The organism is Mycobacterium bulgaricum, assembly GCF_041287165.2.
Classification (GTDB): Bacteria; Actinomycetota; Actinomycetes; order Mycobacteriales; family Mycobacteriaceae; genus Mycobacterium; species Mycobacterium bulgaricum.
The window spans coordinates 1-57,671 of sequence record NZ_JBGGKV020000010.1; the positions used below are offsets into that span (position 1 = coordinate 1).

Genomic DNA, 57,671 nt, shown 5'->3' on the forward strand with positions numbered 1-57,671 from the left:
CGGACCGCAACGCCTCCACAGCGTCGGCCCCCGACATTGGCTCGTCAGTGGTCACATCCATCGATACTGCTCCATTCAACTAGGAGCCACAGCTACACAAACCATCTGACACGCCCGCGGTGTGGGCCAAAGAAGCCGCACCCGGACACAACATTCCCGACCACGAACTCGACGACCCAGTGGACGACGACGCTGCGGACTCCGATGAGCCCGACGAGACACCGGCCGCTTCCGAGCCCGACGAGACGCCGGACGCTGTCGATGAGCGCGACGAGACACCGAAAGCTGTCGATGAACCAAACGACGCTGGCGAGGCCGAGGAGACGCCCGCAGGCTCCGAAGAGCCCGACGAGACGCCGGTCGCTGTCGAGGCCGACAACCCCGCCAAGCCCGCCGCCGAGCATGACCCGCAGCCCGAACCGTGCGGCTCGGATCCGCGCACCCAACAACAGCGCAACCACGACGCCCTCGAAGCCCTCGCCTTCCGCGCCCTGGAATCCGGCGACCTGGGCACCCACAACGGCCTGCCCGTCACCGTGATCGTCTCCACCACGCTGCAGGAGTTGGAGAACGGCGCCGGAATCGCCGTCACCGGCGGCGGCACCCTGCTGCCGATGCGCGACCTGATCCGCATGGCCGCCAACGCCTTCCACTACCTCTACGTCTACGACAAACACACCGAACAATCCCTCTACCTGGGACGCGCCAAACGCCTCGCCAACGCCGCGCAACGCATCGTGCTCCACGCCAAGGAACGCGGCTGCACCCGGCCGGGCTGCTCTGCGCCCGGCTACCAGGCCCAAGTCCATCACGCCGTCGCGGACTGGAAAGACGACGGCCAGACCGACATCGACGAGCTCACCTTCGCCTGCGGCCCCGACCACCGCATGCTCGACAAAACAAAATGGCGCACCCGCAAAAACGCCAAAGGCCAAACCGAATGGCTCCCACCACCCGATCTCGACACCGGCCAACACCGCACCAACGCCTACCACCACCCCGAACGCTACCTCCTCCCCGAAGACGACGAGGCCCCGTAAAACGTTGAGGTGCAGGGGTTTACGACGCAGGCGACACACGCGCCGAAGGCGGCTCGCTGCGCACGTGGGATGTGGTGCCTTACCTGGTGTGCCGTGGCAGTGCCGACCGAAGGCCCCCGACGGCTTGTGCTGCCCGCAACTCTGGTCGAAGTCACCGCTCACCGGCTGCGCGACGCCATGTGGGAAGCTCTCCGACTGCCGGCTTCGCAGGGTCTCGTCGAGCATCTCCCCCGGCGCGGCTCCCGGGTCGGCGAATGGTCACCCACCGACATTCTTCAGCGCCTCGAACTGCGCAACTGCCTGATCCCAGCCGTGACCTCGACCCGGTGCGCGACGCCCTCGGCGTCGCGACGGGCTGTTTGACCGGATCGGCTGGGGGTGAGGTAGTGGTTTCAGTGCTCATCAGCAGTCTCTTTCAGGTCGTCGAACTGGAAGTGGGGGCGAGTAGACCCAGAGGACATCGACGAACCTGATGTGGCCGCAGGTCACTGAGCGGTTGACGGTGCCAGGCTCTATTCCGCCGGTCACAGCCCCGGCGAAAACGTGTCATAGATAACCTAAGCTGTCGTGGACAGTTGTCTACGAAGTCTTCTACGCTCATGTCATGCCAGAACGCGGTCGCAGTGCCGATCCACGCGCAGAGCGGGTCAGAACCCGTCTGCGTGAAGCCGCGCTGACCCTGGCCGAGGAACGCCCCGTCGACGAGATTTCGGTGGGTGACCTCGTGAGCCGCGCAGATGTGAGCCGCCAGGTTTTCTACCGGCATTTCCGCGATCGCGACGATGCGATCGCGGCAGCGTTCAGCCATCTGTTCGCCGAGTTGCGCACGACGGCCGACAGCGCTCGCGCCCGGATCCTGGAGCTCTTCGGATTCGCGGCCGAACACCCCGCGCTGTTCCGGCACGTCGTCCCCAGCACGGTCAACCAGCACGTCCTGGTGACATACCGGGATGCGCTGCGCGGCCCCTGCGAACAGATTGCGCATCAGGGCATGGGCGTTCTCGACACCATCACGGCCATCCCCACGGACGCCGTGACCCGATTCCTGGTCGGCGGCTTCACCGAAGTACTGCGGTCCTGGATGGAGGACCACGACGCCACCGATCTCTACACCCGCGCCGGCGCGGCGCTCGACACCGTCGACGCCCTCCTCGGCATCTCGCAAGCCTAGAAAGGACCCCTTCATGGGTAGACACCACCCCGAAGAAATTCCGGCCTTCCGGAACCGCTCGGCCATCCGCACCACGGTGCTGGCTCTGGCCGGTCTCACGCTGTTCGTGCTGGCGATGGTCGCCAGCTATTCCGGCGCGTTCGCCAAGCCGACGCTGCACCACATGACCGTCGCGGTGTCCGCGCCGACGCAGCTTGTCGATGGCTTGAACGGCCAGGATTCGTTGCATGTCAACGCAGTCGGAGACGCCGCGGCAGCGAGGGCGCAGGTCCTCGACCGCACGGCCGACACCGCGTTCGCCGTGACCCCCGACGGACAGATGAACATCTACGTCGCAGGAGGCGGCGGGCACAGTGTGGCGGCGGCAGCCGAAACAGTCGGCCGTGCCACTGCCGAGCGCGCGGGTCTGACACCCGTCGTCGAGGACGTCGCGCCGACGTCGTCAGGTGATCCGTCGGGCACCGTCGAGTTCTACGCCGTCATCTTCATCTCCATCGGCGCCTCGCTGGGCGCTGCTCTGCTCGGGCGGTTGATGGGCAGCGTGCGCACGCCCACCACGCTGGCGCTGCGCACGGGGTCGCTCGCCGTGTTCTCTGCGGTGCTGGCGGGCGCGGTCACCGTGTACGTGGGCCCCGTGCTGGACGCACTGACCGGACATCCGTGGCAGGTGTTCGGCGTGCTGTGGCTCTACGCGATGGCCGTCGGTGGAGCAGTCACCGGCGTCGCGGCCGCGTTCGGCACCGCCGCGTCGGTGGTGCTCGGACTGTTCCTCGTGGTCGTCGGAAACGCCGCGGCCGCCGGGCCGGTCGGACGGCCGCTGCTGTCGGGCTTCTACTCGACCTTCACGACGATCGTGCCTCAGGGCTCGGGGGTGTCGCTGCTGCGCAGCATCTCCTATTTCGACGGCCACGGTGCGGTGACTCCGCTGGTCACACTGGCGATCTGGGCGGGGGCCGGTTGTTTTCTCGCAGTGCTCGCCACTGCCGGCCGGGTGAATTATCGTCGCCTCTATGAGCGAGTCCTACTACGACCTCGGCTCCTATCACCGACCGACTGACTCCCCGTCCGAAGCTGCGCGGGTGTGGTTCGACCGAGGCATGGTGTGGTCGTATGCCTTCAACCACGAGGAAGCGGTCCATTGTTTCGACCGTGCACTCGAACTCGACGCCGATTTCGCGCTCGCGCGTTGGGGTGTCGCCTATGCCGTCGGTCCGAACTACAACAAGGGGTGGGACGCTTTCGATCCCGTCGACCTTCGGGCCTCGCTCGCGCGGGCTCGGATGGAGCTCCGGCTGGCGACAGACGGGCGGGCTTCGGCTGTCGAGCGAGGCCTGATCCACGCGCTGATCGCGCGCTTCCCCACCGACGATCCCGACGATGCCGACGCGCTCACCGCCGGCCACAGCGCATACGCCGATGCGATGTCGGATCTGGCAACGGCCTTCCCCGACGACATCGACGTCGCGGCGCTGGCCGCCGATGCACTGCTCAACGTCACCGCGTGGGCGTTGTGGGACAGCAGAACCGGCGAACCCGCACCGGGGTCGCGGGTCGTCGAAGCCAAGCGACTTCTCGACGGCGCACTTGTCACCACCGCAGGCCGTGAGCATCCCGGCATCCTGCATCTCTATATCCACGCCATGGAGATGTCGGCGACACCGCAGGAGGCACTCCCCGCCGCCGACCTGCTGCGTGGTCTGGTGCCCGACGCGGGCCATCTGCAGCACATGCCCAGCCACATCGACGTTCTCTGCGGCAACTACCGGGATTCGGTGGTCGCCAATCAGTCTGCGGTACGGGTCGATCGGCGTTTCGTGGAACACCAAGGCCCGCTGAACTTTTACTCGCTGTATCGCGCGCACAATCTACATTTCGTGGTGTATTCGGCGATGTTCGAGGGCAATTCGGCGATCGCGCTGAGCGCCGCCGACGAACTCGCCGGACAACTCACCCCCGAATTGCTCGCCATCGAATCGCCGCCGATGGCGGACTGGCTGGAAGCGTTCGTACCGTTACGGATCCACGTGCTGGTGCGGTTCGGCCGCTGGGACGACTTGATCGCGACACCCCTGCCGGAGGACACCGAACTGTATTGCACAACGGCGGCCACCATCCACTACGGGCGCGGGGTGGCGCACGCTGCCAGCGGAAATCTCGACCAGGCCCGGGCGGAACGGGAGCTCTTCGCGGCTGCCTACGACCGGATCCCTGAGAGCCGGTACCTGTTCAACAACACCAGCCACGACATCCTTGCCGTCGCCGCTGCCATGCTCGATGGCGAGATCGACTACCGCGCAGGCAATTTCGACGACGCATTCGCGCATCTGCAGCGCGCCGTGGAACTCGACGACGGACTTCCGTACGACGAACCGTGGGGCTGGATGCAGCCCACCCGGCACGCGCTCGGCGCGCTGCTGCTGGAGCAGGGACGCGTCGAGGACGCGGCGCAGGTGTACGCCGCCGATCTCGGTCTCGATCCCACCCTGAGCAGGTCGTGTCAGCACCCCGGAAATGTGTGGAGTCTGCACGGGTACCACGAATGTCTCACGCGCCTGGGCCGGGATGCCGAAGCGGTGATCATCGGCAAGCAGCTCGAGCTCGCTTCCGCGCGAGCGGACGTCCCTATCACGGCGTCGTGCGCGTGCCGGACCGACGAGCCCTCGCGCCAGGAGTCGAAGGTCGGGCAAACACGCTGCTGCGAATGAGGTCAGGCGAACGCGACGCGCTCCATCCAGAAGTCGACGAGGCCCGCGTCGCCACGAATCTCCACGGTCGACACGGGCCGGCGGCGATACAGCACGAGCAGTAGATCGGTGACCGGGCCGCGCAGCTCCGCGGCCGCGGAATCCCGTCCGGGGCGCCACGCGAGCGCATCGCCGGTGTAATCGAGCAGCCAGTCGTCGTCGGTATCAGTGGTGTGCAGCCCGATCGTGCGTCCGGGTCCCAGCAGTTCACGCATCCACGGGTGCACCTCGAAATGGAAAGGCATACAACCGAGTTCGAGCCACTCCTGCACTCCGTCGACGGCAAGGAAGTTCGGCAGCGTGTAGTCGATGCCCAGGGTCAGGGCCGCGTCGGCTCTGTGTATCGCCGTCTCGTGCGCGAACCGCCGCGCGAAGAACGCGCTCCCGCCGCCCGGCACCGGAGACCACATCTGCTCGGCCGGTCCCGCCTCGCGCAGAGTCCGCGCCAGAGCGGCCGCGGAACCGCGTAGCGCCGCCGCCAGTTCCGCGGCATGCCCGTCGCCAGGTCCGGACAGATCCCGCAGTTCCGTGTCCGACGGCGGAAACTCCGCGCGCGTCGCGACGATGGTGCGTGCCCACCGCAGCCCCGCTTCGACATGGGAGGCGAGCTGCGCGACGGTCCAACCCGGGCACGACGGCACGGCCGTCGCAAGGTCCGCCCCGTCGAGATGGTCGGCGAAGAGGTCCGCCTGGGCCTCGATCTCGTTGCAATGCCATACGAACTCGCGCATGTGCCCTCCTGCCTGCTGCGTAGACTCCGCCGTGTGGCAGTCACCGATGTCGACCTAGGTTACTTGCGGCGGTGCGTGCGCCTTGCCGGTCAGGCGCTCGACGGCGGCGACGAACCGTTCGGTTCGCTGCTGCTCGACCCTGCGGGCGTGGTCCGCTTCGAGGACCACAACCGGGTCAAAGACGGCGACGCCACCCGCCACCCGGAATTCGCGATCGCCAAGTGGGCCGTCGAGCACCTGTCCCCCGCCGAGCGTGCCCGGTCCACCGTCTACACGTCCGGCGAGCACTGTCCGATGTGTGCCGCCGCGCATGCGTGGGTAGGCCTCGGTCGCGTCGTCTATGCCGCTTCGTCGGCGCAGCTGACGCAGTGGCTGGTCGAGTGGAACGCCCTACCCGCCCCCGTGGCGGGGTTGTCGATCACGACCGTCGCTCCCGGTACGGTCGCCGACGGGCCCGCGCCCGAACTGACGGAGGAGATGAAAGCGTTGTACGCGAAGGCATTCCGTAAATGACCGCGGGCTGGGTCGAGCACGTCGTCTGGTGGCAGGTCTATCCCCTCGGTTTCGTCGGCGCCTATCCGGCCGATCCCGCGCCGAGCGCCGACGAGCACCGGCTGCGCCGCATTGCGGACTGGCTCGACTACGCCATCGAGCTCGGCGCCTCAGGCTTGGCGCTGGGCCCGGTGTTCGCCTCTCAGACCCACGGCTATGACACCGTCGACCACTACCGCATCGACTCCCGACTCGGCGACGACGCCGATTTCGACCATCTCGTCGCCGAGGCGCACGGCCGCGGTCTGAGGGTTCTGCTCGACGGCGTGTTCAATCACGTGGGAACAGACTTTCCGCGATATCGGGAAGCGGTAGACGGCGGCGACCGGTCGTGGTTTCGGATGCGCGGTGACGACTTCGCGACGTTCGAGGGCCACGGCGGGCTCATTGCGCTGAACCACCGCAGCGCTGAGGTCATCGATTACACCGTCGACGTGATGAGCCACTGGCTCGGCCGCGGCGCCGACGGGTGGCGACTCGACGCCGCTTACGCCGTGCCCGACAGATTCTGGTCCGAGGTGCTCCCCCGGGTTCGTGACAAGCACCCTGACGCATGGTTCGTCGGCGAGGTGATCCACGGTGATTATCAAGCGCGCGTTCGTGATTCGGGGTTCGACTCCGTCACCCAGTACGAACTGTGGAAGGCCATCTGGAGCAGCATCAACGACGCCAACTTCCACGAGCTCGACTGGGCGCTCACGCGGCACAACGACTTCCTCGACACCTTCGTCCCGCTCACCTTCATCGGCAACCATGACGTCACCCGCATCGCGAGTCAACTGGACAACGCCGACCACGTCGAACACGCTCTGGTCATCCTTCTGACCACCGGCGGCATCCCCAGCATCTACGCCGGCGACGAGGTGGCCTACCGCGGGGTCAAGGAGGAGCGGTTCGGCGGCGACGACGAGGTCCGGCCCGAATTCGGTTCTCCGTTCGAGGGAGTCGGCGAACACGGTCACCAGGTGTTCCGGTCCCATCAGCACCTCATCGGTCTACGGCGCAGGCATCCGTGGCTGTATGCGGCCCGGACCACACCGCTGTCGGTGACCAACACGTCCTACGTCTACACCACGCGCCGCGGTGACGACGCCCTGGTGGTCGCCCTCAACGTGGGCGACGAGGCCGTGCCTCTGTCGCTTCGCGATCTCGGCGTTCCGCGTGCAGAAGTCGTCGCCGGTTCCGGCGCTCCGCCCGCCGAGGTCGTCGCCGAGACGGTGGTGCCGGCCCACGGCTGGCTGATCCTGGCGCCTCGCTGAACGATCAGGCGAGCAGGTCCACCGTGGCCGGGTCTTCGCCGCCGCCGTAGAAGGCGTCCAGCACCGCACGGAACGGTTCTGCGTCATCGGTGGCGCGCGCGAACAGCGTCATCGACGAGCGCACCTTCACATCGTCGGGCTGACCGAGTATTTCGGTGGCCGAGCGCCCCGCGTGCTCCGCCAGAACTTCGGCGCATTCCCGTAGCCGCGGTCCGAGCACGGGGTGGGCGAGATAGGCGCGCGCTTCGTCGAGGGATTCAATGCCGAACCGCTGGGCTGTCGGGCTGCGTCCCAAACCGCGGAGCTGTGGAAAGACGAACCAGATCCAGTGACTTCGCTTGGAACCCGCCCGCAATTCGGCCAGTGCGCCCTCATAGGCGCTCGCCTGGGCGTCGACGAAGCGATCCAGGTCGTACGCACGTTCGGTCATCTCGGCCGCCTCATTTCGCGCTCATCGGTTCGAACTGGCGAGTACCCACTGCATCGACACTCATCGACGCGCCACGGCGATGCTGTAAGCAACCTCAGGAGTAACAGGATTCACACTGGTCACAGTCATTTTATGGCGGCCGGCGAGTCCGCCCCGAGTCGCAATCGTTAGCCAACCGCGACCGCGGATCGCTGTGTCGGGACGCTGATCGCCTGGTCTGAACGTGTTCCATTACTCCTGAAACCGGACGGCATGTTTGCGAACCAGGCGGACGTTGATGAGAAAGGTATGGATTGCCGTTATGAAGTGGAAAGAGAAGTTTCGGGGCACCACGAGGAAAGCGCTTCGGCGGGTGGCTGCCGCCGCTCTGGCCGCGGCGACGCTGCCCGGACTGATCGGCTTCGCGGGGGGTTCGGCGACTGCTGGAGCATTCTCGCGTCCCGGTCTACCCGTCGAATATTTGGACGTGTTCTCCCAGTCGATGAACCGCAACATCCGGATCCAGTTCCAGGGTGGCGGTCCGAACGCGGTCTACCTGCTCGACGGCCTGCGTGCCCAGGACGACTACAACGGCTGGGACATCAACACCCCGGCGTTCGAGTGGTTCTACCAGTCCGGGCTATCGACGATCATGCCGGTGGGCGGTCAGTCGAGCTTCTACACCGACTGGTACCAGCCGTCTCGGGGCAACGGTCAGAACTACACCTACAAGTGGGAGACGTTCCTGACCCAGGAACTGCCGACGTGGCTGGAAGCCAACCGCGGCGTCTCGCGGACCGGCAACGCCGTCGTCGGCCTCTCCATGGCGGGCAGCGCGTCGCTGACCTACGCGATCTACCACCCGCAGCAATTCATCTACGCCGCTTCGCTTTCCGGCTTCCTGAATCCGTCGGAAGGCTGGTGGCCGATGCTCATCGGGCTGGCGATGAACGACGCCGGCAAGTTCAACGCCGAGAGCATGTGGGGACCGTCGTCGGATCCGGCATGGAAGCGCAACGATCCGATGGTCAACATCAATCAGCTGGTGGCCAACAACACCCGGGTCTGGATCTACTGCGGCACCGGCACCCCGTCGGATCTGGACAACGGTGGCGGCCCGAACCTGATGGCGGCGCAGTTCCTCGAAGGATTCACGCTGCGGACGAACATCGCCTTCCGTGACAACTACATCGCGGCCGGCGGAACCAATGGCGTCTTCAATTTCCCGACCGCGGGAACGCACAGCTGGGGCTACTGGGGACAGCAGCTGCAGCAGATGAAGCCGGACATCCAACGAGTGCTGGGCGCCCAAGCCACCGCGTAAACCTCCCGACTCAGAGAGCCTGCCGTTTCCCCCGAGCGGCAGGCTCTCTGCTTTGTCGGACAACGACGGCCCATGAAGATGACGACCATAAAGATGACCACAGTGTGACCACGGCGCTGCGGCGAGTTTCGCGCGGGGCCACGCCCGGGTACCGACACTGCGAACCGGCGCGTCGACCACGCCGATGCCGGCCCGCAACCCAGGAGACTGCCGTGATCCCCTTCATCTGCCCCACCTGCGGCGGCGTCGACATCGACTCGGCCGACTGCGTCCAGTGCGCCGACTCCGAAGGCGCCGCAGCCTGATCTACTTCAGCCGGGCAGATTGCGTGGGCCCGATCCGACGCGATCCTCCCGGCATCGGGAGGGACGAAGTCAGCCCTGCACGGTCGGGCGGATCGTCAGATCGCCGATCTCCACATCGTGTGGCTGTTCGATCGCGAAGGCGATCGCACGGGCCACCGCGTGAGGATCGAGGCCGAAACTGTCCATCGAGGCCCGGATCTGTTGGCGCAGAATCGGATCGGCGATCGAGCCGTCGAGCTCGGTGTTGACGAAACCCGGCGAGATCGAGGTGGTGCGGATGACGCCGTCGGTCGATTCCTGACGCAACGCCTCCATCACGGTGCGCACCGCGTTCTTCGTGGCTGCGTAGACCCCCATATCGGGAACGATCTTCAGGCCCGCCGTCGACACCGTCGTCACGAAGTGGCCCCTGCCCTGGCGGCGGAACACCGGGGTGGCCGCGGCGATCCCGTACAGGACCGCCGAGAGGTTCACACCGATCATCGCGTCCCAGCCGGCCACGTCACCGTCCCCCAACGGGCCGATCGCGCTGAGTCCGGCATTGCTGACGAGTACGTCGAGACGGCCGAATTCGGCGAGTGCCGTGTCGACGATGTGTTGCACGTCGTTACGTCGGGAGACATCGGCCGCCACGGCGACGACCGCCGCACCGTCAGCGCGCAGCGTGTCGGCAAGTGCTTCGAGGCGGTCCACGCGGCGCGCAGCCACGACGAGTCGGGCACCGCGGGCGGCCAACAGCCGGGCCGTCGCCTCGCCAATACCGCTGCTCGCGCCGGTGATGGCGACGACTACGTCGTGGACAGGGTCTTCAGCTGTGCTGGGAACTGCAGGGCTCATCCCCACAGCTACCACGAGCGCTCGCCGACTATTCCGCCCGCGGCGAAATCGCGGCGGGAACAATACCGACCGCCCCAAGGTTGAGCGCATCAGGTTCAACTTTCAGTTGACTGAAACCAGGAGGTCTGATGCCTGAAACCACAAACGCGTCGCGCGCTGTGCCGGTGCTCTTCGCGAGCGAGACGATCGTGCTGCCCGGGATGGTGGTGCCGATCGAGCTCGACGACGCAGCACGCGCCGCGGTCGATGCCGCGCAAGCCAGCGAATCCGGCAAGTTGCTGATCGCACCGCGGCTCGACGACCGGTACCCCACCTACGGCGTACTGGCATCGATCGTGCAGGTCGGCCGTGTCCCCGGAGGTGGGGCGGCCGCCGTCGTCAAGGGTGAGAAGCGCGCCCATATCGGATCCGGGACCACCGGGCCCGGTGCGGCTCTGTGGGTGCTCATCGACGAAGTCGCCGAACCGGTGGTCACCGACGAGACGAAAGCCCTTGCCGCCGAGTACAAGAAACTACTGCTGGCGATGCTGCAGCGTCGGGAGGCGTGGCAGATCATTGATGTGGTCAACAAAATCACCGACCCTTCTGCCTTGGCCGACACGGCCGGCTACGCGTCGTACCTGACCGACGTCCAGAAGCGCGATCTGCTGGAGACCGAGGACGTGGCCGCACGGCTGCGTCTGCTGATCGACCTGACCGCTGAGCATCTCGCCGAGGTCGAGGTGACGGACAAGATCGCCGAGGACGTCCGCGCAGGAATGGACAAGCAGCAGAAGGAATTCCTGCTACGCCAGCAGCTCAATGCCATCCGCAAGGAGCTGGGCGAGGGTGAGCCTGATGGCTCCGACGATTACCGCGCCCGCGTAGAAGCCGCCAATTTGCCGGACAAGGTGCGCGAGGCGGCGCTGCGCGAGGTCGGCAAGCTGGAGCGGTCCAGCGATCAGAGCCCCGAAGGCGGCTGGATCCGCACATGGCTGGACACCGTGCTCGACCTGCCGTGGAACGTCACCACCGAGGACTCGACCGACCTGTTGGCCGCCAGGGACATTCTCGACACCGATCACCACGGTCTCGACGACGTGAAGGACCGCATCGTCGAATACCTGGCGGTGCGGGCCCGCCGAGCTCAGCGCGGCATGGCCGTCGTGGGTGGTCGTGGCTCCGGCGCCGTCATGGTGCTGGCCGGCCCTCCCGGCGTCGGCAAGACGTCGCTGGGTGAGTCCGTCGCCCGTGCGCTGGGCCGCAAGTTCGTGCGCGTCGCCCTCGGCGGCGTGCGTGACGAGGCTGAGATCCGCGGGCACCGGCGCACCTATGTGGGTGCGCTGCCGGGCCGCATCGTCCGAGCGATCGGCGAGGCGCAGTCGATGAATCCCGTTGTGCTGCTTGACGAGATCGACAAGGTGGGCTCCGACTACCGGGGCGACCCGTCAGCGGCGCTGCTGGAGGTGCTCGATCCCGCACAGAACCACACCTTCCGGGATCACTACCTGGATCTCGACCTGGACCTTTCCGATGTCGTGTTCCTGGCGACCGCCAACGTGATCGAGAACATTCCGTCGGCGCTGTTGGACCGGATGGAGCTGGTCACGATCGACGGCTACACCGAGGACGACAAGGTCGCGATCGCGCGGGATTACCTGCTGCCCAGGCAGTCTGAGCGGGCTGCGCTGACGGCCGAGGAAGTCACTGTGACCGATGCGGCGTTGCGCAAGATCGCCGCGGATTACACCCGCGAGCCGGGCGTGCGTCAGTTCGAGCGGCTGCTGGCCAAGGCATTGCGGAAGGTGACGACGAAGCTCGACGCGGACCCGACGCCGATCATCGTCGACGAGCCGGATCTCGTCGAATACCTGGGCCGTCCGCGATTCACGCCGGAATCGGCGGAACGCACGGCGGTGCCGGGTGTGGCGACCGGGCTGGCCGTCACGGGCCTCGGTGGTGACGTGCTTTACATCGAGGCCGGTTCGACCGACGGTGACGCCGGGTTGCAGCTGACGGGCCAGCTGGGCGACGTGATGAAGGAGTCGGCGCAGATCGCGCTGTCCTACGTCCGTTCGCACGCAGCGGACCTCGGCGTGGACCCGGAGGCGCTGAACCGGCGGATTCACGTGCACGTGCCCGCGGGTGCGGTGCCGAAGGACGGCCCGTCGGCCGGCGTGACGATGGTGACCGCGTTGGTCTCGATGGCAACCGGGCGGCAGGTGCGTGCCGATGTCGGCATGACCGGCGAGGTCACGCTGAACGGCCGGGTGCTGCCCATCGGTGGGGTGAAGCAGAAGCTGCTCGCCGCGCAACGCGCCGGGCTGTCGACAGTGTTCATCCCGCAGCGCAACGAGGCGGATCTGGACGATGTGCCCGCCGACGTGCTGGAGGCACTGGACGTCAGGCCGATGACCGACGTGGCCGAGATCGTCGCGCAGGCGCTGGAGCCTGCGGCAGAGGCGGTGACCGCCGCGGCCTAGCCGAGGCACGCTGCACCGCGAGCGCGCGTGTTTGTACGCAGATGACGGCGTGTCGTCGCGCAGACACGCGCGCTCGCGGTGCGGGGCCACCGCTAATGTTTCGCCATGGCCTACGACTCGGACCTCGCTGACCGGGTTCGCGAACTCATCGCCACCGAACGCGGAGTCGAAGAGAAGAAGATGTTCGGCGGGTTGGCATTCCTGATCAACGGCAACATGTCGGTGGCCGTCAGCTCCAAGGGCGGGCTGCTGGTGCGCGTTGCGCCTGACGAGACGGAGTCGTTCCTCGCCCGCGCTCATGTCGAGCCGATGATCATGGCCGGGCGCGAAACCCGCGGGTGGTTACGGGTGCACGCCGACGGCGTCAAGACCACACGGCAGTTGTCGCCGTGGGTCACCCGCGGAGTCGACTACGCCAAGAGCCTGCCCCCCAAATAGCGGGTTCGTCTCCCCGGCACCGGGTAGCCGGTGGCCATGAGCTCCGACGAACTGATCCGCAGACTGCTGGACGAGGCAGGGACGACCTACGCAGAGGAAGCCGGCATCACCCTCGCCGACAAGCCCATGCCGTTGTTCGAGTTGCTGGTGCTGTGCATGCTGGCCAGCAAGCCGATCGATGCGACGATCGCCACGAAGGCGGCCAAGGAGATCTTCGGCGAGAAGCTGCGGACCCCCGATGCGGTGCTCGACGCCGACCGCACCACGATGATCGAGGCATTCGGGCGGGCAGGGTACGCCCGCTACGACGAGAGTTCGGCGGACCGGCTCGTCGACATCGCCACCTTCCTCCGCGACGAATACCGTGGCGACATGCGCACTCTTGCGTCCTGTGCCGACCATGACGTCAGCAAGACAAAGCAACTCCTGAAGGATTTCAAGGGGATCGGCGACACCGGCGCCGACATCTATCTGCGAGAGGTGCAGGACGTCTGGCCCTGGGCGCGTCCCCATTTCGATCAGCGCGCCCTCGGCGCCGCCAAGGACCTGGGGTTGCCCACCGATGCCGAGAAGCTCGGCAAGCTGGCCGGGGACAACTGCGCCCCCCTGGCGGCTGCGCTGGTGCGGGTCTCGCTCGACGACGGGTTGCGCGAGAAGGTGAAGGGCTAGTCGGATGGTCCAATGGACCTATGCGAGTCCTGACCTGTGCCGGCCTGGCCGCGGCCGTCCTGGCCGCGGGCTGCGGTGCGCCCCGAGTGGTCACCACTGACGAGACGTCAGCGACCCGGACCGCCGCCGCAGCACCTCCGCCGACCACGACCAGACCCAGCAATGCCCACCTCGCCAATGCGTTCGACTTCGCCGCGGACGTTGCCGGGCAGACCGGCTACTACTTCGCTTCGCCGAGCGGGCGATGGGAGTGCGCGATCATCCCGCGAACCAGCGCGGGCTGCCAGAACGCACAATCGGCAGACATCGGCATCGGCGGCGCTCCCGAGCAAGTGCCCGGACCCGACGGCGAGCCCGATGCTCCCAACGCCATCCTGGTCGACCGTACCGGCGAGGTCCGGTTCGTCGCGAAGCCGGCACCCGGTTTCGCACTGGACCCCGGTCCGGCCACCGAACTTCCGTTCAATCGGATCCTCGCCGTGGCGGGGTTCCGGTGCAATATCCAAGAAGCGACGGGCATTTCGTGCCTCTCCGAGCTCAGCGGCAAAGGCTTCACGTTCTCGGCTGAGAGCTACACCACCACCTATACCGACGTTCCCCCCGGCGCACCCTGACTAGGGTTGGCGCCATGACTGCCACCCCCGTCACCGTCGCCGTCACCGGAGCCGCAGGCCAGATCGGCTACGCCGCGCTGTTCCGCATCGCCGCGGGGGCGATGCTCGGGCGGGAAACTCCGGTCAACCTCCGACTGGTCGAACTCCCCGACGCGGTGAGAGCCGCCGAAGGTGTCGTGATGGAACTCGACGACGGGGCGTTCCCGCTGCTGGCGAATACCGAGATCTACGACGATCCGGTGCGCGCGTTCGACGGGGTCGACGTCGCGCTTCTCATCGGGGCGAAACCGCGAACCAAGGGCATGGAGCGCGCTGACCTCCTCGGCGCCAACGCCCAGATCTTCGCCACGGCGGGCAAGGCGCTCAACGCCGGGGCCGACAAGGACGTCCGCGTCCTTGTCGTCGGCAATCCCGCCAATACGAACGCGCTGGTGGCGTCCGCGCACGCCCCCGACATCCCTCGCGAACGATTCACCGCGTTGACCCGGCTGGACCACAACCGCGCGGTCGCGGCGATGGCGCGCCATTCCGGCGCCCCGGTCACCGAGATCAGCAAGATGATCATCTGGGGCAACCACTCGCCGACGCAGTACCCCGACATCTTCCACTCGGTTGTCGGTGGACGCGCCGGCGCTGACTATGCCGCCGATACCCATTGGCTTACCGATGATTTCATACCGACGGTGGCGCGCCGTGGCACGGCGATCATCGAAGCGCGAGGTGCAAGCTCGGCCGCGTCCGCGGCCAACGGCGCGATCGACCACATCGACGACTGGGTGCACGGGACACCCGACGACGATTGGACCTCGGTGGCGCTGCCCTCTCCTGGTGTCTACGGCGTCGAGGAGGGCCTGGTCTGCTCGTTCCCGTGCCGCTCGATCGACGGCAACTGGGAGATCGTGGAAAACCTTGACATCAACGCATTCTCGCGCGCTCGCATCGACGCGTCGGTCGAGGAACTGCACTCTGAGCGCGACGCGGTTGCGGCCCTGGGTCTGCTGTAGTCAGACCAGCGCCGCGGTGCCGTCCTCGTTCACCCGGACCTGCGCGCCCGCGATGTCGTCCTGCACTGTCGCCGCCGCGCCGCCGCGGTCGGGGATCACCGCGAGCACGCGGGCGTCTTCCGGGGTGCGCACCGCAAGGAATGCCTTCTCCGGCTGCCCGTCACGGTCCACCGGGGTCGTCCACGTCTCCACGGTCCCGACGCCGCTCCAGTCGACCAGTGCTGTGCGTGTCGGCTGCCGGTCAACCTCGGACTGCACGTCCTCCCAACGGAACTCGTGGGTCGGCGGTTCGGTGCCATACACGCCGAAGCTGTGCTTGGTCAGATAGCCGCCGTTGGCGGTGATCAGGCCGCGCGCGCCCGGCCGGCGGGTCAGTTGCTCGGCCATCGTCGCAATGGAATGCGTGACGTAGTTGTTCCACGGTCCACCCGCAAACGTGAGGCCACCGGTGACGGTGAGCGGCCGGTTCGGGTCCCCGATCGGAAGACCGAGTTCGTGGGCCGCCACTTGCACCGCCGACGGGAAGCACGAATACACGTCGACGAGGTCCATGTCGTCGATGCCGGCGCCGGCCAGCTCCAGCGCCCGGTTGCCCGCGATGCGGATGGCGGGCGAGGTGTGGAACTCGTCGCGCTCGCCGATCGCGTACGTGTCGTGGGAGTCCGCCCCGGCATAGGGGAAAACCCAGCGTTCCGACGGGATCTGCAGGTACGTCGCCTTCTCCACCGACGTCAGGACCAACGCTGCGCCCTGATCGACCATGTTGTTGGAGTTCATCAGTTTGGTGTAGGGCCAGCTGATCATCCGGTTCGTGGGCGACGGTTGCCAGATCTGTTCAGCGGTCAGCGCTTCCCGGCTCCAGGCATTCGGATTGCCGGCTGCGACGGCCGAGAACTGCGCCCACAGTTCGCCGATGCGGCGGCGGTGGTCATCCGGCGTCTCTCCCCCGGCGATGCGTACCGCCTGCTCGAACATCGGATACACATAGGCCGGCCGGTCGAGGTGGATCTTGAGGTCGCCGGGACCCGCCATGGGCATGTTCTCGTCCGAACCCGGTGCCAGCGGCACCGACTCGTCCTGCCGTGTCCCCTCGGTCTTCTTACCCTGGGCGCGCACGCGGGTGCGGGTGCGCCACGTCTCTGCACCCGCGATGAGAACCGCGTCGGCACGTCCCTGTTGGATGTCCAGGCAGGCGAGGTTCACCAGGGTCTGCGGCACGTTGCCGCCGATGCCGGTGTAACGGGTCGCGGCCTTGTCGGCCCGGATGCGTTGCGCCAGCAGCAGTCCGGGGTCGCGATAGCGCCAGGACAACAGGTTGACGATGCGCACGGCGTCGACGGCTTCGAGGACCCGGGGATCGGCGGCGGCACGCGCGGCCGCGACCATCAGGTCGACAGGCTCCACCGACGGGTCCTCGGTGCGCTGGTTCACCTGGCCATAGCCGACGAGTACCGGTGTCCTGGGGTCCATGGGCATTGCGGTGAGCCTCCTACTTGTCATCGGCGAACAGCGCGCCGTCATTGATCAGGCCGTCGATCTGCTCAACGCTCAACCCGAGCACGCGACGGCATATGTCGTGGGTGTGCTCTCCCGGCATCGGTGCCGGGCGCAGTTCAGCCCGGGGAATGCGGGTGAACGGGGCAGGGGCGGACTCGGCAGGGATCGGCCGGGCGAGCAACGGATGCACCATGTCGGTGTACAGCTTGCGGAAGACAACCTGGGGATCCGCCGCGACGTCGGCGGCACGGTGCATCGGCGCGGCAGGCACACCCAGCTGTTGCAGCGCCTCGGCGACCTCATCTTTGTCGCGGCTCGCAGTCCAGTGCGACAAAGCCCCGATCAGTTCGGCTCGGGCAGTTGGCAGTTCCGCTCGTCCGAGCAGGCCGGCAACCCGCGTGCGGTGCACGTCGGTACGCAATGAGATGACGCACCATTCATCGTCACCGCAGCACGGGAACACCGCGTCGACGGCGTCATCGTCGGTGTCGACGGGAAAACCTGCGGCTCTTGCGGACTCGGCCGCGTAGGTGACGGCGAGCTGATTGATCGCCGCCTCTGCCTGTGAGATGTGTACATGCCCGCCCTCGCCACGGATCATCACCGCGAGTGCCGCGACCGCGGTGAGGCGCGCGACGACATGGTCGGGGAAGATGGTGGTCGCGTCGTAGAAGGTGCCCGGCTGGGCGTCCGGCGACGTCCACAATCGGGTCACGCCGGTCGACGCCCGGACCAGGGGGCCGTACCCCATCTGGGCGCTCCACGGTCCGCGATCACCGAATGCGCTGCTCTCGGCCAGGACGATGCCGGGATTGAGGCTTCGCAGCTTGTCGTAGGAGAAGCCGAGCGCGGCCAACGTGCCGGGTTTGAAGTTCGCGAAGACCGCGTCCGCGCTTTCCACGAGTCGGCAGAACAGTTCGGCGCCTGCCGGATTCCGTAGGTCGAGGCCCAGGCTCTCCTCGTTGCGGTGGGTCAGCGCCCAGGACCTACTCATCGGTTGCCCCGGTGGGGTCTGCCGCAGTCCGTCCGGGTAGGTGGGGCTTTCGACCTTGATGACTTCGGCGCCGAGATCGGCGAACAGCCTGCCGAGCTCGCCACCGGCGACGATGACACCGAGGTCGAGGATGCGCATCCCGGTGAAGGGAGGAAGTGGAAGGTCTTCGTGCGCGGTGTTTTCGCGGGGTGAACGATCGAGCCAGACCGCCGCGTCGGATCCGGCGACCGGCGGCGCCTGCCGGTATCCGCGGTGCGCGCCGTCGACGACGAGCGGTCCGACAAATAACGTGACCGTGCCGCCGGGCGCGAGCATGACCTGCTTCAGCGCACCCACTTCATGAAAATGCCTGGTCGACAACGCCTCTGCGGGTGACAGCACCGCTGCGACGGGCACGCCGCGGGCCTGACCCTGCGCCACCAGGTCCGCCATCGTCTCGGTGGCGAACAGTTCGGCGATCACTGCATTGAGTTCTCGCGAAGCGGCGTACCGGGCGGCGATGGTCTCGAATTCAGCGCCGGCGAATTGAGCGGGCTCCCCCAGCCATGCCCACATGCCGCGCCACTGGCGGGGCGAGAGCAGGCAGATCCGGACGTGTCCGTCCCGGCATCCGAAGATCGGGTAGATCTGCTGGTTGCGGGGTCGGCCCCGCCACAACTCGGCGGGCGATTTCAGCCCGACGGCAGCCTGACCTTCGGAACCGAACGGCGGATCCAGCGCCTGGACGACCGCTTCGTACCGCGAAAAATCGATGAATTCGCCTCTACCGCAGCGCAATTGATCATAATGGGCGACCAGCACCGCCCACGCGGCCTGAACGGCGGCCGTCGCCGACGCCACCCCGTCGGGCGGCAGCACAGGGGTGCCGGCCGTCGGACCGGTGCGCGACAACGCCGAGGACAGCGCGTAGAGCACGGCATCGGTGGCGCGCCACGACGCCTTCGGTCCCGTGATGCCGAAATCGGTGATCGACAGCACGACGAGGTGGTCGAACATCGTCGCAAGTTCACGACAAGACATACCGAATAAGGCTGCGCCACCATCATTTCCGGAATCCACGACAACGTCGCAGGATGCCGCGAGGTCGAGCAACCGGGTGCGGTCGCCTTTCTCAGCCGGATCCAGTTGAGCGCAGCGCTTGTTCGCGTTGTGCACCGTGAACGGGATGCTGACCCCGGCGACCGTCGGCGACTCGGTGCGCGACGGCGCGCCGCCGGGCGGTTCGATCTTCAGGACGTCGGCGCCGAGGTCGGCCAGGATCCGGCTCACGGCATCGCCGCCGCCCAGCGACAGGTCGAGTACGCGTAGGGACGTCAGCAACGCTCCCTCGACCATCACGGGAGAAAGATTAACGTGCCCGCCATCGGGTACGAGTTGACCGGACCCCGATGCGGAGTTGGATGGAGAGATGACTACCACGACCACAGCCGAGGCCGCCCCGACCACCGCGTGGAAGACCGTGGACCGCCACGAACTCGACGAGGCGGAGATCGAGCAGATCGATCGATGGTGGCGGGCAGCCAACTACCTCTCCGTCGGCCAGATCTATCTGCTGGACAATCCGCTGCTGCGTACGCCGCTCACGCGCGAAGACGTCAAACCGCGCCTGCTCGGCCACTGGGGCACGACACCGGGGCTGAACTTTCTCTACGCCCACCTCAACCGGGCCATCAAACAGCGCGAACAGTCGACCATCTACCTGACCGGGCCCGGCCACGGCGGACCTGGACTCGTCGCCAACGCCTACCTCGACGGCACCTACAGCGAGATCTACTCCGACATCACGCAGGACACCGAGGGCATCCGTCGGCTGTTCCGGCAGTTCTCGTTCCCCGGCGGCATCCCGTCCCACGTCGCGCCCGAGACTCCCGGATCCATCCACGAGGGCGGCGAACTCGGCTACGCGCTCTCGCACGCCTACGGTGCGGCGTTCGACAATCCTGATTTGCTGGTCGCCGCTGTTGTCGGTGACGGCGAAGCCGAAACCGGCCCGTTGGCGACGAGCTGGCACTCGAACAAGTTGGTCAACGCGTCCGAGGACGGGGTGGTGCTGCCCATCCTTCATCTCAATGGTTACAAGATCGCCAACCCCACGCTTCTCGCCCGCATCCCGACCGAGGAACTGCGCGCGCTGATGGTCGGCTACGGCCACACGCCGTTCTTCTTCGAGGTGCCCGACGACGCCGCGTCCGCGGACCAGGGCTACCGTTTCGACGCCCACCGCCGCTTCGCCACCCTGCTCGACGAGGTCCTCGACGAAATCGCCGACATCAAGGCCCGGGCGGCGCAGGGCGACACTTCGCGACCGGCCTGGCCGATGATCGTGTTCCGCACGCCCAAGGGCTGGACGGGCCCGGACTTCATCGACGGCAAGAAGACGACCGGCTCGTGGCGCGCCCACCAGGTACCGCTGAGCAGCGCTCGTGACACGAGCGAGCACCTCGGCGTGCTCGCGGACTGGCTGTCGTCCTACCGGCCCGACGAGCTGTTCGACGAGGACGGCAAGCTGCTCTCCGACATCGCCGACCTGGCGCCCCCTGGGCACCTGCGGATGAGTGACAATCCGCACGCCAACGGCGGACTGCTCCTCAGAGATCTGCGGCTGCCGGACTTCCGGAAGTTCGCGGTGGACGTACCCACTCCCGGCGCCACCGTCGCCGAGGCGACGCGCGTGCTGGGACAGTGGCTGACCGAGGTCATCCGGCTGAACCCGGACAACTTCCGCATCTTCGGCCCCGACGAAACTGCGTCGAACCGCCTCCAAGCTGTCTACGACGCCACCGACAAGCAGTGGAACGCCGAGTTGGTCGGCCCCGAGGTCGACGAGCACCTCGCACGAGCGGGCAGGGTCGTCGAGATGCTGTCGGAACACCAGTGTCAGGGCTGGCTGGAGGGCTACCTCCTCACCGGCCGGCACGGACTGTTCAACTGCTACGAGGCCTTCATCCACATCGTCGACTCGATGCTCAACCAGCACGCCAAATGGCTGAAGGTGACCAACCACATCCCGTGGCGGCGGCCCATCGCGAGCCTAAACTACCTGCTGTCCAGCCATGTCTGGCGTCAGGACCACAACGGCTTCTCCCACCAGGATCCCGGCTTCATCGACCACGTCATCAACAAGAGCGCGAAGGTGGTGCGCGTCTACCTTCCGCCGGACGCCAACACCCTGCTGTCGACCTACGACCACTGCCTCCGGTCGCGCCAGTACGTCAACGTCGTCGTCTCCGGCAAGCAGCCGTCCCCGAACTTCCTCACCATGGAGCAGGCGATCGCCCACTGCACCCGCGGGCTCGGTATCTGGGAGTGGGCAGGCTCGGAAGTGCTCGGCACCGATCCCGACGTCGTCCTCGCCTCGGCGGGTGACATCCCGACGCTGGAGGCGCTGGCGGCGGCCGACATCCTGCGCCAGCATCTGCCTGATCTCAAGGTGCGGTTCGTCAACGTCGTCGACCTGATGCGCCTGCAGGACGACACGGAACATCCGCACGGACTGTCCGATCGCGATTTCGACATGATCTTCACCACGGACAGACCGATCATCTTCGCCTACCACGGCTATCCCTGGCTGATCCACCGTCTGACGTACCGACGCACCGGCCATAGCAATCTCCATGTGCGCGGATACAAGGAGGAGGGCACCACGACAACCCCGTTCGACATGGTCATGCTCAACGACCTCGACCGGTATCACCTGGTCATGGACGTCATCGATCGCGTACCGTCCCTGGGCTCGACATGTGCGGCGCTGCGCCAGCAGATGTCCGACAAGCGCATCGCGGCGCGCGAATACACCCGAGAGTTCGGCGATGACATCCCCGAGGTCAAAGACTGGGTCTGGCCCGCAGCCAGGGAGTCCGGCTTCGGGACGTCTGCGGCCGACTCGGCGGCCGCGACCGGCGGCGACAACGAATAAGGACCGCGGCCGACCAGCCGGTAACCTGGTGCGGTTATGTCTGACGCCATCGCCGCACCCGTAGAGCCCCACACCGTGGTCGCTCAACTGGCGGCGCTGCATCACTTCCGGATCTACGTCGACATCGCGATCGTCGTCGTGGTGTTGGCGCTGTCGAACCTGATCGCACACTTCACCACTCCCTGGGCCAATGTCGCCGTGGTACCCGCCGCCGCCGTCGGACTGGTGTTGCTGGTTCGCTCCCGCGGCCTCGGCTGGTCCGAACTCGGACTCGGCCGCGAGCACTGGAGGTCGGGCACCGGCTACGCGCTCGGGGCGGTCGCGCTCGTCGGCACCGTCATTGCGGTCGGCGCGCTGCTGCCGTGGACCCGGCCGATGTTCCTCAACAACAACTACGCGACGCTGTCGGGCGCACTGCTCGCCTCGATGATCATCATCCCGCTGCAGACCGTGATCCCCGAGGAGCTCGCCTTCCGAGGCGTGCTGCACGGGGCGCTGGACCGAGCGTGGGGCTGGCGTGGAGTGGCTGCGGCTGGATCGCTGCTGTTCGGACTGTGGCACATCGCCACGTCGCTGGGCCTGACGGCCAGCAATGTCGGCTTCACCAAGATTCTCGGCGGCGGCGTGTTCGGAATGGTGGCCGGAGTCGTCGGCGCCGTGATCGCCACCGCTGCAGCCGGTTTCGTCTTCACCTGGCTACGCAGGCGTAGCGGCAGCCTGATCGCTCCGATCGCGCTGCACTGGGCGCTCAACGGGCTCGGCGCCCTGGCCGCGGCTCTGGTGTGGCATCTGACCTGACGGCTACACCGTCAAAACGGCCGCACCGGAGATCCGGCCGGCGCTCAGATCGGCGAGGGCGACATCGGCGCGGTCGAGTGGATACAGCGGGGTCGTGACCTCCAGGCGGTGACGGCTCGCGAAGTCGAGAAACGCGTGCGCGTCGGCGCGGGTGTTCGACGTCACCGAGCGCACCTGGCGCTCTTGGAAGAGGTGGCGCTGGTAGTTCAGTGCGGGGATGTCGCTGAGGTGGATGCCGGCGATGGCGAGCGTTCCGCCGCGGTCGAGTGCCGCCAATGCGGGCAGGACGAGGTCGCCGACGGGAGCGAACAGGATTGCGGCATCGAGGGCCACGGGCGGAACATCGGCGGGGCCCTGCGCGGACGCAGCGCCGAGCGACAGCGCGAGATCCCTGGCTCGCTCCCCGCGCGTCATGACGTGCACTTCGGCACCCTGGGCGATGGCCACCTGCGCGGTGAGATGGGCACTCCCGCCGAAGCCGTAGATTCCCAGGCGTCCCTTCTCCGGCACCTCGGCGCGCAGTAGAGCGCGGTATCCGATGATGCCGGCGCACAGCAGCGGTGCCAGCGTCGCATCGTCATATCCGGGGGGCAGTGGCAACGCGAAACCGGCCGGCACCGTGGTGTATTCGGCGTAACCACCGTCGGCGTCCCAACCGGTGTATCGGGACGCCGGGCAGAGGTTCTCCTGTCCGCGAAGACAGAATCGGCATGACCCGCACGTGTGGCGAAGCCATGCCACACCGACGCGGTCGCCCAGCGCGAACGACGTGACGCCGTCACCGAGACCGACCACCTCGCCCACCACCTCATGACCTGGCGTCACCTGAGGGCGGTGCACGGGCAGGTCACCTTCGGTGACATGCAGGTCCGTGCGGCACACGCCGCAAGCCCGCACCCCGACAAGAAGTTCACCGGGGCCGGGCTCGGGCACCGGCACGGTGGCAAGGCTCAGCGGAGCCGTGGGTATGGGACCCGGCTGGCGCACCTGCCACGCGCGCATCGTGGCGAGGGAGGTCAGACGCGCGACCTACCCTGCACCTTGCTGACGATCCACAGCAGGATCACCGAACCGAGGATGGCGGTGAACAGCGTGAACCACCAGCCACCGCCCGCGGTGTCCAGGAAGAAGCTCAGCAGGAAACCGCCGATGAGGGCGCCGACGATGCCGATGACGATGTTCATCAGGATGCCCGAACCCGACCCCTTGACGATCTTGCCGGCGATCCACCCTGCGATCGCGCCGATGATGATGTAACCGATCCAGCCCACGCTGGTCAACGTCGTCGAGCGGGCCAGAAACTCAGTTGCTGCAAGCACGTCCATGGAGATCTCCTGTCGCCAGCGTCACCCGGTGCAAGCCGCAACCGAGCCATGCCCCAGGTATACCCGCGTCAGGTAACGATTCGGCTGTGCCAGGGGTGGCGAACAGGCTGCGATCCGATCAGGCCGGCGGCAGCATCCCGGGCGCGGTGTTCGGGTCGACCGGCACCGGCACGCCGACGGCGGGACGCGGCGGCGGCGCGTTCGGGTCGGCCGGCGGGGCATTCGGGTCCGCCGGAGGCACGGGGGCGTTCGGGTCCGCCGGCGGTGGCGGCGGCGGAGGCGTCCACGGGCGGATGGAGTTGGCCAGCGTCACGGCCTCGTTCTGGGGCACCGGGTTCGTCGCGGTGCCGAGCCACACCACGAACCAGCGTTCGGGGGTGCGCTGGCCGCGCGGCGTACCGGGAGCGGTGGGAGCGCCGACCACACCGGCCCAGATCTGTCCGTTCGGCTTGTTGGTGTCGGTGAACTTCACCTCGTAGTACGAGGCGACACCCGTCATTCCGTTGGCATCGAGCGGGATGGTCTGCTGATTCACCCGCGTGCCGGGGAAGGGCATGAAGAATTCGCCCATGTCGGAGGCAAGCCGCTGCGCGGCCTTGGTGTTGTCGGTCTCCGCGCCGGCGAACAGCTTCAGGTCGAGCCGGCCGAGCAGCACGCTGGTGTCGTTCGGCGGCTGCGCATCTGGCGGCGAGCCCTCAGGCGGGAGCTTGGTCAGCAGAGCCTGGCCGTACGAGATCTGGGTGGCATCGGAGATCTTCCACCCGGCGGGCACGACGTAGCTGAACCCGCCGGCGGCGTTGTCCACGCGGCCGGGCTCAGGCGCCGGGGGCGTCGGTGCGTCGGGATCGGCCGGCGCCGGCGCGGGTGCGTTCGGATCCACGGGCGGTGCCGGCGCGGGTGCGTTCGGATCCGCAGGTGGGGCCGGAGCGGCCGGCGGGGGCGGAGGCGCGTTCGGGTCCGCCGGTGGCGGAGGTGGCGCCTGCGGGGCGCCCACCGCGGGCGGTGGCGGAGTGGGCGTCGGGGGCGGCGCCGGCTGGGCGTATGCCACAGCAGGCAACGCCAGCACAGCCGCCAGAGCGGCGGCGGCGCCTGTCAGTGCCGAGCGTCGAAACGGCGTCGGCACGCCCTTGGTGCGGTCAGGATGCACATCCGGCTGATCCATGGGGAAGAAACTACCGTGTTGCAGCCGTGACGCAAGTGTGGGGTGGTCAAAATGTGCCCAATTGTTATATTGCTGTGCGGAACGTCTCAGCAGATCAGCAGCTTCACATGCATTAGCTGACACGCGTCATCACCCGCACGGGGTGCGGGCGGTTCGGCGTATGCAATTGGCTCGTCGTGAAGATCTACCTGTTCATCGAACCGATTCGCGGCCCCGTTACCACGCACCGGCGCGACTGCACAGCCAGCGCACCTATCAGGCGCGGCGAGTCGGGTTTTCCATCTAGCTACTGTCCAGTAACATTGGCGGCGCTCGCTGGGTTCAGCGTCGAACACAAGAGGAGGGCCGTCGATGGATGTGCTGATCACCGGATGCGACACCGATCTGGGCCGCACGATCGCCGAGAGCTTCTGCGAAGCCGGGCACAAGGTCTTCCTCGGAGGGCGTCGCGCCGACGACCTCGAGGTGCTGGCCAAAGAGCTCGACATGGACGCTCTGGTGTTCGACAACACCGACCCCGCGTCCGTCGCCGGACTGCACGGTCGGGCGCCGGCCCACCTCGACACGATCATCAATGTTCCGGCTCCGTCCTGGAACGGCGGCGATCCGCGCGCCTACACGCTCGACGACCATGCCGCCGAGTGGCGCGGACTCTTCGATGCGAACCTGGTCTCGGCGATGCTGACCGTTCAGGTCCTCGGCGATCACATGCGCTCGGGCGGATCCATCATCACCGTCATCCCCGATCCCCCGCGCGAAGGCAGTGCCGCCTCCGCGGTCAAGGCCGCCGTGTCCGACTGGACCGCGGGCCAGGCCAACCACTTCGGCATCCGGGGCATCACCGTCAACGCCGTCGCGGTCGGCCGCGGCATCGAACCGGGTTATGAAGGCCTGGGCGCAACCCCGCCGTCGGTCAGCGCGGAGATGTCCCGCCTGTCGCTGTTCCTCACCACCCCGGCAGCACGGCACATCACCGGGCAGACGCTGCACGTCACCCATGGGGCGCTCGCGAACTTCGCGTAGCGCAACCCTGCAACAACCACCTCGAGCGGCGGATTTGTTCCGCGCTTCGCGCCGAGTGAAACAGCCGACGGCGCCACGGCCCCGGTGCGTAGGGTCGGTCCTGTGACCACTCGACTCGGGCTGCAGATCAACAACTTCTCTTACGGGACGGGCGTTTCCGAGCTCTTCCCCACCGTCGTCGCACAGGCGAAAGAGGCCGACACGTCGGGCTTCGACTCCGTCTTCGTGATGGACCACTTTTATCAACTGCCCGGGATCGGAACCCCGGATCAGCCCATGCTGGAGGCTTATACAGCGCTCGGGGCCCTGGCGGGCGCGACCGAGAACGTGCAGCTGGGCACGCTCGTCACCGGTAACACCTACCGCAATCCGACGCTGCTGGCCAAAGCGATCACCACGCTGGACGTCATCAGCCAGGGTCGCTCGATCCTCGGTATCGGCACCGGCTGGTTCGAACTCGAACACGACCAGCTCGGCTACGAGTTCGGGACGTTCACCGACCGGTTCAACAAGCTCGGCGAAGCGCTGGAGATCATCCTGCCGATGCTCAAGGGCGAGCACCCGACATTCACCGGCAAGTACTACCGCGTGCAGGACGCCATGGCCAATCCCCGCTTCCGCGATCACATCCCGCTGATGATCGGCGGCAGCGGCGAGAAGAAGACCATCCCGCTGGCAGCCCGTCACTTCGACCACCTCAACGTCATCGCCGGCTTCGACGAGCTGTCCAGGAAGATCGACGTCGTCAAGCAGAAGTGCGAAGAGATCGACCGCGACCCCGCGACGCTGGAGACCAGCATGCTGATCGGCGCGCTCGTCGGCGAGGGCATCAGCCCGGACGTGATCCCCGACGATTTCAAGCAGCGGATGGTCGCAGGCAGCCCCGAACAGATCGCCGAACAGGTTCAGTCGAAGGTGCTCGACGCGGGCGTGGGCGGCGTCATCCTGTTCGTGCCCACGCAGACCGTCGGCTACCAGCCCGGCCAGATCACCGCCCTCGGAGAAGCACTGAAACCGCTGGTTGCAAGCTGACTCCCGCTCTGAGGCGGCGGCAGGTTCCTCGGCCCGGCGCGGTGTTTGATTCGCGGCCCGCCGCGGTGTCTTATTCGCGGCCCGCCGCGGTGTTTGATTCGCGGCCCGGCGCGGTAAGGCATCTCACCGCGCCGGCCGGAAGGGCAACGACTAAGGTTTTCGTTGTTCTGAATGGGTAAAGAAGGTACCCGAGGCACATACGCCAGAACCTCGACAAGGAGCAGCAATGAGCCATCCCGGAGCCACTCCGTCCGATCGCCACAAAGTGGTCATCATCGGATCGGGTTTCGGTGGGTTGACGGCAGCCAAGGCCCTCAAGGGCGCCGACGTCGACATCAAGATGATCGCCCGGACCACCCACCACCTGTTCCAGCCGCTTCTGTACCAAGTGGCCACCGGCATCATCTCCGAGGGAGAGATCGCCCCGGCCACCCGTGTCATCCTGCGCAATCAGAAGAATGCCCAGGTGCTGCTCGGAGACGTCACACACATCGACCTCGCGACCAAGACGGTCCGGTCCGAGCTCCTGGGACACACCTACGTGACCCCGTTCGACAGCCTGATCGTGGCCGCCGGCGCCGGCCAGTCGTATTTCGGCAATGACCACTTCGCGGAGTGGGCCCCCGGCATGAAGACCATCGACGACGCACTCGAGCTGCGCGGTCGTATCCTCGGCGCCTTCGAACAGGCCGAGCGTTCCAGCGACCCGGCCCGCCGGGAGAAATTGCTGACCTTCGTCGTCGTCGGCGCAGGCCCGACAGGCGTCGAAATGGCCGGCCAGATCGCCGAGATGGCCGACCACACGCTCAAAGGTGCGTTCCGCCACATCGATTCGACCAAGGCGCGGGTCATCCTGCTCGACGCGGCTCCCGCCGTGCTGCCGCCGATGGGCGAGAAGCTGGGGAAGAAGGCCCAGGACCGGCTCGAGAAGATGGGCGTCGAGATCCAGCTCAACGCGATGGTCACCGACGTCGACCGCAACGGGATCACGGTCAAGGATCCCGACGGCACGATGCGCCGCATCGAGTCGGCGTGCAAGGTCTGGTCGGCCGGTGTGTCGGCCAGCCCCCTCGGTCGTGACCTGGCCAACCAGTCCGGTGTCGAGCTCGACCGCGCCGGCCGCGTGAAGGTTCTGCCCGACCTGTCGATCCCCGGCCACCCGAACGTGTTCGTCGTCGGCGACATGGCCGCCGTCGAGAACGTTCCCGGGATGGCGCAGGGCGCGATCCAGGGTGGTAAGTACGCGGCGAAGGCGATCGCGGCTGAACTCAAAGGCGCCGACCCGAGCGAGCGCGAACCTTTCAGCTACTTCGACAAAGGCTCGATGGCCACGGTGTCGCGGTTCAACGCGGTCGCCAAGATCGGCAAGCTCGAATTCGGCGGCTTCATCGCGTGGTTGGCTTGGTTGCTGCTGCACCTGGTGTACCTGGTGGGGTTCAAGACCAAGATCGCGACGCTGCTGTCGTGGACGGTCACCTTCCTCGGACGCAACCGCGGCCAGCTGACGATCACCGAACAGCAGGCGTACGCGCGAACACGCATCGAGGAACTCGAAGAGATCGCGGCGTCCGTCGAGCAGACGGAGAGAGCGGCCAGTTAGAGGCGATCGCCCTGCCAGGTGGTCAAACATCCTCCCGCAGCCAGCGCCAGGGTCGTCCCAGCGGCGTCGACTTCGCTTCGGGGATAGTGCAATTCGCTGACGCACGCCCGAGGGGCCGCGATCTCGTCGTCGGCGAGCGACCCGCCGCCCAGCTCGATGCGGTGGCGCAGTAGCGGTTTCGAGTCGACGTCGGCGTGCAGTGAGCCCGACCAGAAGCCCTGTCGCTCACCCGTTCTGCCGATCTGCACCCGCTCGCGCAGACGTACCGCACCCGCCTCGTGCACGGTGAGCGTGGTCGTGGTGAAGTGGCGAGAGGTGGCCGCGACGATGGTGGGTTCCGGGTCGAGGTCGAGCTCGCCGGCGATTTCCAGCGTCCAGGTCGCATGGGACTCCGCCGTCGCCGCTCCCGGCAGCGCGACCGTCGCCGCGACCGTACGCACCGTCAGGCGTGCTCCCGCCTCCACGACGACGCGCATCGAGATCGCGTCACCGCCCAGGGGTGTCGCGACCGACGACACCAGGTGCACGGTGTCGGCCGCGGTCAGGCGCGCGGCGATCCCACCTCTGCACTCGATGCGCGGTGAGCGGTTCGGTCTCGCGACGATGACGACGTCGGAACGCACCTAGACGGCCTGCGCGATCCTGAGCTGTTCGCGGACCCAGCTCAGTACCGGGGTCGCCGCGGGATCGGCCGTCAGCGAGATCAGCTCGAACGGGCGCTCACCGCGCACGGCCGCGGCGTCGCGACGCATCACGTCGAGGTCGGCGCCCACCAGGGGTGCGAGGTCGGTCTTGTTGATCACGAGCAGATCCGAGAACGTGACGCCGGGCCCGCCTTTGCGCGGCACCTTGTCTCCGCCCGCCACGTCGATCACGAAGATCTGCGCATCGACCAGGCCGGAGGAGAACGTCGCGGTGAGGTTGTCCCCGCCGGACTCGACCAGGATCAGCTCCAGATCGTCGTGACCGGCCCGCAGATCGTCGACGGCGTCCAGGTTGGCGGTGATGTCGTCGCGGATCGCGGTGTGCGGGCACCCGCCGGTCTGCACCGCGGCGATGCGGTCATCGGGAAGGACCGCGTTGCGACGCAGGAAGTCCGCGTCCTCGGTGGTGTAGATGTCGTTGGTCAGCACAGCCAGTGACAGCTCGTCACGCAGCTGCCGGCACAACGCGGCCACGAGCGCCGTCTTCCCCGAGCCGACGGGACCCCCGACACCGATGCGCAGCGGCTCCCCCGGCTGGCGGACCCGGCGGGGACGCTCGGTGTGGCCGTGAGGCTGACCGCCAGGTTCGGCGGAGAGTAGATGCGGAGGCATACGGACCTTCTTTCTAGGACGCGAACAGCGGCCGGTCGCGCTCGACGTGACGTTGTGCGAGCACGTCGAGCAATGGATCAGACAGATCGGTGACATCTTTGGCCGCTTCGGCCGCGGTCTGCTCGCACAGCGCGGACAAGTCGAACGTCAGTGCGGCCACGTCGCCGGGGTCGAGCGCGAGCAGTCGCTGTGCCGCGGTGGCCGATCCGGTCATCGTGGTGTACACGACCGACAGCGCGGTGTGCTGATCGGCCAGGCGGCCGGCCCTGCCGACGACTCCGGCGGCCACGGCCAGATGCGGTGTCGGGCCCAGCGCGTCCCAGTCCTCGTCCGACCATATGCGGCGGCCGAGCCGGACCAGGCCGCGTCCTTGCGCGCGTGACGCCTGGCGGGCGGCGGGAGACGGTGTGCGCGCGTCGGTTTCGAGATCACCGGACTCCCCCGCCGAGGCGGACAGCGCGCCGCGGTGCACCGCGACGGCAAGGGATGCGCAGACGAGCCCCGTCGTCCGGATACGACGGACAAGGAACGCGCGCAGCGACGCGAGGTCGACAACCAGTCCGCTGGTCACCGCCTCCTCGATACCGCCCGAATGCACGTGCCCGCCCGTCGGCAGGCGGGAATCCGCCAGCGCGAGCAGAGTGGTCAGGTTCGACATCGAAAGGCCAGTCGGTCAGAAGAGGAAGTAGCGCTGCGCCATGGGAAGTTCGGCAGCGGGCTGTTCCTGCCACACCTCACCGTCGATACGGACGGTGAAGGTGTCCGGGTCCACCTGGATGTCCGGGATGGCGTCGTTGAGCGGCATCTGCGCTTTGCCGACGTTCCGGACGTTCGCGACAGGGACGAGGTCGCGGTTCACAGCGATCCGATCCGCAAGATGTGCCTCGATCGCTTGTGGCGCAACGAAATGCACCGACGTCTGCGCGGCCGCGGCCGGAGACGCGCCGAACATCGGCCGTGGCAGCACCGGTTGCGGCGTGGGGATCGACGCGTTGGCGTCGCCCATCGCTGCCCACGCGATCATCCCGCCCTTGACCACGGCATGCGGACGCACCCCGAAGAACGCGGGCTCCCAGAGCACCAGGTCGGCCAGCTTGCCCACCTCGACCGAACCGATCTCGTGGTCCAGTCCGTGCGCCACGGCAGGGCAGATCGTGTACTTCGCGACGTAGCGGCGCGCCCGCATGTTGTCGGCGCCGACGTCGCCGGGCAGGAACCCTCGGCGCCGCTTCATCACATGGGCGGTCTGCCAGGTCCGCATCACCACCTCACCGATGCGTCCCATCGCCTGGGCGTCGCTGCCGATCATGGAGATCGCCCCGATGTCGTGCAGCAGGTCCTCGGCCGCGATCGTGGACGGCCGGATGCGGCTCTCGGCGAACGCGAGATCCTCGGGGACGCTGGGGTTGAGGTGGTGGCACACCATGAGCATGTCGAGATGCTCGTCGAGGGTGTTGACGGTGTGCGGCCGCGTCGGATTGGTCGAGCTGGGAAGCACATTGGGCTTACCGGCCACCGTGATGATGTCGGGTGCGTGCCCGCCGCCTGCACCCTCGGTGTGGTAGGCGTGGATCGACCGGCCTTTGATGGCGGCCAGGGTGTCTTCGACGAAGCCGGCCTCGTTGAGTGTGTCGGTGTGGATGTTGGCCTGCACTCCCGCCGCCTCCGACACCGTGAGGCAGGCGTCGATGGCCGCGGGCGTGGTCCCCCAGTCCTCATGCAGCTTGAAACCTGCTGCGCCACCTCGCAATTGCTCCCACATCGCTTCGGAGCTGACGGTGTTGCCCTTGCCGAGCAGCGCCACGTTGAGCGGCCAGGTGTCGAGAGCCTCGAGCATGCGGGCCAGATGCCACGAACCGGGGGTGACGGTGGTGGCCTTGCTGCCTTCGGCGGGACCTGTCCCCCCGGCAACGATCGTCGTGATGCCGCCGCCGAGTGCCTCTTCCATGATCTGCGGGCAGATCAGGTGCACGTGGCAGTCGATCGCGCCCGCGGTGACGATCCGCCCGTTGCCGGCGATGATCTCCGTCGACGGTCCGACCACCAGGTCCGGGTGCACGCCGTCCATGATGTCGGGGTTACCGGCCTTGCCGATCGCGACGATCCGGCCGTCTCGAATACCGATGTCGGCCTTGATGATTCCCCAGTGATCCAGGATCACTGCGCCGGTGATGACGGTATCGGGAGCCCCGTCCGCACGCGTGACACGCGACTGCCCCATCGACTCGCGAAGCACCTTGCCTCCGCCGAAGACGGCTTCATCACCGGCCAGTCCCGGCCCGCCGCTGCGATCCTCGGTGATCTCGATGAACAGATCGGTATCGGCGAGCCGAATGCGGTCACCGGCAGTCGGGCCGAACAGAGCCGCGTAGCGCGACCGCGACAGTCGGGTCATCGGAGTACTTTCTTCGCACAAGCGCTCATTGGGGGCCATCCAATCTGCCGGGCGGATCCAGGGTCAGGCCCCATACCTCACGGGTGCCGGCCAGCGGGACGAGACTGACCCGTTGAGCGACACCGGGTTCGAAGCGGATCGCGGTGCCGGCCGGGATGTCGAACCGGTGCCCGTGCGCGGCAACGCGGTCGAATTCCAGCGCGCCGTTGGCCTGTGTCACGTGGACGTGGCTGCCGACCTGCACCGGCCGGTCGCCGGTGTTGACGATGTCGAGCTCCAGACGCGGTGCGCCGGGGTTGATCTCGATGTCACCGTCACCGAAGACGATCTCTCCAGGTATCACTGTTGACCCTTGCCTCACGGGATCGGGTGGTGGACGGTTACGAGCTTCGTGCCGTCGGGGAACGTGGCCTCGACCTGGACGTCGTGCAGCATTTCGGGGACGCCGTCCATGACGTCCTCGCGCGCGAGAACCTCACGGCCGCTGACCATCAGCTCCGCGACCGCGCGGCCGTCACGGGCCCCTTCGAGGATGTGGTCGGTGATGACCGCGACCGCTTCGGGATGGTTGAGCTTGAGGCCCCGCGCCTGGCGGCGGCGGGCGAGTTCGGCGGCATACGAAAGCAGCAGCCGTTCCTGTTCATGCGGCGTCAAACGCATGGCCGCGATCCTGCCACGACGGAGGGCAGTCAGCAGCGCTCCCGCGCGTCGGCTACTCGTCGGCGATGTTCTGGAGCCGCACCTGGCCCCGCGCGACCGTTCGATCCGTCTCGTCGGTGATGGTGATCAGCCACAGCTGCTGACGCCTCCCCCGGTGGATCGGGGTGGACGTCGCCGTCACCGTCCCCGACCGGATCGCCCGCAGAAAGTCGGTGTTGTTGTTGACGCCGACGACTGTGCCCCCGCCGTTCTCGCTCAGCCAGACGTGGCCGGACACGCTGGCCATGCTCTCGATCACGGCGCAATAGACCCCACCGTGCACGATTCCCCACGGCTGCAACAGCTTCTGGGTGATGGCGAGCTGCGCGCGGCCGCCGTCGGGCGTCATCTCCAGATAGGTCAGCCCGAGCTCTTTGTCGAAACCGGCACCGAGGCTTTCACGAACATCAGTCGTCACGGCTCGTGTCTACACCGTCGGGTCGGCTGACGGGAAATACGGATTGCCGGGAATGCGGAAGGGCCCCACGCACGAGGCGTGGGGCCCTTCCTTCGGTTGGACCGGGGGTCTCTGCAGCCCTCAGGACTCCGGCGCGGTCCGTTCGTTCCGAATGTCGGTGTTCGACCGACTGCTAAAGAATAGGCAAGGCTGCCCTAATTAAGCAAGACCTTCCCTGTAGTCATTCGTGACGTTCCGCGAACCGGCAGGCCGAAACCGACGAGGGCATCCAGCACGGCCTGACCCCGGCGCATGCTGACCACCTCACTGGACCCGGCCAGCAGGGGAACCTGGGTCGCCGCGCTGACGACTGCCCCGCCGACGATGTGCCACATCGCCGCCACCGACATCGCTCCGTCACTGACCAGGGCGAGCTTGTTGAACAGGGGTCCGAGCGCGCGGTGACTGCGGTGGGCGATCCAGGTCGTCAGCGCCGCCTCGCTGGGCAGGGCGACGATCCCGGTCTGGCCCGTGCGCCCGGCCTGTGGCCGGGGCGTGGAGAAGAAGGGATCGTCGGTGAGGGCGCGCACCGTCGGATCGACGACGCCGACCCAGTCGATGGCGCCCTCGGAGTCGACATGCACCCAGAGGTTTTCCAGGCCGGTGTCCCATGCGCGACCCTCGAGGACCAGCAGCGGGATGACACGGCCGACCACGACGTGGGCGAATGTCGCCGCGAGCTGCTGCGCCACGGCCCCATGACTGTCGGTCTCGGCTACGCCTGCATCGAACATGGTGTCGAGGCGGTCGGTGGTCAGGACCTCCTCGAGCGGCCACCAGCGCCGCCGCGAAAGGTCGCCCATCACTGCCACGCCGTAAACCCGCGGACATTCGCGATACAACGCCCGCAGCCGCCTACTCGATTCGTGGATCGGCAGCATTCGTTTGATCGTCATGCTCGCGATGAGCGGATCCTCGACAAGGACCGTCATGGAACCTCCACTTCGGTTGGCAGTTAGGTTAGCCTAACTGGCACTTAGGTTAGCCTTAGTACAGTCGCGAACACAACGCGATCGTCAGGGGAGGGACGTCCTGTGACCGGACTCACACGCGTGGACGGACGCGCCGGTGGGAGCCACGGCGTTGGCATCGGGAAGGGAGTGGCCGGAGGCAGGCAACCTGCGCGCACAGTTGATACGACGCGCGGTAGTAACCCCGTAGTACCCTTTGACCTACTGCCTGTAGGAGATGGACGGAAGATGGCCAAGCTGACTCGGCTCGGGGAACTGGAACGTTCCGTCATGGATCACCTGTGGTCGGCGGGCGAGCCCCAGACCGTGCGACAGGTGCATGAGGCGCTCTCGGCGCACCGGGACCTCGCCTATACGACGATCATGACCGTGCTGCAGCGACTGGCGAAGAAAAATCTCGTCGTGCAGCACCGCGACGACCGGGCGCACCGGTATGCGCCCACGCATGGCCGCGACGAACTGGTGGCGGGCCTGATGGTCGACGCCCTCGATCAGGCCGCCGACTCCGGAAGTCGCGAAGCAGCTCTCGTGCATTTCGTCGAGCGCGTCGGCGCCGACGAGGCGGCCGCGCTGCGCCGAGCGCTCGCCGAGCTCGAAGACAAAGACCAGGCTCAAAGACCCGCTGGCGGTACGGGTACCGCCTGAGGGACACTGACAGTGTGTCCGCGCTGGCCTTCACGATCGTCGCCCTGATTCTGTCGGGGCCGGTGCCTGCGTTGCTGGCCCGCGCCACATGGCCGTTGCGCGCCCCCCGTGCCGCGATCGTGCTGTGGCAGGCGATCGCGCTGGCCGCCGTACTCTCCGCGTTCTCTGCGGGCATCGCCATCGCGATCCGGCTCTTCGAGCCGGGACCCGACGGTCGTCCCACCTCGACGATCACCAGCGAGATCGACGCGCTGGGCTGGCCCCTGTGGACGGCCTATGTGGTCGTCTTCGTTCTCACCCTGATGATCGGTGCACGGCTGATCGCCTCGGTCGTCAATGTCGCGATCGCGACGCGGCGCCGGCGCGCACACCACCGGATGGTCATCGACCTCGTCGGCGCCCACCAGTCGCGTCCCCGGGCGCGCAGTGGGCTGCGCATCCTCGATGTCGATCAGCCGCTCGCCTACTGCCTGCCCGGTGTCCGAAGCCGGGTCGTGGTGAGCGAGGGAGCGTTGAAGACACTGTCGGACAACGAGGTCGGCGCGATCCTCGAGCACGAGCGCGCGCACCTGCGGGCCCGTCACGACCTGGTCCTGGAGATGTTCACCGCGGTGCACGCGGCCTTCCCGCGGCTGGTGCGCAGCGCGCACGCACTCAACGCGGTCCGTCTGCTGATCGAACTGCTCGCCGACGACGCGGCCGTGCGAGCCGAAGGCCCGACCCCCCTGGCGCGCGCCCTGGTGGCCTGCGCGTCCGCGCGCGCGCCGCGCGGGGCTCTCGCCGCGGGCGGCCCCACGACGGTCGTGCGGGTACGACGGCTCGGCGGAAAGCCCAACAGCAGGATGCTCGCCGCGGGCGCCTACGCTGCCGCGGCGGCCGTGCTGGTCGTGCCGACCGTCGCCTTCGCGGTGCCGTGGTTGAACGAACTGCACCGACTGTTCGTCGCGTAACCCGGGACGCACCCGGGGCTCCTCTGCGTTTTGATAGCCAGAAGCGTTTCACCTGCCAGAAGCTGTGCCGTCATCGGAAATCGAAGGGATTTCGTCTATGAGCTCGACCACGGGTACCGCCCAGATCGGCGTGACCGGCCTTGCCGTCATGGGGTCCAACCTCGCGCGGAACTTCGCGAGCCACGGGTACACCGTGGCCCTGCACAACCGGTCGATCGCCAAGACCGACGCGCTCCTGGCCGAGCACGGGTCCGAGGGCAACTTCGTGCGCAGCGAGACGATCGCCGAGTTCCTCGACGCGCTGGAGAAGCCGCGCCGCGTGGTCATCATGGTCAAGGCCGGTGATCCCACGGATGCGGTGATCAACGAGCTCGCCGACGCCATGGAACAGGGCGACATCATCATCGACGGCGGCAATGCGCTTTACACCGACACCATCCGCCGGGAGAAGGCGATCCGCGAGCGCGGCCTGCACTTCGTCGGCGCCGGCATCTCCGGTGGTGAGGAAGGCGCCCTGAAAGGTCCGTCGATCATGCCCGGCGGGCCGGCCGAATCCTACGAATCCCTCGGCCCCCTGCTCGAGGAGATCTCGGCCCACGTCGACGGCGTGCCCTGCTGCACCCACATCGGCCCCGACGGCGCCGGGCACTTCGTGAAGATGGTGCACAACGGCATCGAGTACTCCGACATGCAGCTCATCGGCGAGGCCTATCAGCTGCTGCGCGACGGGCTCGGCAAGACCGCACCCGAGATCGCCGACGTCTTCGAGGAGTGGAACAAGGGCGACCTCGACAGCTTCCTGATCGAGATCACCGCGCAAGTGCTCAAGCAGACCGACGCCAAGACCGGCAAGCCGCTGGTCGACCTGATCCTCGACGAGGCCGAGCAGAAGGGCACCGGCCGCTGGACCGTCAAGTCAGCTCTCGATCTGGGTGTGCCCGTCACCGGCATCGCCGAGGCCGTCTTCGCCCGCGCACTGTCGGGGTCGGTGGCCCAACGCAAGGCCACCACCGGACTGGCATCCGGCGATCTCGGCGAAAAGCCCACAGACGCAGCACAGTTCACCGAGGACATCCGGCAGGCCCTGTACGCATCGAAGATCATCGCCTACGCGCAGGGGTTCAACCAGATCCAGGCCGGCTCCGACGAATACGACTGGGACATCAAGCCCGGCGACATGGCGCGGATCTGGCGCGGCGGCTGCATCATCCGGGCCAAGTTCCTCAACCGCATCACCGAAGCCTTCGACAACGATCCCGAGCTGCCCACCCTGATCGTCGACCCGTACTTCCGCGACGCCATCGAGGCGGCGATCGACAGCTGGCGCCGCGTGGTCGTCAAGGCCACCGAGCTGGGCATCCCGATCCCGGGCTTCTCCTCGGCGCTGTCCTACTACGACGGTCTGCGCACCGAGCGACTGCCCGCCGCCCTCACGCAGGGCCTGCGTGATTTCTTCGGCGCCCACACCTACGGGCGCATCGACACCGACCGCGAGAAGCGCTTCCACACGCTGTGGAGCGGGGATCGCAGCGAGGTCGAGGCCTGAGCCTGCGCCACTAGACTCGAGGCGTGAAGTTCCTCGATGGCCACCGGCCGCCCTTCGACCTGACCTACAACGATGTGTTCATCGTGCCGGGGCGCTCCGACCTCTCGTCGCGCTTCGACGTGAACCTGTCCACGGTCGACGGGTCGGGCACCACCATTCCCGTGGTCGTCGCCAACATGACCGCGGTCGCGGGCCGCCGGATGGCCGAGACGGTGGCCCGTCGGGGCGGGATCGTCGTTCTGCCGCAGGATCTTCCGCTGTCGGCGGTCCAGCACACCGTGGATTTCGTCAAGAGCCGGGACACCGTCGTCGACACCCCGGTGATCCTGTCCCCCGACGACTCGGTCTCCGACGCCGCAGCGCTGATCCACAAGCGTGCCCACGGTGCCGCGGTCGTCGTGTCCGAGAACCGTCCCGTCGGCCTCATCACCGAAGCCGCCTGCCACGGGGTGGACCGCTTCACCAGGGTTCGCGACGTCGCGATCTCCGACTTTGTCACCGCACCGGTTGGGACCGAGCCCCGCAAGGTCTTCGACCTGCTCGAACACGCACCCAAGGACGGCGGGTCCATCGCCGTGCTCACCGAGGCCGACGGCTCGCTCGTCGGTGTCCTGACCCGCACCGGCGCCATCCGCACAGGCATCTACACCCCGGCCCTCGACGCGAACGGCCGGCTCCGGATCGCGACGGCCGTCGGCATCAACGGCGACGTCGCGGCGAAAGCACGTGACCTCGCCGAAGCCGGTGCGGACCTGCTCGTGATCGACACCGCGCACGGACATCAGCAGAAAATGCTCGACGCCATCGAGGCGGTCGCGGCGCTCGACCTCGGCCTTCCTTTGGCGGCGGGAAACGTCGTGTCGGCGGGCGGCACCAGGGACCTGATCAACGCCGGCGCCACGATCGTGAAGGTCGGCGTCGGCCCCGGCGCGATGTGCACGACTCGGATGATGACCGGAGTCGGGCGTCCGCAGTTCTCCGCGGTGGTCGAATGTTCGGCTACCGCAAAGGAACTCGGGGCGCACGTGTGGGCCGACGGCGGCGTGCGTCATCCGCGCGACGTGGCGTTGGCGCTGGCCGCCGGCGCATCGAACGTGATGATCGGCTCGTGGTTCGCGGGTACCTACGAGTCCCCCGGTGACCTGATGCACGACCGCGACGACCAGCCCTACAAGGAGAGCTACGGGATGGCCTCCAAGCGTGCCGTCGCGGCACGCACCGCCGCCGACAGCGCCTTTGACCGGGCTCGCAAGGGACTGTTCGAGGAGGGCATCTCGACCTCGCGGATGGGATTGGACCCCGCCCGCGGCGGTGTCGAAGACCTCATCGACCACATCACCTCCGGCGTCCGCAGCACCTGCACCTATGTGGGCGCGGCCACGCTGTCCGAACTGCACGAGAAGGTCGTCCTCGGCGTGCAGTCAGCCGCGGGCTTCGCCGAGGGGCACCCGCTGCCCTCCGGTTGGTGACGGATAGGCCAGGACGCCCTGGTCGTCGCGGCCGTCGACCTCGACGGTGACGGATTGGCCGTCCGCGAGGTCGGTTCGGCCCGGGCTGCGCAGCTGTAGCGCTGTCCCATCTTCGAGCCGCACGTGGACGACGGTGTCGGCGCCGTAGAACCGGCATGCCGTCACCCGCGCAGGCGCCCCGGCCGGTCCGAGGCGCAACTGTTCGGGCCGCAAGACCGTCACGGCCGGCCCGTCGGCCACCGGCAGTCGCGCGCGAAGCGCCCCCAGTGCGGTGTGCACGATCCCCGAATCCGCGGTTCCGTCGAGTTCGACTGTGCTGCCGATGAATCGGGCGTTGGTCAAGGTCGCGGGACGGTTGAACAGCTCGGCGGGGGTGGCGTGCTGGGCCACCTCGCCGTCGATCAGCAAGGCCACCGAGTCCGCCAGCGACAGCGCCTCGGACTGGTCGTGGGTGACCAGGATCGCGGTGGTACCGGCCTCGCGCAGGATCGTGGCGATGTCCTCGCGGACGCGGGTGCGCAACCCGGCGTCGAGGGCGGCGAACGGCTCGTCGAGAAGGAGGACGCGCGGCCGGGCCGCGAGAGCACGCGCCAGGGCAACCCTTTGCTGTTGGCCACCCGAGATCTCGTGGGGGCGCGCATCGGCCAGGCCGTCGAGTCCGACCACGTCCAGCCACTGCCTCACCTCGCCGTTCGGACTTCTCCGGGCGGCGCGGTCGAGCCCGAAGGCCACGTTCTCCCCCACGCTCAGATGCGGGAACAACGCCCCCTCCTGGGGCATCAAGCCGACCCGTCGACGGTGCACCGGAACGGTGACGCCCGGGCCCGCCATCGTCTCGCCGCCGATGCTGACCGTTCCGGTGTCCGGGTCTTCGAAGCCGGCCAGTATTCGCAGCAGCGTCGTCTTCCCGCATCCCGACGGACCGAGCACCGCAGTGATTGAACCCGCCGCCACGTCGAGGTCGATTCCGGACAGAACCCTACGCTCGCCGAAGGACTTGCCGACACCATGTGCGGCGACGGAGGCCGCCGGCAGTTCAATCACTGCGCATCCCAGCAGAACTCGTGCTCCACATGCCGAGCACCGCGGTGGGCACCGCCGCGAAAACCAGGAGCGCCACCGCGTACGGCGCCGAGGCCGCATAGTCGCTGATCGAGCTGTACCCCCACAGCCGGGTGGCGAGGGTGTCGGTACCGGTGGGATGCAGAAGCAGCGTCACGGGCAGCTCTTTCATGCACGTGAGCAGGACCAGCGCCGCGCCCGCCGCGATGCCGGGAAGTGCGACCCGGGCGGTGACCGCCGCGAACGCCCGTACCGGGGCGCGGCCGAGAGACCGCGCCACCTCTTCCAGTCGGATGGGCGCGGATTCCACCGCGGCGCGAATCGAACCGATGGCCATGGGCACGAACAGCACCGTATAGGCCAGGATCAGCAGCGGCTCGCGCTGGTAGATCGGGCGCAGCAGCAGCACGCCGAGCGACACCATGGAGATCGCGATGACGATGGCGGGGAGACCGTGCGCCACATAGCTAGCACCTTCCAGTGTCTTGGTGGCACGGTCGCGGTGGCGCGCGGCGAGGACCCCCAGTGGCAGCGCCGCCGCCGTGGACACGACTGCCGCGGCAGCCGACAACCAGATCGTGTTGCCCAGTGCGGCGAGCCATGGCGCGGCGTCCCACCGGGGACCCGCGGCGATCAGCCAGTCGGCGAGCTCCACGCCCGGCACGACCAGCGCCGCGGTGAGCACGGTCAGCGGCGCCACCAGCGCGGCCCCACTCCAGGGGCCGAGACGGTTGAGGGGCGCGGGCCGTGGCGACCCCGCCCCCACGCGGGATGCGGCGGCCAGCCCGCGGGCGCGGTGCTCAGCCACCACCAGCGCGATCGCGAACACCATCAGCACCAGCGAGAGGACAGCGGCCCGCGACGGGTTGAATCCCGACCGGTACGCCCCGTAGATCACCCAGGTGAACGCCTCGTACCGCATCGCAGCGACCGCACCGAAGTCGCTGAGCACATACAGCGCGACCAGCAGCGCACCGGCCGCGATCGCTGCCCGCGACTGCCTCAGCGTCACCCGGAACAGCACGGCCCAGCCTCCGAGCCCCAGCGATCGGGCCACCTCTTCCTGGGCGGGGTCCACCCGCGCCAGCGCCGCCATCGTCGTCAACAGCACGAGGGGGTAGCTCACCAACGTCAGGACGAGCGTGGCGCCCCAGAAGCCGGCCACCGCCGGAAATGCCGACACCCACAGATACGCCAGCAGATAGCTGGGCATGGCCAGCGGGAGCGTCAGCGCGACGGCCAGCCCCCGCCTGCCTCGGAGGGTGGTACGGGTGCACAGGACCGCGAGCCCGACGCCCAGGACGACGCAGGCGGCGGTGACGGTGGTGACGAGCATGAGCGAACGGCCCACCAGCGCCGCGGTGCGCGGCTGCAGGACCTCGTCGACGACGAACGACCAGCCCCGCTCCAGAGCACGCTCGACCAGATAGACCAGCGGCACCAGGGTGCACGCCGCGACCAGGGCGGCCGGAAGCAGAAGCAGCGCGGGCGGGCGTCCTCGGGCCAGCCGGGCAGCGCCGGTCACCGGGTCAGTTGGTCAGCAGGCCGGTTTTGACCAGCAGCTCCTGAGTGGCCTCGATGTCGTCGAGCTGCGACAGGTCCACGGCAGGGGGTTGCAGGTCAGCGAGCGGAGGCATCTCCGCAGACGGCGCGACACCGGCGGCGAGGGGATACTCCATGGTCTCCTCGGCGAAGTACTTCTGTGCCGACTCCCCGACCAGGTACGAGGCGAACTGCTGGGCCTTCTCCGGATCCGGGGCCGCCTTGAGGACGCCGACACCGGCGACGTTGACAAGCCCGCCGGGATCGCCGGGGGCCATGAACTTGTTCTCGGCCACGACGGCGTCCGCACCCTTGGCGGCGATGAGCTCGTAGAGGTAATAGTGATTGGCCACACCGAGGGCGATCTGGCCCGAGTCCACCGCGTCCCGCACCGCGACGTTGTTCTCGAAGGCCTGCGGATCCTGCGCCTTGAAAGCGCGCAGCCACTGTTCTGCGCCGTCCTCGCCCCGGACGACCCGCAGGCCGGTGACGAAGGCCTGCCATGAGGCGTTGCTGGGCGCGAACCCGATCTTGCCCTTCCACTCCGGGGCGAGCAGACCGTCGATCGTGTCGGGCGGATTGGGTGCCAACGTCGGGTTGTAGACGATGACGCGCGCCCGTCCGGACACGCCGACCCAGGTGCCGTCGGCCGCCGAGTACTGGTTCGGGATCGCCGCGAGGGTTTCGGCGTCGATCGGTGCGAGCAGGCCGGCTTTGGACACCGCGCCGAGTGCGCCGGCGTCCTGGGACAAGAACACGTCGGCCGGCGACTTATCGCCCTCGGTGAGCAACTGGGCCGCCAGCTCGCCTGAACTCGCGTACCGGGCCTCCACCTCGATGCCGGTCTCGGAGCTGAACTGCTCGATCAGCGGCTTGATCAGTTCCTCGCTGCGGCCGGAGTAGACGACCAGCTTGTCTTCGCTGCCGGTCTGCGTTTCCGACCCGCAGGAGGTCAGGGCCAGCGTTGCGGCCGCCGCTGCGATTACTCCCACCCACCGGGTGAACGACATCGACATCTGTCCCCTTCTGGCTTGTGTTGCGATTGAAAGTACCAGTCCTGTGAATTTAGTGTGACTAAGTATTCGAGTACGTGTTCTCCCCGGCGATCGAGGGTTCGGATTCCGCTAACATGTGTTGACAATCAAGAGGTTCCGCGCTGACAACACTGCGCGTGACGCCACTGTCGACGAAAGGGACCAAGTGCCGCAGGCACTGGATGGAGACCCATCCGAACCGGCCACCGCCGGTGAGCGGTCTGACCTCGAACCCTGCGACGCCGAGCCGTCCCCTAGATGGCCGGGCACCCGACCCGGCTCCCTACGCGACCGGCGTGACGCCCTGTCCGGAGCGTCCCGATGAACGTCGTGATGTCACTGCTGTCGCTGCTGGCGATCGTGCTGCTCACGGCGGGCACCGCGGTGTTCGTGGCCGCCGAGTTCTCATTGACCGCCCTGGAACGCAGCACGGTCGAATCCAATGTCCGCGACGGAGACCGACGCGACGTCATGGTGCAGCGCGCTCACCGGACGCTGTCGACTCAGCTCTCCGGCGCGCAGGTCGGGATCTCGATCACCACTCTGGCCACCGGTTTTCTTGCCGAGCCCGTGGTCGCACGCCTCATTCACCCCGGCCTGAGCGCCCTCAACGTCCCCGAACGGTTCGCCAGTGGTCTGTCCCTGGCGCTCGCCATCCTGATCGCCACGTCGGTCTCGATGGTCTTCGGCGAACTCGTCCCGAAGAACCTGGCGGTCGCGCGGCCCGTGCCGACGGCGCGGTGGTCGGCCCCGCTGCAGCTGATGTTCTCGTTCGTGTTCAACCCGCTCATCAAATTCACCAACGGCACCGCGAACTGGATTCTGCGCAGGCTCGGCATCGAGCCCGCCGAGGAACTGCGGTCCGCCCGGTCGCCCCAGGAACTCGTGTCACTGGTGCGCTCATCGGCCGAAAGCGGCTCCCTGGACCCCGTGACCGCCGTCCTGGTGGACAGGTCGCTGCAATTCGGCGACCGCACGGCCGAAGAATTGATGACTCCCCGCTCCAAGATCGACACGCTCGAAGCCGACGACACCGTCGTCGACCTGAGTGAAGCCGCGATCAGCACCGGACACTCCCGCTTCCCCGTCATCCGCGGCGACCTGGACGAAACGATCGGAATGGTGCACGTCAAGCAGGTGTTCGAAGTGCCCGCCGCCGCGCGCGCGACCACCCGGCTCGGCGACCTGGTGCAGCCGGTGACGAAGGTGCCCTCCACGCTGGATGGCGACGCCGTGATGACGGAGGTTCGGGCCAACGGATTGCAGACCGCGCTCGTCGTCGACGAATACGGCGGCACCGCGGGCATGGTCACCGTCGAAGACCTCATCGAAGAAATCGTCGGCGATGTGCGCGATGAGCACGACGTCGAACCGCCCGATGTCGTCGCCGCAGGTCAGGGCTGGCTCGTCTCCGGCCTTCTGCGCATCGACGAAGTGGCCGAAGGCACCGAGTTCCGGGCTCCCGAAGGCGATTACGAGACCATCGGCGGCCTGGTCTTGGAGAAGCTCGGCCACATCCCCGACGAAGGCGAGACGGTGGAGCTGACCGCATTCGATCCCGACGGTCCCATCGACGACCCGGTGCGCTGGCTGGCGACCGTGGTGAAGATGGACGGCCGCCGCATCGATCAGCTGCGGCTGACCGAGCTGGGTCGCAAGGGGGACGAACCCCGTGGGTGACATCTTCGGCGTCCTTCTCACGTTCGTCCTGCTCGGGGCCAACGCGTTCTTCGTCGCGTCCGAGTTCGCGCTGATCTCGGCCCGTCGAGACCGCCTCGAAGCCCTCGCCGAACAGGGCAAGTCCAGTGCCGTCACCGTCATCAGGGCCGGCGAGAACCTCTCGCTGATGCTGGCGGGCTCCCAGCTGGGCATCACGATCTGCTCCATCCTGCTGGGCCGCGTCGCCGAACCGGCCGTGGCGCATCTGCTGGAAAAGCCCTTCGACCTGGTCGGTATCCCCGATGCGCTGCTGCACACCGTGTCGTTCCTGGTGGCGCTGACCATCGTGGTGACCCTGCACGTGTTGCTCGGCGAGATGGTGCCCAAGAACATCGCCATCGCGGGGCCGGAGTCGACGGCGATGCTGCTCATCCCCGTCTACCTCGTCTACATCCGGGTGGCGCGCCCGTTCATCGCCTTCTACAACTGGTGCGCCAACGCGACGCTGCGGCTCTTCGGCGTCGAGCCCAAAGACGAACTCGACGTCACCGTGTCGACGGTCGAGCTCTCCGAGATGATCGCCGAATCGCTCTCCGAAGGCCTGCTCGACCCCGAAGAACACACCCGGCTGACCCGTGCGCTGCAGATCCGCAACCGGGTCGTGGCCGATGTGGCGATGCCGCTCCGTCAGATCCGTGCCGTCCCCGTCGCCCAGGAGGGCGCGGGCCCGACCGTCGCCGCCCTGGAAGAGGCGCTGCGCGAGACGGGATACTCCCGATTCCCGGTGGCGGACAAGACAGGCACCTACATCGGCTACCTGCACATCAAAGACGTCCTGCCACTGGTCAACGGCGACACCGACAGCGACGCCGTGATCGAGACGTCCATGGTGCGGCCGCTGCCGCTGGTCCCCGCCTCACTGCCGCTGCCCGATGCGTTGACCCGGCTGCGCCGTACGAACAGCCACCTGGCCCTGGTGACCGACGCGCAGGGCACATCCACCGCGATGGTCGCGCTCGAAGACCTCGTCGAGGACCTCGTGGGAACGGTCCGCGACAGCACGCACCGTGTCTGATGGGCGGCTCGCCGCCGTGCCTGATGGGCGGCTCGCCGCCGGGTCTGATGGGCGACTCGCCGCCGTGCCTGACCGCTGGCAGGACCGCGCCGAAACCCACCGACGCCGCGCCGACGAACTCCTCGCCCCTCACGTCCGGCGTCGGCAGGAAGGCCAGCCGCACCCCGTCTTCGACTTCCTCTTCACCTACTACAGCCTGCGGCCGCGCCAGCTCCGCGTCTGGCACCCAGGGTGGGGGGTGACGCTGGACGGGCCCCATGCCGACGCCTACCTCCGGCGCGCCGGCTATGTCCGCGCCGATGGCGGTGTCACCGTCAGCAGGGAGTACCTCGCCGCCCGCCTGCCCACTGTGATGTTCATCGCCGACCTTCTCGGCGCCACCGCGTCGCGGCCGGCCCGCTACAACTGCTTCGGACTCCATGAATGGGCGATGGTCTACCGCTCCCCCAGCGTGCGCCACGCCTCGATCCCCCTGCGTCTCGGCACCGCGGGCACCGACGCCGTCGTCGAGTCAATGCCCCTGCGCTGCAGTCACTTCGACGCCTATCGCTTCTTCACCGGCCCCGCCGCCGAACGCAACGCGCAACCGCTGACACGCCAGACTCAGCTGAGCTCCGAGCAACCCGGCTGCGTCCACGCCGGGATGGATCTCTACAAGTGGTCGTTCAAGCTGGGCCCGCTGATCGAATCGGGGTTGGTGCTCGACTGCCTCGAGCTGGCAGCAGACGCGCGCGTCCTCGACATGAGGGCCAGCCCCTATGACCTCAGCGCCTTCGGATTCAGCCCGATAGCCGTCGAAACACCCGGTGGGAGGCGTGAATACGCGCGTTCGCAGGAAGCGATCAGCGAGCGGGCCGCTCCACTCCGGGCCCGGTTGCTGCAACGGTGCACGGCACTGAGGGACGCCGCCACCGGCGGATAGCGCTGTTACCGGTGGGTAAGCTGGACCGTTGATGGAGCAAGACACTCACAACGGCATGGCGCGGGCGCGCGTGCAAACGAGGGAGGAATCATGACCGATCGCGTGACGGTGGGTAACCTGCGCGTCGCCCCCGTGCTGTACGACTTCGTCAACAACGAGGCGCTGCCCGGCACCGACATCGACCCCGACACCTTTTGGTCCGGCGTCGACAAGGTCGTTGCCGACCTGACCCCGAAGAACCAGGACCTGCTCCGCCGCCGCGACGACCTGCAGGCCCAGATCGACAAGTGGCACCGGGCCCGCGTGATCGGCGGATTCGAGCCGGCCGACTACAAGCAGTTCCTCGAAGACATCGGCTACCTCGAACCCGAGCCGGGCGACTTCACCATCACCACCGCCGGTGTCGACGACGAGATCACCAGCACCGCCGGGCCGCAGCTCGTCGTCCCGATCCTCAACGCGCGGTTCGCGCTCAACGCCGCCAACGCCCGCTGGGGTTCGCTCTACGACGCGCTCTACGGCACCGACGTCATCTCCGAAGAGGGCGGCGCCGAGGCGGGAAGCTCCTACAACAAGGTTCGTGGCGACAAGGTGATCGCCTACGCCCGCGAATTCCTCGACGGTGCGGTCCCACTGGCCGAAGGGTCCTGGACCGACACCGAAAAACTCACCGTCGACGACGGTGCGGTCAGGCCCGCGCTGGCAGACCCGGAGCAGTTCGTCGGATATCTCGGAGACCCGACAGCTCCTACTTCCATCCTGCTCATCAACAACGGTCTGCACATCGAGATCCTGATCGACGCCGAATCCCCCATCGGGTCGACCGACAAGGCCGGCATCAAGGACGTCGTGCTCGAATCGGCGATCACCACGATCATGGACTTCGAGGACTCTGTGGCCGCCGTCGACGCCGACGACAAGGTGCTCGGCTACCGCAACTGGCTCGGGCTCAACCGCGGCGATCTCGCCGAAGAGGTCAGCAAGGGCGACAAGACGTTCACCCGCGTTCTGTCCGAGGACCGGACCTACACCGCCCCGGACGGCTCCAGCGAGGTGACGCTGCCGGGCCGCAGCCTGCTGTTCGTCCGCAACGTCGGACATCTGATGACCAACGACGCAATCGTGTTCGACGCTGACGGCGAGGACGGCCCCGAGGTCCCCGAGGGCATCCAGGACGCGCTGTTCACGAGCCTGATCGGTATCCACGGCCTGAAGTCCGACGGCGACGGTGACACCAAGAACGGGCCGCTGGTCAACAGCCGCACCGGCTCGATCTACATCGTGAAGCCCAAGATGCACGGACCCGACGAGGTCGCGTTCACCTGCGAGCTGTTCAGCCGCGTCGAAGACGTGCTCGGACTGCCGCAGAACACCATCAAGGTCGGCATCATGGACGAGGAGCGGCGCACCACACTCAACCTCAAGGCGTGCATCAAGGCGGCCGCCGACCGCGTCGTGTTCATCAACACCGGCTTCCTCGACCGCACCGGCGACGAGATCCACACCTCGATCGACGCCGGCCCGATGATCCGCAAGGGCGCGATGAAGTCCACCGACTGGATCAAGGCCTACGAGAACCAGAACGTCGACATCGGCCTGGAGACCGGCTTGTCCGGTAGGGCGCAGATCGGCAAGGGCATGTGGGCGATGACCGAGCTGATGGCCGACATGGTGGAGCAGAAGATCGGGCAGCCCAAAGCCGGAGCAACGACGGCGTGGGTGCCGTCGCCGACCGCGGCGACGCTACATGCGATGCACTACCACAAGGTCGACGTGTTCGCGGTGCAGAAGGAACTGGCGGGCAAACGCCGCTCGACCGTGGACGAACTGCTGACGATCCCACTGGCCAAGGAGCTGGCCTGGGCGCCCGAGGAGATCCGCGAGGAGGTCGACAACAACTGCCAGTCGATCCTCGGCTACGTGGTGCGTTGGATCGATGCCGGCGTGGGCTGCTCGAAGGTCCCAGACATCCACGATGTCGCCCTCATGGAAGATCGCGCCACTCTGCGCATCTCCAGCCAGCTGCTCGCCAACTGGCTGCGCCACGGTGTGATCACCGAAGAAGACGTCAAAGCCAGCCTGCGGCGCATGGCTGCCGTCGTCGACGAGCAGAACGCCAAGGATCCCGATTTCCGGCCGATGGCTCCCGACCCCGACGGCAGCATCGCCTTCCAGGCGGCCCAGGAACTCATCCTCGACGGCGCAGCGCAGCCCAGCGGCTACACCGAGCCGATCCTGCACCGCAGGCGCCGGGAGTTCAAAGCGGCTAGTACCGTTGGCTGACGCACGAACAGCACTGACCGGTCAATCAAGCGAGGCTTAGAACGGCATGGGCAGACATAGCCTCCCGGATCCCGACGAGTCCAGCGAACGCAGGCAAGACGAACCGCAGACCGAACGATTCGGGTTCGGCACGGATTCGGGCGATGAATCAGACGCGCCGACAAGCGATTTCGGTGATGACGAAAGCACCACCCGATTTTCCGTCGGAGGCCCAGGGCCGAGCACCGGCTCCCAGCGCGCCTGGGACAACGGGGAGTGGACGGGTACGCATCGCGCGGTGACGCCCGGCCGCCGTGGGGTGAGTGTCAGCATCATCGCCGCGCTGGTGACCGTCGTCGTGGTGGTGGCCGTCGTCATTCTGTGGCGATTCATCGGCGATTCGTTGTCCAGCCGATCCGACGCGGCCGCGGCGCGGTGCGTCGACGGAGAACTCGCAGTCGCCCTCGTCGCCGATCCGGCGATCGCCGAGCCCATCACGGCGCTTGCCGAGCAGTACAACCAGACCGCAGACCCCGTCGGCGACCGCTGCGTCAAAGTCGGTGTCACGGCTGCCGATTCCGATCGGGTGGTCAACGGCCTCAAGGACTCCTGGCCCGCCGATCTCGGCGAACGGCCCGCCCTGTGGATTCCGGCCAGTTCGGTGTCGGAGGCCCGCCTCGAAGCCGCGAAGGGCCCTGAATCCGTCAGCGACAGCCGGTCGCTGGTCAGCTCCCCCGTCGTGCTCGCCGTCGCCCCTGAGCTCAAAGATGCTCTCGGCGATCAGAATTGGGGCACCCTGCCCGAACTGCAGACCGACCCGGCCTCCCTCGACAACCTGGGGCTACCGGGCTGGGGCGGGCTGCGGCTCGCGCTGCCCCTCGGTGGTGACAGCGACGCGTCCTACCTTGCCGCCGAAGCCGTCGCATCGGCCTCCGCGCCGTCGGGCGAACCGGCGAACGCGGGACTCGGTGCGGTGAGCACGCTGATGGCGGGGGTGCCCGAGTTGCCCGACGCCGGCGCGGACACCGCGATCGACGCCCTCCTCGACGCCCAGGAACCCGCCGACGCTCCCGTCCACGCCGTGGTGACCACAGAGCAGCGAGTGTTCCAGCGCGCCACGTCCTCCGAGGTGGGTGGCAGGCTGACGACGTGGCTGCCGCCCGGGCCGACCGCGATGGCCGACTTCCCGACGGTGCTGCTGTCCGGTGACTGGCTGTCGCAGGAACAGGTCACGGCGGCAAGCGAGTTCGCGCGCTTCCTGCGCAAGCCCGAGCACCTCGGTGAGCTGGCCAAAGCGGGCTTCCGGGTCGAGGGCGCCGAGCCGCCCGCCAACGACGTGGTCGACTTCGCTGCCCTGCCGGCCCCACTCGACGTGGGCGACAACGAGGTCCGGACCACGATCGCCGACACGCTGACCGCCCCGGCCGAGAGTCCGACCGTGACCGTCATGCTCGACCAGTCCATGCCGGCCGACGAGGGCGGTGCCACCCGCCTGGCCAACGTCATCGATGCGCTCAAGGCGCGGATCCAGGTGCTGCCCCCCGACGCCGGGGTGGGGCTCTGGACCTTCGACGGCGTCGCGGGACGGTCTGAGGTGGCGGGCGGGCCGCTGTCCGAACCGGTCAACGGCACGCCGCGCAAGGATGCCTTGATCGGCGAACTCGACGGGCAGACGGCCTCGGCCGGCGGCGCCGTGTCGTTCACCACGCTGCGCCTCGTCTACGGTGACGCCACGTCGAAGTTCCGCGAAGGGCAGAAGAACTCGGTGCTGGTGATCACCACGGGCCCGCATACCGACCAATCGCTCGGGGCCGCGGGTCTGCAGGACTACATCAGGGGTGCCTTCAGAGCCGATCGGCCGGTGGCCGTCAACGTCATCGACTTCGGCGACGATTCCGACCGGGCCACGTGGGAGTCGGTCGCCCAGATCACCGGTGGCAGCTACCAAAATCTGGATAGTTCGGCCTCCCCGGAACTGGCGGCGGCGATCGCGAAGATGTTGTCCTGAGAAACTACCGTTGACCAGCGGCGTTCGGTCCGCGCGCGACGTATATTGACGCTCATGACCGGGGGGTACTGGCGAAAGAACGGCGTCAAGCGGGGCATCCGCGTGCTGTTGACGACACATGGTTCGTGGTTCTGGCTCTGTCTGCGGCGGATCCCGAAGGTGAATTCGCGGGTCAACCGCTTCCTGATCAACTCGTCGATCTACACGATGGAGACCCGCCCGCCCGCGCTGAGCACGAAATCGACGTATACGAGCTGGGATTCGCTCCATGATCGCGAGTTCAGCGCCCGGCACCTGCGAGGTGAGGACGACTTCGCGCCCGATACGAAGCCCGACAAGGCGTCTGTTGCGGCTCTGTTCGAAAGACCGCCTGGCACGCAGACGTTGTCCGAGGGTTCGTCACTGCTCTTCCCCTTCTTCGCCCAGTGGTTCGTGGACGGATTCCTGCGGACCGACCCCAGCGACCCGCGCCGGAACACCTCAACCCACGACATCGATCTCAGTCAGCTCTACGGGCAGAGGAAGGTCGAGACGCAGGCGCTACGAGCGGAATTCGGCCTGCTGAAGACATCGGCGGATGCCGAAGGCCGCGAGTTCCCGCCCCTGTACTACGACAGCGACGGCAACGTCAGTGAATCCTTCAAGGACTTGCCGATGGTCCTGGAGAGTGTCGACGACTCCAAAGCCAGGACCACGACCACACTTCCCGACGCCGTGAAACGCACCCTCTTCGCTCTCGGACTCCCCCGCGGCAACATCCATTACGGCCTCGCGATGATGAGCACCGTCTTCATCCGGGAGCACAACCGGATCGCCAGGGAGATCCGCAAGCACCACACATGGGACAGCGATCGAATCTTCGAAACGACACGCAACACGATGATCGTGCTGCTGATCAAGATCGTGATCGAGGACTACATCAACCACATCACGCCCATCAAGTTCCCGCTGTTCATGGAATCCGGCATCGGTCTGGAGGAGCGGTGGTACCGCCAGAACTGGATGTCGGTCGAGTTCAACCTGCTGTACCGCTGGCACAGCCTGGTGCCGTCCACCGTGAAGGTCGGCGGCCAGACCAGGCCGCTCTCCGAGTTGATGTGGGACACCAGCCCGCTCACCGAACACGGCGTGGCCTTCTTGTTCGACGAGGCGTCCGCGCAACCCTGCAGCACCATCGACCTGCTCAACACCGACCCGTCGATGCTCGACATCGAACAGACGTCGATGTACGTGGCCCGGCGGACCCAGCTCGCCTCGTTCAACGCGTACCGCGAGAGGTGCGGGCTGCCGCGCCTGCGCTCCATCGACGATCTGACATCGAAGCAGCCCGCCCGCGATGCTCTCACGTCCTGCTACGGCGACATCGACAAAGTCGAGTTCTTCCCGGGCCTGTTCGCCGAGGACGTCCGAGCCGGCAGCACCCTGCCGCCGCTGATGACGACGATGGTGGCCGTGGATGCCTTTTCGCAAGCCCTCACCAACCCACTGCTCGCCCCCGGAATCTACGGTCCCGACACATTCTCGCCGCAGGGGATGCAGGCGATCAGAGAGACGGCTTCTCTGGAAGACATCGTGCGCCGGAACACGAGGGGTGAATCGTTGATTCCCCGTGTCAGCCTGGCATTGCCCTGACGCGGAATTCGCAATTTGCTGCAGACCTGGCAACCAAAACCGCGCCTGAGGTCACCCTTAGCGGGCCTGAGCAGCCGCATAGCATCCAACAGGCGATCCAGAGCCGGGCTCTTGCGATCGACACGAAGTTCGCTCAAGCGATTGCCCGTGTCGTGCCCCAATGGTATGACGGCGTTATCATAAAGTCGCTTACGGCTGCGATGATCGGGGAACCGTCGGGCCAAGAGGGGGAGACTTCGACTGATGCCGACACTGCAACGGGCATTGAGGGGAAACGGGCAGTCGCCTGCTGCTTCTCAGCCCTGGCGAGACAGGAAGCGGTACGTCTGGCTGCTCGGCTTGGTCGTGCCCACGCTCGTCCCCATGTCGGCCCTCTCTGCGGGGCTCACGGGCTGGAGTGTGTTCTGGTGGTCGGGTCCTGTGTTGATGTTCCTCGTGATTCCCGCGCTCGACTACCTGGTCGGCCCTGACTCCGACAATCCGCCCGACAGCGCGCTCGGCTGGCTGGAAAACGATCGTTACTACCGCTGGGCGACCTACATCTACCTTCCCGCCCAGTACCTTTCGCTGGTGCTGGCCTGCTGGTTGTGGAACGGCGGTAGCGGCATCCCGATGAGCGAACTCGACAAGCTCGGGCTGATGATCACCGTGGGTGGCATCGGCGGTGTCGCCATCAACACCGCGCACGAACTCGGACATCAGCGTGCCCAGTCGGAGCGCTGGCTCAGCAAGGTCGCACTGGCACAGACCGGGTACGGACATTTCTACGTCGAGCACAACCGCGGTCACCACTCCCGTGTCGCCACGCCGGAGGACCCAGCCAGCTCGCGCCTCGGGGAAAGCCTGTACGCGTTCCAGTTCCGGTCCTTCTTCGGCAGCCTCCGCTCGGCGTGGCGCATCGAGCGGCGGCGGCTGACGTGCCATCACAAGCGGGTGTGGAGTCTGCACAACGACGTCCTGAACTCCTGGTTGATGACCGTCGTGCTGTTCGCGGTACTGCTCGCGGTGTTCGGGCCGGACGTGCTGCTGTGGCTCGTCGGACAGGCCGTCGTCGGCATCTGCCTTCTCGAGTCGATCAATTACCTTGAGCACTACGGACTTCGGCGTCAGCGCCGAGCCGACGGCAACTACGAGCAGGTGCGGGCCTCGCACAGCTGGAACAGCAACTCCGTGATCTCCAACGTGTTTCTGTTCCACCTGCAGCGCCACTCGGATCACCATGCCAACCCGCAGCGGCGATACCAGGCGCTGTGCCATGCCGATGAGGCCCCGCAGCTGCCGTCCGGTTACGCCACGATGGTCCTGTTGGCGCTGTTTCCGCCGCTGTGGCGCCGCGTGATGGACCGCCGTGTCGTCGACCACTACAACGGCGATGTGCGACTGGCGGCATTGAATCCACGCAATAAGCGCAAGCTACTGAAGCGGTACGGCTGACTGCACCTCGCGCGTGCGCTTCAGCGCGATCCCCGCGGCGCGCATCGACAGGGCCGGTGAAAGTCGCTCCAGATACCACAGGGCTTTCCACCACCGCGGTACCACGATGATCGCTTCGTTGCGCAGGACGCCGCGCAGCGCTTTGTCTGCGAAGACGTCGGCGTCCATGGGCCGCAGCGCCTCGCCCAGCTTGAGCTGATCCTCGCGGCTGACGCTCTTGTTCCTGCCGTACTCACCGCCGGTGAGGATCGGCGTGCGGACCACCCCGGGGCACAGCACGGATACTCGGACGCCGTGGGTGGCGGCCTCCACCCGCATCGCCTTCGACAGTGCGACGACGGCGTGCTTGGTCGCTGTGTAGCCCGCCTGCGCTGTCGTGGTGATCAGACCGGCCATCGATGCGGTGTTCACGATGTGACCGCTGCCCTGACGGATCATCACCGGGTAGGCAGATTGCACACCGTGGATGACGCCGCGGAGGTTGACGTCGATGATGTCGTTCCAGTCGTCGAGGGTCAGGCTGTCGACCTCACCGCCGATTCCTATGCCGGCGTTGTTGAACAGGTAGTCGATCCGACCGCCGGTGTTCACGGTGTCGGCGATCGCGCCCTCGAAGGCCTCCGGGTCGCGCACGTCGAGTTCCACCGCGTGCGCTGCGCCGCCGGTGCTCCGCAGTTGTCGGGCCAGTTGATCGGCGACCTCGGCCTGGCGATCGGCGATCCACACCTGCGCACCGGCGGCGGTCAGCTTGGCCGACAGCGCCGCACCGATGCCGGAGGCTCCGCCCGTGATGAAGGCGTTCTTGCCGGCGAGTTCAGCTGTATTGGGTGCCATCCGGGAAGAATATCGGCCGGCCGACGGACCCTGTGGCGGTGTACTGGACAGGGTCGAGCGGGCGTTTGCCCTTGACGCCCGTCAATCTTACCGACGAGTCAGTTGTACGGGTCCGGTCGAGCCCATCACGCTTCGGCCGCCGAGCGGTCTGAGACCGCTGGAGTTCACCGGCCGGACCCCTTCCCGAGATGGTGTGCTGTGGGGGGTGGTACAGACCAACAAAATTTTTTAGCCGAACAGCTGCTGGCAACGGTTTAACGAGGGGTAACCACTGGTCGGAGAACCGGTAGTTACAAAAATGTGATTTGTTCAAGTTTGCATGTCCAGCGACGGCCGTCAGGCGAATCTGATGGGCATTTACCTGGTAAAACCGTGGATAGCCGCAGATTTCGGTTATTGTGTCGAGGTCAATTGTTGCTATTCTCTACCCTTGTAGAGAATGCATAAAGAATTAATCACGGCAATATAACCGCGCTTTGCTATTTTTGCGTTCATTGGAAATACGTCTATTTTGCTGCGCAAAGTTTGACACTGGCGCAATATGCTTCTGTCGCGCCGGATACGGCGAGTCGCTTCACTGCTACTAATCGGGGAGATTTGAAATGCGCAGAAGCATTCGAAAAGCCGGGGTCGCGTGTGGCGCGGCCTTTGCTTCAGCGGCGTTGACCCTGTCAACCGCGACAGGTGCATCGGCCGTCACGACGGCAGTGGCCGTCGGCGGGCTGGGGACGCCCGACATGCACGAGGTCGTCATCAATCCTTTGCTCGGCGGAAAGCTGGCGCGGGAGAACGAGGTTCTCGACGGCGTCGAGTGGCCGGCCGAGGCCAAGCGCCCCGGCACCGGCTTGACGCTGGGGCAGTCCATCACCCAGGGCATTGCCAGCCTGAGCGACCACTTCGACGATGCGGTCGCGCGGCTGGAGGCCGGTGAGCAGTTCACCGTCGTCGGATTCTCCGCGGGATCACTGGTCGTCAACGACTTCATGCGGACACTGGCCGAGGATCCCGGCGCGCCCACCAAGGACCAGGTCAAGTTCATCCTGGTTGCGGACTCCAGCCGTCAGAAGCTGCTCGACGGTTCCAGCAAGTACAACCCACAGTACGACTACACCTACCGTCCGGCTGCCGACACCATCTACGACATCGACGTCGTCACCGGCGAGTACGACGGTGCGGCCGACATGCCGGACCGGTGGTGGAACTTCCTCGCCGTCGCGAACGCCATCGCGGGCGGCATCTTCGTCCATGTGCCGATGATGTTCGCCGACTACGAAGCGGTGACGCCCGAGGAGAACATCACGACGGTGGTCAACAGCAAGGGCGGTGTCACCACCACCTATCTGGTTCCCACCAAGACGCTGCCGATCGTCCAGCTGCTGCCGTTCCTGAAGCCGCGGGAAGCCGAATTGAAGGCGAAGATCGATGCGGCTTACACCCGCAACGACGACAGGGTCGCCACGTCGACCTTCGCCGCACGTTCGGCCGCCGTTCCGGAGGCTGTCGAAGAGGTGTCGGCGCCGGTCGAGGACGACGCGGATGTCGAGGACACCACGGACGCGACCGAAGCCGGAAGTGATGCCGGCGACGCGGACGGTTCGCACACCCGGACGACGAAGGCGAGCAAGAACGAGGCCGATGCCGACGCGGATGCCGCAGCATCGACGTCGGACGAGGATGAAGCTGAGGCCGCAGAGGATGCCGACAAGGCGGACTCGGACGCGGCCGAGGGCGACGAGGACGACAAGGATTCCGGCAGCAGCGCGGACTCCGACTCGTCAGGGGACTCGTCGTCTGATGGAACTGGGTCGTCTGACTCCGGCTCCTCGGAGTAGCCTCCCCGAACTCGAGGCTGCCGACGTAGGACGCCCGCCCGAAGCCCCGGCATCCGGCCGGGGCTTCGTGGTGTGCGCGGTGTCGCTCGGGAACGAAGGATCCCAGTGGACGCGGCCGGCGCTCCATACTCTGTCGATCTATTTGCTGTGGGGTACCGTTGTCGACCATGGATGAACCGCAGTACGACGTCATCGTCGTCGGTGCTGGCTTCGGCGGTATGGGGGCTGCCATCCAGTTGAAGAAGATGGGCTACGAGAACATCCTCATTCTCGACCGTGAGGATGACCTGGGTGGGACGTGGCACGTCAACCACTACCCGGGCCTGGCGGTGGACATTCCGTCACCCACCTATTCCTACTGGTTCGAGCCGAATCCACACTGGTCGCGGCTATATGCGCCGGGCTCCGAGCTCAAGAAGTACGCCGAGCACGTCGCCGACAAGTACGACGTCCGCAGGCACATGCGGTTCAACAGCCTGGTCGACGGTGCCGCCTGGGACGAGGACGCGAAGCTCTGGCATGTGGCGCTGTCCGGTGGTGAGACCCTGACCGCACGGTTCCTCATCACCGCCACGGGCTACCTGTCGCAACCCCGCAAGCCCGACATCCCCGGTATCGAAGACTTCGCGGGCCGCATCCTGCACAGCATGGACTGGGACGACAGCTACTCCCCCGCGGGTGACCGCATCGGCCTGATCGGAACCGGCGCCACCGCGGTGCAGTTGATTCCGCAGCTGAGCAAGCAGGCCGCCGAGCTCACCGTCTACCAGCGCACGCCGATCCACGTCGTCCCGAAGGTCGACTTCCCGATTCCGCCGGTGCTCCGCCGATTGTTTGCCCGGCTACCGCTGCTGCAGCGTGCTTTCCGGTGGACGAGCGATGTGAACCTCGAAGCGATGATGATTTTGTCGGTGCTGAACTTCAAGTACTTCCGGCAGCTCAACTCCATCGCCAATCTCACGTCGACTGCGTTGCGGTTCGTCTCCATCCGCGACAAGGCGCTGCGGGCCAAGCTCACGCC

General features: G+C 67.1%; 50 protein-coding genes and 1 pseudogene (1 of these 51 running past the window's edge). 31 read left to right on the plus strand and 20 right to left on the minus strand.

Annotated elements, in window-relative coordinates:
• Positions 1-407: 407 nt before the first annotated feature.
• The 5 genes and pseudogenes from ACAG24_RS22575 to ACAG24_RS22595 form a co-directional block, all read left to right on the plus strand.
• Positions 408-1,040 (plus strand): annotated as a pseudogene (locus ACAG24_RS22575) (HNH endonuclease signature motif containing protein); the annotation flags it as partial.
• A 93-nt stretch (positions 1,041-1,133) separates the two neighbouring features.
• On the plus strand, positions 1,134-1,403 hold the full coding sequence (locus ACAG24_RS22580; protein ID WP_370474618.1) for a hypothetical protein: 270 nt from the start codon (positions 1,134-1,136) through the stop codon (positions 1,401-1,403).
• A gap of 241 nt (positions 1,404-1,644) precedes the next feature.
• Positions 1,645-2,211: a TetR/AcrR family transcriptional regulator gene (locus ACAG24_RS22585; protein ID WP_370474619.1), complete on the plus strand. Its 567-nt coding sequence runs from the start codon at positions 1,645-1,647 to the stop codon at positions 2,209-2,211.
• 13 nt (positions 2,212-2,224) lie between these two features.
• Positions 2,225-3,268, plus strand: coding sequence for a hypothetical protein (locus ACAG24_RS22590; protein ID WP_370474620.1), 1,044 nt, complete (start codon positions 2,225-2,227; stop codon positions 3,266-3,268).
• Complete coding sequence (locus tag ACAG24_RS22595) at positions 3,222-4,916, plus strand: tetratricopeptide repeat protein (protein ID WP_370474621.1); 1,695 nt, start codon at positions 3,222-3,224, stop codon at positions 4,914-4,916. Before ACAG24_RS22590 ends, ACAG24_RS22595 begins: the two co-directional genes overlap by 47 nt.
• A 2-nt stretch (positions 4,917-4,918) precedes the next feature.
• Here ACAG24_RS22595 and ACAG24_RS22600 read toward each other — a convergent pair whose 3' ends face one another.
• The gene (locus tag ACAG24_RS22600; RefSeq protein WP_370474622.1) at positions 4,919-5,686 is read right to left on the minus strand and encodes a maleylpyruvate isomerase family mycothiol-dependent enzyme; all 768 of its coding nucleotides are present in this window, start codon (positions 5,684-5,686) and stop codon (positions 4,919-4,921) included.
• A 33-nt stretch (positions 5,687-5,719) separates the two neighbouring features.
• On the opposite strand from ACAG24_RS22600, the gene ACAG24_RS22605 reads away from it, so the two are divergent.
• Both ACAG24_RS22605 and ACAG24_RS22610 read left to right on the plus strand, forming a co-directional pair.
• The gene (locus ACAG24_RS22605) at positions 5,720-6,199 is read left to right on the plus strand and encodes a nucleoside deaminase (protein ID WP_370474623.1); all 480 of its coding nucleotides are present in this window, start codon (positions 5,720-5,722) and stop codon (positions 6,197-6,199) included.
• Positions 6,196-7,497: an alpha-amylase family protein gene (locus tag ACAG24_RS22610; RefSeq protein WP_370474624.1), complete on the plus strand. Its 1,302-nt coding sequence runs from the start codon at positions 6,196-6,198 to the stop codon at positions 7,495-7,497. Before ACAG24_RS22605 ends, ACAG24_RS22610 begins: the two co-directional genes overlap by 4 nt.
• A gap of 4 nt (positions 7,498-7,501) precedes the next feature.
• Here ACAG24_RS22610 and ACAG24_RS22615 read toward each other — a convergent pair whose 3' ends face one another.
• Positions 7,502-7,927: a DUF1810 domain-containing protein gene (locus ACAG24_RS22615; protein WP_370474625.1), complete on the minus strand. Its 426-nt coding sequence runs from the start codon at positions 7,925-7,927 to the stop codon at positions 7,502-7,504.
• A gap of 301 nt (positions 7,928-8,228) precedes the next feature.
• On the opposite strand from ACAG24_RS22615, the gene ACAG24_RS22620 reads away from it, so the two are divergent.
• Positions 8,229-9,230, plus strand: coding sequence for an esterase family protein (locus tag ACAG24_RS22620; protein ID WP_370474626.1), 1,002 nt, complete (start codon positions 8,229-8,231; stop codon positions 9,228-9,230).
• Between the two features lie 374 nt (positions 9,231-9,604).
• Here ACAG24_RS22620 and ACAG24_RS22625 read toward each other — a convergent pair whose 3' ends face one another.
• Positions 9,605-10,372 carry an SDR family oxidoreductase gene (locus ACAG24_RS22625; RefSeq protein ID WP_370474627.1) on the minus strand — a complete coding sequence of 256 codons (768 nt, stop codon included), beginning with the start codon at positions 10,370-10,372 and terminating at the stop codon, positions 9,605-9,607.
• A gap of 128 nt (positions 10,373-10,500) precedes the next feature.
• Here ACAG24_RS22625 and lon point away from each other — a divergent pair, with 128 nt between their 5' ends.
• The 5 genes from lon (at position 10,501) to ACAG24_RS22650 (ending at position 15,559) form a co-directional block, all read left to right on the plus strand.
• Positions 10,501-12,834 (plus strand): endopeptidase La, encoded by a 2,334-nt coding sequence (gene lon / locus ACAG24_RS22630; RefSeq protein ID WP_370474628.1) that lies wholly within the window; start codon positions 10,501-10,503, stop codon positions 12,832-12,834.
• 105 nt (positions 12,835-12,939) lie between these two features.
• Entirely contained in the window at positions 12,940-13,272 is a 333-nt protein-coding gene (locus tag ACAG24_RS22635; RefSeq protein WP_370474629.1) for a TfoX/Sxy family protein, read from the plus strand.
• Positions 13,273-13,308: 36 nt separating this feature from the next.
• On the plus strand, positions 13,309-13,941 hold the full coding sequence (locus tag ACAG24_RS22640; protein WP_370474630.1) for an HhH-GDP family DNA glycosylase: 633 nt from the start codon (positions 13,309-13,311) through the stop codon (positions 13,939-13,941).
• Positions 13,942-13,961: 20 nt separating this feature from the next.
• Entirely contained in the window at positions 13,962-14,555 is a 594-nt protein-coding gene (locus ACAG24_RS22645) for a hypothetical protein (RefSeq protein WP_370474631.1), read from the plus strand.
• Between the two features lie 14 nt (positions 14,556-14,569).
• Complete coding sequence (locus tag ACAG24_RS22650; protein ID WP_370474632.1) at positions 14,570-15,559, plus strand: malate dehydrogenase; 990 nt, start codon at positions 14,570-14,572, stop codon at positions 15,557-15,559.
• On the opposite strand, the gene ACAG24_RS22655 is transcribed toward ACAG24_RS22650, so the two are convergent.
• Positions 15,560-17,035 (minus strand): acetyl-CoA acetyltransferase, encoded by a 1,476-nt coding sequence (locus ACAG24_RS22655; RefSeq protein ID WP_370474633.1) that lies wholly within the window; start codon positions 17,033-17,035, stop codon positions 15,560-15,562. It abuts the gene before it with no gap.
• A 13-nt stretch (positions 17,036-17,048) separates the two neighbouring features.
• A complete protein-coding gene (locus ACAG24_RS22660) occupies positions 17,049-19,385 on the minus strand; it encodes a CaiB/BaiF CoA-transferase family protein (protein WP_370474780.1) in 2,337 nt (778 codons plus the stop codon).
• 73 nt (positions 19,386-19,458) lie between these two features.
• Here ACAG24_RS22660 and ACAG24_RS22665 point away from each other — a divergent pair, with 73 nt between their 5' ends.
• The gene (locus tag ACAG24_RS22665) at positions 19,459-21,966 is read left to right on the plus strand and encodes a phosphoketolase family protein (RefSeq protein ID WP_370474634.1); all 2,508 of its coding nucleotides are present in this window, start codon (positions 19,459-19,461) and stop codon (positions 21,964-21,966) included.
• Between the two features lie 36 nt (positions 21,967-22,002).
• Positions 22,003-22,764, plus strand: a complete 762-nt coding sequence (locus ACAG24_RS22670) for a CPBP family intramembrane glutamic endopeptidase (protein WP_370474635.1) — start codon at positions 22,003-22,005, stop codon at positions 22,762-22,764.
• Between the two features lie 3 nt (positions 22,765-22,767).
• Here ACAG24_RS22670 and ACAG24_RS22675 read toward each other — a convergent pair whose 3' ends face one another.
• The 3 genes from ACAG24_RS22675 to ACAG24_RS22685 all read right to left on the minus strand — a co-directional run bounded on the left by ACAG24_RS22675 (position 22,768) and on the right by ACAG24_RS22685 (position 25,251).
• Positions 22,768-23,766, minus strand: a complete 999-nt coding sequence (locus ACAG24_RS22675) for a zinc-binding alcohol dehydrogenase family protein (protein ID WP_370474636.1) — start codon at positions 23,764-23,766, stop codon at positions 22,768-22,770.
• Positions 23,767-23,780: 14 nt separating this feature from the next.
• A complete protein-coding gene (locus tag ACAG24_RS22680) occupies positions 23,781-24,089 on the minus strand; it encodes a GlsB/YeaQ/YmgE family stress response membrane protein (protein ID WP_370474637.1) in 309 nt (102 codons plus the stop codon).
• A gap of 118 nt (positions 24,090-24,207) precedes the next feature.
• Positions 24,208-25,251: an APA family fibronectin-binding glycoprotein gene (locus ACAG24_RS22685; protein ID WP_370474638.1), complete on the minus strand. Its 1,044-nt coding sequence runs from the start codon at positions 25,249-25,251 to the stop codon at positions 24,208-24,210.
• A gap of 351 nt (positions 25,252-25,602) precedes the next feature.
• On the opposite strand from ACAG24_RS22685, the gene ACAG24_RS22690 reads away from it, so the two are divergent.
• The 3 genes from ACAG24_RS22690 to ACAG24_RS22700 all read left to right on the plus strand — a co-directional run bounded on the left by ACAG24_RS22690 (position 25,603) and on the right by ACAG24_RS22700 (position 28,906).
• On the plus strand, positions 25,603-26,274 hold the full coding sequence (locus ACAG24_RS22690) for an SDR family oxidoreductase (protein WP_370474639.1): 672 nt from the start codon (positions 25,603-25,605) through the stop codon (positions 26,272-26,274).
• Between the two features lie 102 nt (positions 26,275-26,376).
• Complete coding sequence (locus tag ACAG24_RS22695) at positions 26,377-27,306, plus strand: LLM class F420-dependent oxidoreductase (RefSeq protein ID WP_370474640.1); 930 nt, start codon at positions 26,377-26,379, stop codon at positions 27,304-27,306.
• Positions 27,307-27,532: 226 nt separating this feature from the next.
• Positions 27,533-28,906, plus strand: a complete 1,374-nt coding sequence (locus tag ACAG24_RS22700) for a type II NADH:quinone oxidoreductase Ndh (protein ID WP_370474641.1) — start codon at positions 27,533-27,535, stop codon at positions 28,904-28,906.
• Here ACAG24_RS22700 and ACAG24_RS22705 read toward each other — a convergent pair.
• The 8 genes from ACAG24_RS22705 to ACAG24_RS22740 all read right to left on the minus strand — a co-directional run bounded on the left by ACAG24_RS22705 (position 28,903) and on the right by ACAG24_RS22740 (position 34,705).
• Positions 28,903-29,529, minus strand: a complete 627-nt coding sequence (locus tag ACAG24_RS22705) for an urease accessory protein UreD (protein ID WP_370474642.1) — start codon at positions 29,527-29,529, stop codon at positions 28,903-28,905. The genes ACAG24_RS22700 and ACAG24_RS22705 overlap by 4 nt on opposite strands.
• The gene (gene ureG / locus ACAG24_RS22710; protein ID WP_370474643.1) at positions 29,530-30,222 is read right to left on the minus strand and encodes an urease accessory protein UreG; all 693 of its coding nucleotides are present in this window, start codon (positions 30,220-30,222) and stop codon (positions 29,530-29,532) included.
• Positions 30,223-30,235: 13 nt separating this feature from the next.
• The gene (locus ACAG24_RS22715; protein WP_370474644.1) at positions 30,236-30,880 is read right to left on the minus strand and encodes an urease accessory protein UreF; all 645 of its coding nucleotides are present in this window, start codon (positions 30,878-30,880) and stop codon (positions 30,236-30,238) included.
• A gap of 15 nt (positions 30,881-30,895) precedes the next feature.
• On the minus strand, positions 30,896-32,617 hold the full coding sequence (locus ACAG24_RS22720; protein ID WP_370474645.1) for an urease subunit alpha: 1,722 nt from the start codon (positions 32,615-32,617) through the stop codon (positions 30,896-30,898).
• 25 nt (positions 32,618-32,642) lie between these two features.
• Positions 32,643-32,960: an urease subunit beta gene (locus tag ACAG24_RS22725; RefSeq protein WP_370474646.1), complete on the minus strand. Its 318-nt coding sequence runs from the start codon at positions 32,958-32,960 to the stop codon at positions 32,643-32,645.
• Positions 32,961-32,974: 14 nt separating this feature from the next.
• Positions 32,975-33,277 carry an urease subunit gamma gene (locus ACAG24_RS22730; protein ID WP_370474647.1) on the minus strand — a complete coding sequence of 101 codons (303 nt, stop codon included), beginning with the start codon at positions 33,275-33,277 and terminating at the stop codon, positions 32,975-32,977.
• 52 nt (positions 33,278-33,329) lie between these two features.
• A complete protein-coding gene (locus ACAG24_RS22735; RefSeq protein WP_370474648.1) occupies positions 33,330-33,734 on the minus strand; it encodes a PaaI family thioesterase in 405 nt (134 codons plus the stop codon).
• 194 nt (positions 33,735-33,928) lie between these two features.
• Entirely contained in the window at positions 33,929-34,705 is a 777-nt protein-coding gene (locus ACAG24_RS22740; RefSeq protein ID WP_370474649.1) for an iron reductase, read from the minus strand.
• A 267-nt stretch (positions 34,706-34,972) separates the two neighbouring features.
• Here ACAG24_RS22740 and ACAG24_RS22745 point away from each other — a divergent pair, with 267 nt between their 5' ends.
• The 4 genes from ACAG24_RS22745 to ACAG24_RS22760 all read left to right on the plus strand — a co-directional run bounded on the left by ACAG24_RS22745 (position 34,973) and on the right by ACAG24_RS22760 (position 39,354).
• The gene (locus tag ACAG24_RS22745) at positions 34,973-35,389 is read left to right on the plus strand and encodes a BlaI/MecI/CopY family transcriptional regulator (RefSeq protein ID WP_370474650.1); all 417 of its coding nucleotides are present in this window, start codon (positions 34,973-34,975) and stop codon (positions 35,387-35,389) included.
• Positions 35,390-35,403: 14 nt separating this feature from the next.
• On the plus strand, positions 35,404-36,339 hold the full coding sequence (locus tag ACAG24_RS22750; RefSeq protein WP_370474651.1) for a M56 family metallopeptidase: 936 nt from the start codon (positions 35,404-35,406) through the stop codon (positions 36,337-36,339).
• Between the two features lie 97 nt (positions 36,340-36,436).
• Positions 36,437-37,885, plus strand: coding sequence for an NADP-dependent phosphogluconate dehydrogenase (gene gnd / locus ACAG24_RS22755; RefSeq protein ID WP_370474652.1), 1,449 nt, complete (start codon positions 36,437-36,439; stop codon positions 37,883-37,885).
• Positions 37,886-37,908: 23 nt separating this feature from the next.
• Positions 37,909-39,354 (plus strand): GuaB1 family IMP dehydrogenase-related protein, encoded by a 1,446-nt coding sequence (locus tag ACAG24_RS22760; protein WP_370474653.1) that lies wholly within the window; start codon positions 37,909-37,911, stop codon positions 39,352-39,354.
• Here ACAG24_RS22760 and ACAG24_RS22765 read toward each other — a convergent pair.
• From ACAG24_RS22765 to ACAG24_RS22775, 3 genes are read right to left on the minus strand one after another with little or no spacing between them, the layout of a single operon-like run.
• Complete coding sequence (locus tag ACAG24_RS22765) at positions 39,307-40,398, minus strand: ABC transporter ATP-binding protein (RefSeq protein ID WP_370474654.1); 1,092 nt, start codon at positions 40,396-40,398, stop codon at positions 39,307-39,309. The two genes, ACAG24_RS22760 and ACAG24_RS22765, sit on opposite strands and share 48 nt — an antisense overlap.
• A complete protein-coding gene (locus ACAG24_RS22770; RefSeq protein ID WP_370474655.1) occupies positions 40,391-41,941 on the minus strand; it encodes an ABC transporter permease in 1,551 nt (516 codons plus the stop codon). The genes ACAG24_RS22765 and ACAG24_RS22770 overlap by 8 nt, the downstream gene beginning before the upstream one ends.
• Positions 41,942-41,945: 4 nt before the next feature.
• Positions 41,946-42,974 (minus strand): iron ABC transporter substrate-binding protein, encoded by a 1,029-nt coding sequence (locus ACAG24_RS22775; RefSeq protein ID WP_370474656.1) that lies wholly within the window; start codon positions 42,972-42,974, stop codon positions 41,946-41,948.
• Positions 42,975-43,313: 339 nt separating this feature from the next.
• On the opposite strand from ACAG24_RS22775, the gene ACAG24_RS22780 reads away from it, so the two are divergent.
• The 7 genes from ACAG24_RS22780 (at position 43,314) to ACAG24_RS22810 (ending at position 53,984) form a co-directional block, all read left to right on the plus strand.
• Positions 43,314-44,672, plus strand: coding sequence for a hemolysin family protein (locus tag ACAG24_RS22780; RefSeq protein WP_370474657.1), 1,359 nt, complete (start codon positions 43,314-43,316; stop codon positions 44,670-44,672).
• Positions 44,665-45,726, plus strand: a complete 1,062-nt coding sequence (locus tag ACAG24_RS22785; RefSeq protein ID WP_370474658.1) for a hemolysin family protein — start codon at positions 44,665-44,667, stop codon at positions 45,724-45,726. Before ACAG24_RS22780 ends, ACAG24_RS22785 begins: the two co-directional genes overlap by 8 nt.
• A gap of 16 nt (positions 45,727-45,742) precedes the next feature.
• Complete coding sequence (locus ACAG24_RS22790; RefSeq protein ID WP_370474781.1) at positions 45,743-46,648, plus strand: 3-methyladenine DNA glycosylase; 906 nt, start codon at positions 45,743-45,745, stop codon at positions 46,646-46,648.
• Positions 46,649-46,738: 90 nt separating this feature from the next.
• Positions 46,739-48,931, plus strand: a complete 2,193-nt coding sequence (locus ACAG24_RS22795) for a malate synthase G (RefSeq protein ID WP_370474659.1) — start codon at positions 46,739-46,741, stop codon at positions 48,929-48,931.
• A 46-nt stretch (positions 48,932-48,977) separates the two neighbouring features.
• On the plus strand, positions 48,978-50,918 hold the full coding sequence (locus ACAG24_RS22800) for a substrate-binding domain-containing protein (RefSeq protein WP_370474660.1): 1,941 nt from the start codon (positions 48,978-48,980) through the stop codon (positions 50,916-50,918).
• A gap of 54 nt (positions 50,919-50,972) precedes the next feature.
• Positions 50,973-52,550, plus strand: a complete 1,578-nt coding sequence (locus ACAG24_RS22805) for a peroxidase family protein (protein ID WP_370474661.1) — start codon at positions 50,973-50,975, stop codon at positions 52,548-52,550.
• A 243-nt stretch (positions 52,551-52,793) separates the two neighbouring features.
• Positions 52,794-53,984 (plus strand): alkane 1-monooxygenase, encoded by a 1,191-nt coding sequence (locus ACAG24_RS22810; RefSeq protein ID WP_370474662.1) that lies wholly within the window; start codon positions 52,794-52,796, stop codon positions 53,982-53,984.
• Here the strand turns inward: ACAG24_RS22810 and ACAG24_RS22815 are convergent.
• On the minus strand, positions 53,964-54,818 hold the full coding sequence (locus tag ACAG24_RS22815; protein WP_370474663.1) for an SDR family NAD(P)-dependent oxidoreductase: 855 nt from the start codon (positions 54,816-54,818) through the stop codon (positions 53,964-53,966). The two genes, ACAG24_RS22810 and ACAG24_RS22815, sit on opposite strands and share 21 nt — an antisense overlap.
• A 602-nt stretch (positions 54,819-55,420) precedes the next feature.
• On the opposite strand from ACAG24_RS22815, the gene ACAG24_RS22820 reads away from it, so the two are divergent.
• Both ACAG24_RS22820 and ACAG24_RS22825 read left to right on the plus strand, forming a co-directional pair.
• Entirely contained in the window at positions 55,421-56,650 is a 1,230-nt protein-coding gene (locus tag ACAG24_RS22820; protein WP_370474664.1) for a PE-PPE domain-containing protein, read from the plus strand.
• A 167-nt stretch (positions 56,651-56,817) separates the two neighbouring features.
• Positions 56,818-57,671, plus strand: partial view of a flavin-containing monooxygenase gene (locus ACAG24_RS22825; protein ID WP_370474665.1) — the 5' portion only. The gene runs 628 nt beyond the window's last position; the window shows 854 of its 1,482 coding nt (coding positions 1-854); its start codon is at positions 56,818-56,820; its stop codon lies off the right edge, out of view.

Excerpts from the sequence above, each read along its gene's own strand:
- ACAG24_RS22585 (WP_370474619.1), top strand. The coding sequence starts at position 1,645 with ATGCCAGAACGCGGTCGCAGTGCCGATCCACGCGCAGAGCGGGTCAGA.
- ACAG24_RS22590 (WP_370474620.1), top strand. The coding sequence starts at position 2,225 with ATGGGTAGACACCACCCCGAAGAAATTCCGGCCTTCCGGAACCGCTCG.
- ACAG24_RS22595 (WP_370474621.1), top strand. The coding sequence starts at position 3,222 with ATGAGCGAGTCCTACTACGACCTCGGCTCCTATCACCGACCGACTGAC.
- ACAG24_RS22600 (WP_370474622.1), bottom strand. The coding sequence starts at position 5,686 with ATGCGCGAGTTCGTATGGCATTGCAACGAGATCGAGGCCCAGGCGGAC.
- ACAG24_RS22610 (WP_370474624.1), top strand. The coding sequence starts at position 6,196 with ATGACCGCGGGCTGGGTCGAGCACGTCGTCTGGTGGCAGGTCTATCCC.
- ACAG24_RS22615 (WP_370474625.1), bottom strand. The coding sequence starts at position 7,927 with ATGACCGAACGTGCGTACGACCTGGATCGCTTCGTCGACGCCCAGGCG.
- ACAG24_RS22620 (WP_370474626.1), top strand. The coding sequence starts at position 8,229 with ATGAAGTGGAAAGAGAAGTTTCGGGGCACCACGAGGAAAGCGCTTCGG.
- ACAG24_RS22625 (WP_370474627.1), bottom strand. The coding sequence starts at position 10,372 with ATGAGCCCTGCAGTTCCCAGCACAGCTGAAGACCCTGTCCACGACGTA.
- lon (WP_370474628.1), top strand. The coding sequence starts at position 10,501 with ATGCCTGAAACCACAAACGCGTCGCGCGCTGTGCCGGTGCTCTTCGCG.
- ACAG24_RS22635 (WP_370474629.1), top strand. The coding sequence starts at position 12,940 with ATGGCCTACGACTCGGACCTCGCTGACCGGGTTCGCGAACTCATCGCC.
- ACAG24_RS22640 (WP_370474630.1), top strand. The coding sequence starts at position 13,309 with ATGAGCTCCGACGAACTGATCCGCAGACTGCTGGACGAGGCAGGGACG.
- ACAG24_RS22645 (WP_370474631.1), top strand. The coding sequence starts at position 13,962 with ATGCGAGTCCTGACCTGTGCCGGCCTGGCCGCGGCCGTCCTGGCCGCG.
- ACAG24_RS22650 (WP_370474632.1), top strand. The coding sequence starts at position 14,570 with ATGACTGCCACCCCCGTCACCGTCGCCGTCACCGGAGCCGCAGGCCAG.
- ACAG24_RS22655 (WP_370474633.1), bottom strand. The coding sequence starts at position 17,035 with ATGCCCATGGACCCCAGGACACCGGTACTCGTCGGCTATGGCCAGGTG.
- ACAG24_RS22660 (WP_370474780.1), bottom strand. The coding sequence starts at position 19,385 with ATGGTCGAGGGAGCGTTGCTGACGTCCCTACGCGTACTCGACCTGTCG.
- ACAG24_RS22665 (WP_370474634.1), top strand. The coding sequence starts at position 19,459 with ATGACTACCACGACCACAGCCGAGGCCGCCCCGACCACCGCGTGGAAG.
- ACAG24_RS22670 (WP_370474635.1), top strand. The coding sequence starts at position 22,003 with ATGTCTGACGCCATCGCCGCACCCGTAGAGCCCCACACCGTGGTCGCT.
- ACAG24_RS22675 (WP_370474636.1), bottom strand. The coding sequence starts at position 23,766 with ATGCGCGCGTGGCAGGTGCGCCAGCCGGGTCCCATACCCACGGCTCCG.
- ACAG24_RS22680 (WP_370474637.1), bottom strand. The coding sequence starts at position 24,089 with ATGGACGTGCTTGCAGCAACTGAGTTTCTGGCCCGCTCGACGACGTTG.
- ACAG24_RS22685 (WP_370474638.1), bottom strand. The coding sequence starts at position 25,251 with ATGGATCAGCCGGATGTGCATCCTGACCGCACCAAGGGCGTGCCGACG.
- ACAG24_RS22690 (WP_370474639.1), top strand. The coding sequence starts at position 25,603 with ATGGATGTGCTGATCACCGGATGCGACACCGATCTGGGCCGCACGATC.
- ACAG24_RS22700 (WP_370474641.1), top strand. The coding sequence starts at position 27,533 with ATGAGCCATCCCGGAGCCACTCCGTCCGATCGCCACAAAGTGGTCATC.
- ureG (WP_370474643.1), bottom strand. The coding sequence starts at position 30,222 with ATGCCTCCGCATCTACTCTCCGCCGAACCTGGCGGTCAGCCTCACGGC.
- ACAG24_RS22715 (WP_370474644.1), bottom strand. The coding sequence starts at position 30,880 with ATGTCGAACCTGACCACTCTGCTCGCGCTGGCGGATTCCCGCCTGCCG.
- ACAG24_RS22720 (WP_370474645.1), bottom strand. The coding sequence starts at position 32,617 with ATGACCCGACTGTCGCGGTCGCGCTACGCGGCTCTGTTCGGCCCGACT.
- ACAG24_RS22730 (WP_370474647.1), bottom strand. The coding sequence starts at position 33,277 with ATGCGTTTGACGCCGCATGAACAGGAACGGCTGCTGCTTTCGTATGCC.
- ACAG24_RS22740 (WP_370474649.1), bottom strand. The coding sequence starts at position 34,705 with ATGACGGTCCTTGTCGAGGATCCGCTCATCGCGAGCATGACGATCAAA.
- ACAG24_RS22745 (WP_370474650.1), top strand. The coding sequence starts at position 34,973 with ATGGCCAAGCTGACTCGGCTCGGGGAACTGGAACGTTCCGTCATGGAT.
- gnd (WP_370474652.1), top strand. The coding sequence starts at position 36,437 with ATGAGCTCGACCACGGGTACCGCCCAGATCGGCGTGACCGGCCTTGCC.
- ACAG24_RS22775 (WP_370474656.1), bottom strand. The coding sequence starts at position 42,974 with ATGTCGATGTCGTTCACCCGGTGGGTGGGAGTAATCGCAGCGGCGGCC.
- ACAG24_RS22780 (WP_370474657.1), top strand. The coding sequence starts at position 43,314 with ATGAACGTCGTGATGTCACTGCTGTCGCTGCTGGCGATCGTGCTGCTC.
- ACAG24_RS22795 (WP_370474659.1), top strand. The coding sequence starts at position 46,739 with ATGACCGATCGCGTGACGGTGGGTAACCTGCGCGTCGCCCCCGTGCTG.
- ACAG24_RS22800 (WP_370474660.1), top strand. The coding sequence starts at position 48,978 with ATGGGCAGACATAGCCTCCCGGATCCCGACGAGTCCAGCGAACGCAGG.
- ACAG24_RS22805 (WP_370474661.1), top strand. The coding sequence starts at position 50,973 with ATGACCGGGGGGTACTGGCGAAAGAACGGCGTCAAGCGGGGCATCCGC.
- ACAG24_RS22810 (WP_370474662.1), top strand. The coding sequence starts at position 52,794 with ATGCCGACACTGCAACGGGCATTGAGGGGAAACGGGCAGTCGCCTGCT.
- ACAG24_RS22815 (WP_370474663.1), bottom strand. The coding sequence starts at position 54,818 with ATGGCACCCAATACAGCTGAACTCGCCGGCAAGAACGCCTTCATCACG.
- ACAG24_RS22820 (WP_370474664.1), top strand. The coding sequence starts at position 55,421 with ATGCGCAGAAGCATTCGAAAAGCCGGGGTCGCGTGTGGCGCGGCCTTT.